This window comes from Halovenus anhuiensis, from assembly GCF_037080055.1.
Taxonomy (GTDB): domain Archaea; phylum Halobacteriota; class Halobacteria; order Halobacteriales; family Haloarculaceae; genus Halovenus.
On record NZ_JBAOJI010000002.1, the window covers coordinates 501,128 to 558,574 of the forward strand.

Annotated in this window: 53 protein-coding genes, 1 tRNA gene and 2 pseudogenes (1 of these 56 running past the window's edge); 24 read left to right on the top strand and 32 right to left on the bottom strand. The window is 52.2% G+C overall.

Annotation, left to right across the window (positions count from 1 at the left end; all coding sequences use genetic code 11):
• The 3 genes from V8P86_RS08330 to V8P86_RS08340 all read right to left on the bottom strand — a co-directional run.
• Positions 1-84: the beginning of a hypothetical protein gene (locus V8P86_RS08330; RefSeq protein ID WP_336326793.1), read on the bottom strand. The gene continues 321 nt to the left of window position 1, outside the view; only the first 84 of its 405 coding nucleotides appear in the window; its start codon is at positions 82-84; the stop codon falls past the left edge of the window.
• A gap of 1,580 nt (positions 85-1,664) precedes the next feature.
• Positions 1,665-4,142 (bottom strand): type IV secretory system conjugative DNA transfer family protein, encoded by a 2,478-nt coding sequence (locus V8P86_RS08335; protein ID WP_336326794.1) that lies wholly within the window; start codon positions 4,140-4,142, stop codon positions 1,665-1,667.
• 31 nt (positions 4,143-4,173) lie between these two features.
• Positions 4,174-5,199, bottom strand: a complete 1,026-nt coding sequence (locus V8P86_RS08340) for a hypothetical protein (protein WP_336326795.1) — start codon at positions 5,197-5,199, stop codon at positions 4,174-4,176.
• A gap of 446 nt (positions 5,200-5,645) precedes the next feature.
• On the opposite strand from V8P86_RS08340, the gene V8P86_RS08345 reads away from it, so the two are divergent.
• Positions 5,646-6,599, top strand: a complete 954-nt coding sequence (locus V8P86_RS08345; RefSeq protein ID WP_336326796.1) for a hypothetical protein — start codon at positions 5,646-5,648, stop codon at positions 6,597-6,599.
• A 1,022-nt stretch (positions 6,600-7,621) separates the two neighbouring features.
• On the opposite strand, the gene V8P86_RS08350 is transcribed toward V8P86_RS08345, so the two are convergent.
• The 5 genes from V8P86_RS08350 to V8P86_RS08370 form a co-directional block, all read right to left on the bottom strand.
• Positions 7,622-8,152 carry a DUF7437 domain-containing protein gene (locus V8P86_RS08350; RefSeq protein ID WP_336326797.1) on the bottom strand — a complete coding sequence of 177 codons (531 nt, stop codon included), beginning with the start codon at positions 8,150-8,152 and terminating at the stop codon, positions 7,622-7,624.
• A gap of 391 nt (positions 8,153-8,543) precedes the next feature.
• Positions 8,544-9,080 (bottom strand): PIN domain-containing protein, encoded by a 537-nt coding sequence (locus V8P86_RS08355; protein ID WP_336326798.1) that lies wholly within the window; start codon positions 9,078-9,080, stop codon positions 8,544-8,546.
• Positions 9,081-9,094: 14 nt separating this feature from the next.
• The gene (locus tag V8P86_RS08360) at positions 9,095-9,721 is read right to left on the bottom strand and encodes a DUF7437 domain-containing protein (protein ID WP_336326799.1); all 627 of its coding nucleotides are present in this window, start codon (positions 9,719-9,721) and stop codon (positions 9,095-9,097) included.
• Between the two features lie 168 nt (positions 9,722-9,889).
• Positions 9,890-10,018: a hypothetical protein gene (locus V8P86_RS08365; RefSeq protein ID WP_336326800.1), complete on the bottom strand. Its 129-nt coding sequence runs from the start codon at positions 10,016-10,018 to the stop codon at positions 9,890-9,892.
• 82 nt (positions 10,019-10,100) lie between these two features.
• Positions 10,101-10,685, bottom strand: a complete 585-nt coding sequence (locus tag V8P86_RS08370) for a nucleotidyltransferase domain-containing protein (RefSeq protein ID WP_336326801.1) — start codon at positions 10,683-10,685, stop codon at positions 10,101-10,103.
• 350 nt (positions 10,686-11,035) lie between these two features.
• Here V8P86_RS08370 and V8P86_RS08375 point away from each other — a divergent pair.
• Together V8P86_RS08375 and V8P86_RS08380 are read left to right on the top strand one after the other, a co-directional pair.
• Positions 11,036-11,224 (top strand): annotated as a pseudogene (locus tag V8P86_RS08375) (cell division control protein Cdc6); the annotation flags it as partial.
• A 521-nt stretch (positions 11,225-11,745) separates the two neighbouring features.
• Positions 11,746-12,939, top strand: a complete 1,194-nt coding sequence (locus V8P86_RS08380; protein ID WP_336326802.1) for a Cdc6/Cdc18 family protein — start codon at positions 11,746-11,748, stop codon at positions 12,937-12,939.
• A 239-nt stretch (positions 12,940-13,178) separates the two neighbouring features.
• On the opposite strand, the gene V8P86_RS08385 is transcribed toward V8P86_RS08380, so the two are convergent.
• On the bottom strand, positions 13,179-13,412 hold the full coding sequence (locus V8P86_RS08385) for a transcriptional regulator (RefSeq protein ID WP_336326803.1): 234 nt from the start codon (positions 13,410-13,412) through the stop codon (positions 13,179-13,181).
• Between the two features lie 280 nt (positions 13,413-13,692).
• On the opposite strand from V8P86_RS08385, the gene V8P86_RS08390 reads away from it, so the two are divergent.
• The 6 genes from V8P86_RS08390 (at position 13,693) to V8P86_RS08410 (ending at position 19,199) form a co-directional block, all read left to right on the top strand.
• Positions 13,693-14,496: a hypothetical protein gene (locus tag V8P86_RS08390; protein ID WP_336326804.1), complete on the top strand. Its 804-nt coding sequence runs from the start codon at positions 13,693-13,695 to the stop codon at positions 14,494-14,496.
• Positions 14,496-14,753 (top strand): hypothetical protein, encoded by a 258-nt coding sequence (locus V8P86_RS08395; RefSeq protein WP_336326805.1) that lies wholly within the window; start codon positions 14,496-14,498, stop codon positions 14,751-14,753. Before V8P86_RS08390 ends, V8P86_RS08395 begins: the two co-directional genes overlap by 1 nt.
• On the top strand, positions 14,750-15,979 hold the full coding sequence (locus tag V8P86_RS08400; protein WP_336326806.1) for a ParB/RepB/Spo0J family partition protein: 1,230 nt from the start codon (positions 14,750-14,752) through the stop codon (positions 15,977-15,979). The genes V8P86_RS08395 and V8P86_RS08400 overlap by 4 nt, the downstream gene beginning before the upstream one ends.
• 2 nt (positions 15,980-15,981) lie before the next feature.
• Positions 15,982-16,908, top strand: coding sequence for a ParB/RepB/Spo0J family partition protein (locus V8P86_RS08405; protein WP_336326807.1), 927 nt, complete (start codon positions 15,982-15,984; stop codon positions 16,906-16,908).
• Positions 16,905-17,297, top strand: a complete 393-nt coding sequence (locus tag V8P86_RS19095) for a DUF8112 family protein (RefSeq protein WP_503629729.1) — start codon at positions 16,905-16,907, stop codon at positions 17,295-17,297. Before V8P86_RS08405 ends, V8P86_RS19095 begins: the two co-directional genes overlap by 4 nt.
• A gap of 801 nt (positions 17,298-18,098) precedes the next feature.
• Positions 18,099-19,199, top strand: coding sequence for a glycosyltransferase family 4 protein (locus tag V8P86_RS08410; protein WP_336326808.1), 1,101 nt, complete (start codon positions 18,099-18,101; stop codon positions 19,197-19,199).
• Positions 19,200-19,215: 16 nt separating this feature from the next.
• On the opposite strand, the gene V8P86_RS08415 is transcribed toward V8P86_RS08410, so the two are convergent.
• The 4 genes and pseudogenes from V8P86_RS08415 to V8P86_RS08425 form a co-directional block, all read right to left on the bottom strand.
• Positions 19,216-20,559, bottom strand: a complete 1,344-nt coding sequence (locus V8P86_RS08415) for a sulfatase (RefSeq protein ID WP_336326809.1) — start codon at positions 20,557-20,559, stop codon at positions 19,216-19,218.
• 139 nt (positions 20,560-20,698) lie between these two features.
• Positions 20,699-21,189 (bottom strand): annotated as a pseudogene (locus V8P86_RS08420) (IS701 family transposase); the annotation flags it as partial.
• A 132-nt stretch (positions 21,190-21,321) separates the two neighbouring features.
• The gene (locus V8P86_RS18915; protein ID WP_442909378.1) at positions 21,322-21,636 is read right to left on the bottom strand and encodes a helix-turn-helix domain-containing protein; all 315 of its coding nucleotides are present in this window, start codon (positions 21,634-21,636) and stop codon (positions 21,322-21,324) included.
• A 51-nt stretch (positions 21,637-21,687) separates the two neighbouring features.
• Positions 21,688-23,166: a sulfatase gene (locus V8P86_RS08425; RefSeq protein WP_336326810.1), complete on the bottom strand. Its 1,479-nt coding sequence runs from the start codon at positions 23,164-23,166 to the stop codon at positions 21,688-21,690.
• A gap of 179 nt (positions 23,167-23,345) precedes the next feature.
• On the opposite strand from V8P86_RS08425, the gene V8P86_RS08430 reads away from it, so the two are divergent.
• Positions 23,346-23,777, top strand: coding sequence for a hypothetical protein (locus V8P86_RS08430; protein WP_336326811.1), 432 nt, complete (start codon positions 23,346-23,348; stop codon positions 23,775-23,777).
• Between the two features lie 286 nt (positions 23,778-24,063).
• On the opposite strand, the gene V8P86_RS08435 is transcribed toward V8P86_RS08430, so the two are convergent.
• Together V8P86_RS08435 and V8P86_RS08440 are read right to left on the bottom strand one after the other, a co-directional pair.
• Positions 24,064-25,500, bottom strand: coding sequence for a lipopolysaccharide biosynthesis protein (locus tag V8P86_RS08435; protein ID WP_336326812.1), 1,437 nt, complete (start codon positions 25,498-25,500; stop codon positions 24,064-24,066).
• A gap of 55 nt (positions 25,501-25,555) precedes the next feature.
• A complete protein-coding gene (locus tag V8P86_RS08440) occupies positions 25,556-26,368 on the bottom strand; it encodes an FkbM family methyltransferase (RefSeq protein WP_336326813.1) in 813 nt (270 codons plus the stop codon).
• A 438-nt stretch (positions 26,369-26,806) separates the two neighbouring features.
• Here V8P86_RS08440 and V8P86_RS08445 point away from each other — a divergent pair, with 438 nt between their 5' ends.
• A complete protein-coding gene (locus tag V8P86_RS08445) occupies positions 26,807-28,246 on the top strand; it encodes an O-antigen polymerase (RefSeq protein ID WP_336326814.1) in 1,440 nt (479 codons plus the stop codon).
• 755 nt (positions 28,247-29,001) lie between these two features.
• On the opposite strand, the gene V8P86_RS08450 is transcribed toward V8P86_RS08445, so the two are convergent.
• Complete coding sequence (locus V8P86_RS08450; protein WP_336326815.1) at positions 29,002-30,093, bottom strand: glycosyltransferase; 1,092 nt, start codon at positions 30,091-30,093, stop codon at positions 29,002-29,004.
• Positions 30,094-30,205: 112 nt separating this feature from the next.
• Between V8P86_RS08450 and V8P86_RS08455 the strand changes: the two genes are divergently transcribed.
• Positions 30,206-31,363, top strand: coding sequence for a glycosyltransferase family 4 protein (locus V8P86_RS08455; RefSeq protein WP_336326816.1), 1,158 nt, complete (start codon positions 30,206-30,208; stop codon positions 31,361-31,363).
• A 22-nt stretch (positions 31,364-31,385) separates the two neighbouring features.
• On the opposite strand, the gene V8P86_RS08460 is transcribed toward V8P86_RS08455, so the two are convergent.
• The 3 genes from V8P86_RS08460 to V8P86_RS08470 are packed head-to-tail and all read right to left on the bottom strand — an operon-like array spanning position 31,386 to position 34,615.
• Positions 31,386-32,513: a glycosyltransferase family 4 protein gene (locus V8P86_RS08460; protein WP_336326817.1), complete on the bottom strand. Its 1,128-nt coding sequence runs from the start codon at positions 32,511-32,513 to the stop codon at positions 31,386-31,388.
• Positions 32,510-33,685, bottom strand: a complete 1,176-nt coding sequence (locus tag V8P86_RS08465; protein WP_336326818.1) for a glycosyltransferase family 4 protein — start codon at positions 33,683-33,685, stop codon at positions 32,510-32,512. The genes V8P86_RS08460 and V8P86_RS08465 overlap by 4 nt, the downstream gene beginning before the upstream one ends.
• 6 nt (positions 33,686-33,691) lie before the next feature.
• A complete protein-coding gene (locus V8P86_RS08470) occupies positions 33,692-34,615 on the bottom strand; it encodes an alkaline phosphatase family protein (protein ID WP_336326819.1) in 924 nt (307 codons plus the stop codon).
• Positions 34,616-34,816: 201 nt separating this feature from the next.
• Between V8P86_RS08470 and V8P86_RS08475 the strand changes: the two genes are divergently transcribed.
• Together V8P86_RS08475 and V8P86_RS08480 are read left to right on the top strand one after the other, a co-directional pair.
• Entirely contained in the window at positions 34,817-35,794 is a 978-nt protein-coding gene (locus V8P86_RS08475) for a GDP-mannose 4,6-dehydratase (RefSeq protein WP_336326820.1), read from the top strand.
• On the top strand, positions 35,791-37,098 hold the full coding sequence (locus tag V8P86_RS08480; protein WP_336326821.1) for a nucleotide sugar dehydrogenase: 1,308 nt from the start codon (positions 35,791-35,793) through the stop codon (positions 37,096-37,098). The genes V8P86_RS08475 and V8P86_RS08480 overlap by 4 nt, the downstream gene beginning before the upstream one ends.
• Before the next feature lie 836 nt (positions 37,099-37,934).
• Here the strand turns inward: V8P86_RS08480 and V8P86_RS08485 are convergent.
• The gene (locus V8P86_RS08485) at positions 37,935-39,500 is read right to left on the bottom strand and encodes a sugar transferase (protein ID WP_336326822.1); all 1,566 of its coding nucleotides are present in this window, start codon (positions 39,498-39,500) and stop codon (positions 37,935-37,937) included.
• Between the two features lie 322 nt (positions 39,501-39,822).
• Between V8P86_RS08485 and V8P86_RS08490 the strand changes: the two genes are divergently transcribed.
• The gene (locus tag V8P86_RS08490) at positions 39,823-41,628 is read left to right on the top strand and encodes a PKD domain-containing protein (protein WP_336326823.1); all 1,806 of its coding nucleotides are present in this window, start codon (positions 39,823-39,825) and stop codon (positions 41,626-41,628) included.
• Positions 41,629-41,646: 18 nt separating this feature from the next.
• Here the strand turns inward: V8P86_RS08490 and V8P86_RS08495 are convergent, their stop codons facing one another.
• Positions 41,647-42,861 (bottom strand): hypothetical protein, encoded by a 1,215-nt coding sequence (locus V8P86_RS08495; RefSeq protein WP_336326824.1) that lies wholly within the window; start codon positions 42,859-42,861, stop codon positions 41,647-41,649.
• A 169-nt stretch (positions 42,862-43,030) separates the two neighbouring features.
• On the opposite strand from V8P86_RS08495, the gene V8P86_RS08500 reads away from it, so the two are divergent.
• The 3 genes from V8P86_RS08500 to V8P86_RS08510 all read left to right on the top strand — a co-directional run bounded on the left by V8P86_RS08500 (position 43,031) and on the right by V8P86_RS08510 (position 44,870).
• Complete coding sequence (locus V8P86_RS08500; RefSeq protein WP_336326825.1) at positions 43,031-43,951, top strand: NAD-dependent epimerase/dehydratase family protein; 921 nt, start codon at positions 43,031-43,033, stop codon at positions 43,949-43,951.
• Positions 43,952-44,057: 106 nt separating this feature from the next.
• Positions 44,058-44,396, top strand: a complete 339-nt coding sequence (locus tag V8P86_RS08505; protein ID WP_336326826.1) for a toxin-antitoxin system TumE family protein — start codon at positions 44,058-44,060, stop codon at positions 44,394-44,396.
• Between the two features lie 24 nt (positions 44,397-44,420).
• The gene (locus V8P86_RS08510) at positions 44,421-44,870 is read left to right on the top strand and encodes an HVO_A0114 family putative DNA-binding protein (RefSeq protein WP_336326827.1); all 450 of its coding nucleotides are present in this window, start codon (positions 44,421-44,423) and stop codon (positions 44,868-44,870) included.
• Positions 44,871-44,894: 24 nt separating this feature from the next.
• Here V8P86_RS08510 and V8P86_RS08515 read toward each other — a convergent pair whose 3' ends face one another.
• Both V8P86_RS08515 and V8P86_RS08520 read right to left on the bottom strand, forming a co-directional pair.
• A complete protein-coding gene (locus V8P86_RS08515) occupies positions 44,895-45,389 on the bottom strand; it encodes a metal-dependent hydrolase (protein ID WP_336326828.1) in 495 nt (164 codons plus the stop codon).
• Positions 45,382-45,912, bottom strand: a complete 531-nt coding sequence (locus V8P86_RS08520; protein WP_336326829.1) for an OB-like fold-containing membrane protein — start codon at positions 45,910-45,912, stop codon at positions 45,382-45,384. Before V8P86_RS08520 ends, V8P86_RS08515 begins: the two co-directional genes overlap by 8 nt.
• A 108-nt stretch (positions 45,913-46,020) precedes the next feature.
• On the opposite strand from V8P86_RS08520, the gene V8P86_RS08525 reads away from it, so the two are divergent.
• The 3 genes from V8P86_RS08525 to V8P86_RS08535 are packed head-to-tail and all read left to right on the top strand — an operon-like array spanning position 46,021 to position 49,100.
• Complete coding sequence (locus V8P86_RS08525; RefSeq protein WP_336326830.1) at positions 46,021-47,481, top strand: DUF4330 family protein; 1,461 nt, start codon at positions 46,021-46,023, stop codon at positions 47,479-47,481.
• Complete coding sequence (locus V8P86_RS08530; RefSeq protein ID WP_336326831.1) at positions 47,481-48,209, top strand: hypothetical protein; 729 nt, start codon at positions 47,481-47,483, stop codon at positions 48,207-48,209. The genes V8P86_RS08525 and V8P86_RS08530 overlap by 1 nt, the downstream gene beginning before the upstream one ends.
• 54 nt (positions 48,210-48,263) lie before the next feature.
• Entirely contained in the window at positions 48,264-49,100 is an 837-nt protein-coding gene (locus tag V8P86_RS08535; protein ID WP_336326832.1) for an undecaprenyl-diphosphate phosphatase, read from the top strand.
• A gap of 9 nt (positions 49,101-49,109) precedes the next feature.
• Here V8P86_RS08535 and V8P86_RS08540 read toward each other — a convergent pair whose 3' ends face one another.
• The 3 genes from V8P86_RS08540 to purE all read right to left on the bottom strand — a co-directional run bounded on the left by V8P86_RS08540 (position 49,110) and on the right by purE (position 52,550).
• A complete protein-coding gene (locus V8P86_RS08540; protein WP_336326833.1) occupies positions 49,110-51,308 on the bottom strand; it encodes an LUD domain-containing protein in 2,199 nt (732 codons plus the stop codon).
• Positions 51,305-51,823, bottom strand: a complete 519-nt coding sequence (locus V8P86_RS08545; protein ID WP_336326834.1) for an LUD domain-containing protein — start codon at positions 51,821-51,823, stop codon at positions 51,305-51,307. The genes V8P86_RS08540 and V8P86_RS08545 overlap by 4 nt, the downstream gene beginning before the upstream one ends.
• 88 nt (positions 51,824-51,911) lie before the next feature.
• A complete protein-coding gene (gene purE, locus V8P86_RS08550; RefSeq protein WP_336326835.1) occupies positions 51,912-52,550 on the bottom strand; it encodes a 5-(carboxyamino)imidazole ribonucleotide mutase in 639 nt (212 codons plus the stop codon).
• A 138-nt stretch (positions 52,551-52,688) separates the two neighbouring features.
• Here purE and V8P86_RS08555 point away from each other — a divergent pair, with 138 nt between their 5' ends.
• From V8P86_RS08555 to rtcA, 3 genes are all read left to right on the top strand, one after another.
• On the top strand, positions 52,689-52,916 hold the full coding sequence (locus tag V8P86_RS08555) for a DUF7557 family protein (RefSeq protein WP_336326836.1): 228 nt from the start codon (positions 52,689-52,691) through the stop codon (positions 52,914-52,916).
• Positions 52,916-53,320 (top strand): PIN domain-containing protein, encoded by a 405-nt coding sequence (locus V8P86_RS08560; RefSeq protein ID WP_336326837.1) that lies wholly within the window; start codon positions 52,916-52,918, stop codon positions 53,318-53,320. Before V8P86_RS08555 ends, V8P86_RS08560 begins: the two co-directional genes overlap by 1 nt.
• 88 nt (positions 53,321-53,408) lie before the next feature.
• Positions 53,409-54,428 (top strand): RNA 3'-terminal phosphate cyclase, encoded by a 1,020-nt coding sequence (gene rtcA, locus V8P86_RS08565; RefSeq protein WP_336326838.1) that lies wholly within the window; start codon positions 53,409-53,411, stop codon positions 54,426-54,428.
• On the opposite strand, the gene V8P86_RS08570 is transcribed toward rtcA, so the two are convergent.
• The 6 genes from V8P86_RS08570 to V8P86_RS08595 all read right to left on the bottom strand — a co-directional run bounded on the left by V8P86_RS08570 (position 54,417) and on the right by V8P86_RS08595 (position 57,421).
• Complete coding sequence (locus tag V8P86_RS08570) at positions 54,417-54,623, bottom strand: DUF8149 family protein (RefSeq protein WP_336326839.1); 207 nt, start codon at positions 54,621-54,623, stop codon at positions 54,417-54,419. The genes rtcA and V8P86_RS08570 overlap by 12 nt on opposite strands.
• A gap of 75 nt (positions 54,624-54,698) precedes the next feature.
• Positions 54,699-54,881 carry a DUF7836 family putative zinc-binding protein gene (locus tag V8P86_RS08575; RefSeq protein ID WP_336326840.1) on the bottom strand — a complete coding sequence of 61 codons (183 nt, stop codon included), beginning with the start codon at positions 54,879-54,881 and terminating at the stop codon, positions 54,699-54,701.
• Positions 54,882-54,992: 111 nt separating this feature from the next.
• Entirely contained in the window at positions 54,993-55,370 is a 378-nt protein-coding gene (locus tag V8P86_RS08580; protein WP_336326841.1) for a type II toxin-antitoxin system VapC family toxin, read from the bottom strand.
• Entirely contained in the window at positions 55,367-55,624 is a 258-nt protein-coding gene (locus V8P86_RS08585; RefSeq protein ID WP_336326842.1) for an AbrB/MazE/SpoVT family DNA-binding domain-containing protein, read from the bottom strand. The genes V8P86_RS08580 and V8P86_RS08585 overlap by 4 nt, the downstream gene beginning before the upstream one ends.
• 106 nt (positions 55,625-55,730) lie before the next feature.
• Positions 55,731-56,990, bottom strand: a complete 1,260-nt coding sequence (locus V8P86_RS08590) for a saccharopine dehydrogenase family protein (protein WP_336326843.1) — start codon at positions 56,988-56,990, stop codon at positions 55,731-55,733.
• A gap of 350 nt (positions 56,991-57,340) precedes the next feature.
• A tRNA-Ser gene (locus tag V8P86_RS08595) sits at positions 57,341-57,421 on the bottom strand.
• Between the last annotated feature and the right edge of the window lie 26 nt (positions 57,422-57,447).

Consider the following 57,447-nt stretch of genomic DNA (forward strand, 5'->3'; position numbering starts at 1 on the left):
CACCGCGTCCGGTGGCTCGACCCCGTCCGGATAGTTTGGCAGGTGTACATCATCGTACAATTCGACAGTATCAATTACTCCCATGAATATCACCTCGTGCAGAGTAACCACATTGGCCGGACGCTTCGGCCAAGAGTGATAGTGCACTGTTCCTGTGGGTGTGTATTAAGATTATTTGACGTGTGTTCTATTTTGACATGGACGGAACGACCACTGTGCAGGACAGTAAGACACTGAACCAAACTCACTGTGAGGCAGTATCGACACCTGCGTTCTTTATAACCCCTGCTTGGAATTTTCGCTACCCGAAATGAACAGTGTCAAGCTAGGGTGGCACATTACGTTTGGTACAACTCACACTCTTTTAGCTCTGTCATACTGGTAATCCAAGTGCTGTCTCTCGATTATTGGTTTGAATACTCACCCAATTCTCATCCGCAAATATAGAAATGAATATGGAAAATAGGTGTGTTCTCGGGGGGGTATCACTAATGAAAGAACGGACTGTGTCGAATGGCGACGGGGCTTGAGAGTGAATAAAATGCGATCAGAAATAGGAGATGAGATCCTACTCTGTCTGGGATGTCTAGACGTCACTGAATACTGACGGTAAGGAGATGCCGATGGGCACCCTCCAAATCATTGGGAAAACAGACAACGTTTCTCGTGGACTACACGACACTTCTGAAGAAGATGGCCTTTCTTGTCTCTCTGATCTCCCTTGGGGTGTTTCGCTAAGGCAATGGGTATCAGCGATCAAGGGGTACCCAAGTCTGACGGTGTCTACTCCTCGTCTCTATCCGGTGTAATCTTCTACCCTCGAAACGCGTCGATGTGGCTCGGTCCCTTCGCATTTACAAGGTGTAGACAGCACTTACGGACTACTGCGGAGTACACAATTATTCTCCAGCACTGGGCGTAATAGATACGTGGAACAGTCAGCGATCACAGTTGTGGCACGACCACCCTGACAAGATGATCTGGCTGTCCATCACGGAACCGCCTGCGCCGATTTTCTTGCCCGGCGATCTTATTGGTCGACCTCACGATCCACAACTATTGGTCGGACAATTCGGTGTTTTTGTCAACCCCGATACCAACCGATATATTTGCAAACCAGTGTGTCTAAGTTGGTTGTCCACAGATAGACCTTCGCTCAGGGACGTGACTGCTGACCCCGACAGCACACGCTGACCACTCAGAAACTACCTTACTTCTGACATAGATCTCTTGACCCAAACAGCATTCCCAGAGCGAACAGACGCTCGGACTGGGCGGACAATCCCTGCGGGATTTTCAGAAAACACACCCATTTACACATCCATATTTCTCTCCTTGCGGACGATAATCAGCTGTGTTTTTTGCTGTGTTTGCCGGCGTTGTCTGGTGGTTCTTCCGATGATATTCTCTCATTTTGGAGTGTGTCCGTTGCAGTTGAAATGGGGGATCTCCGGGTAACACCCACAATGGTCTCAGTGAGTGGTTCCTGAGCCAGTACTGCAAATTTTGTTTTTTATATACTTATCAAATCTCGTATGGTGGCTTGTCTCGATGTCCCCCCCATCCAGACTGAGGTCGTGTCGAGTTCCCACTCAGACTCTGTGGTCATCGGGCCAACGAGAGTGACTGTCACAAGCGCGTGCTCACAGATGGTCTGAGTAGAGTTACTGTGGCGGTGTCTCAGGGAGTTCTGGCTCCGGAAGTTGTTTGCGGAGTTGGTTGAGAGTGAAGATTCCGGTTATGCCCGGCGTATCGATACCAGAGATCTCTTCGATACGGGAACTCTCGCTGTATGCATCGATCCGGGGTTTACCTAACTCTGCAGGTGGGTCCGCTAACGGTGTCAACACTGCATCGTGCCCGCGGCTTGAGGAGCCGACAACCCACAACGCCTCGTCTGGCTCGACTGTTGCAATCTGGTCGTAATCGCGCACTGGTGGTTCGTTGCCGTCGTTGTGGTCGAGTTCAGCTTCGCCGATCAGCCGGACTGTCCCATCGTCATCACGACCAACGAGATCGAATCGTGTTCCGCCATCGAGATCGAACTGGCGATGATGTTCGCTCAGTTCGTAGTACGAGTCGACCTTGGTGACCGGTGAGTCGGGGTCGTCCCGATACTCTTGGACGACATAGCGACGTAGTGCTTCGATCATCGCCTTGTGGAGCATTGTCTCCGTTGTATCACCGCGGTTGTGTCCCACCTCGATGCCTTGCCGATGTGAGCGGTTCAGTAGGTCTCGGCCCTGTTCTGTGACCCGGTAATATGAGTACCGGTGGAGTTTGTTGTTCGTAACCAGTCCCTCCTCTTGGAGTTTGCTGAGTCCTGCTGAGTCGATGCCGAACCGCTTGAGAACCGTGTGAGGGCTATCGTGGACAATGTCGAATTCGAGCGGCGCGTACCGGTTCTGTGCCATATTGTACAGAACCTGTAGGCCACAGAGCAAGCGGGGCGAAACTGGAGCCGCTTCGATTTCCGGTTCTGTCAGCGTCAGGCGAACGTGGACCGGTGGAATGGCATCTCTGTGAAGTTCGTTGAGGGAGCCGTGACAGGCGACGGTTTCGAGGAGTCCTCTGAGTGTTGCCGGGCGGTCTGCCCCGCAAGTCGCACAGGTGATCGCATTTGCTGCCGATTCGTACAGTGCCCTCCCTGGTAGTGACTCGAGCCACGGCAGCGTTGTGATTGCCTGTGTTCGTCGATATTGCGAGAGGTTTCCGACAGACTGTTCGGCTGGCTCCGTGACTGTCGTTGAGACACGACCAGCCCGCTGTGTTGAACCAGTCAGCGAAATCCCGTGTTCCGCTTCCGTTTGCCGTTTGCACGCCTCCAGTGCTTCCTGAAATTCGGAGCGCTCGTCGTCTGTGAGCGGGGCCGGTCCGTCTGGATGACCCGGCGGGAGCGGTGGCTCCTCTACTACGAATGACTGGACAGATCCGTACCCTCGGCTTCCGGCCGGTTGAAAGAACCATTTGTTTGCCGCCAGGTTGCTTACTCGATTTTGTACCTCACCGGAACTCATATGCGACCCGGACAAGCGGTTGACCAACATCTCATCACCACGGACTGCGCCCGTCAGCACCGTTTCACAGTTGTTCAAGACCTCGCTGTAGATGTCGACCTCTGCAGTTGCTTGGGTTTTGCCATCGCTGTCGAGTTGTTTTGGATACTGCAGCATCGGGACCGTGCCGACGTTGAATTCCCGCCCCATCGTCAGCAGCTTCTTTAGCGGGGCATCGACGCGGAGGTTTGCAACCTCGTCCACGAAGAGAAGCACGTATGGTGGATCGTTTTGTCGTGCTGTTTGGCGTTGGCGTGTAAGGCTCCGATAGAGTTCTTCCAACAGAACGTTGGCCAGAACTCGCTTCGTGTGTGTGGCGGCCCAGCCGAGGTCAATCAGAATCAGAACATCTTCGTTCAACCACTTGTCGAAGCGAAATGCCTCTGTTTGATCGGCCGGAACGTGTGAGAACAGCGTCGACAATCGCTCGTTCGCGTAAACCTTTTCAACTCGCGTGAGTGCGCCGTCAAAGACGTTCTCGTTGTTGTGTTGTGTTCCGACTAAGAGGTTATCCAGCAACTGGTCGGTCTCTGGGTCTGCCACCTCGGGCACTGTCTCGTGTTTGTAGAGTTCGTAGATGGCTGTCTGAAGGTCGCCGATCGTGAACGCGTCGCTCCCGTGGTGAGAATCGAACAGCGCTCGCATCAGATGTTTGATCACGTCCTGTGAGCGGACCGTCTCGAAGCCCTGTGGGATCAGGTGGTCGATCAACTGTACAAAGTGCTCGCTGAGATCCGCGATGGCCTGATTTCGTAGCTTCTCCCCATCGAGCATTGGTCGAATATCGAACATCGACAGCGCTGGGAGATACTGGTTACAATCAAAATACAGGACGTCCTCAAGTGAGCTGGTCTGAGCGTAGTGTGTCCGTGCAACCTCGCGTATCCACCCGCTCTTTTTTGGGTCGATCACGATTGTCGGCCCGTCAGTCACGGGATGCGCGGTGCTGATCGCCTTCGTTGCTGTCGTCGTTTTTCCACTGCCCGTCCGGCCGGTAATCAGCGTGTGTAGATTCCAGACGGAGGGGGGAATTCCAACCTCCTCGCCGTTGGTACATCCGAGCGTCATGATATTCGGTCGTGGCATGGTTGTCGTCTCCGTTGTCTTAGCGGGCTTGTCAGGCGTTGCTGTCGTGATGGTCGTCATTGGACCGTGAGCTCCGGTCACTGTCGCGGGTGAGTTCATCAAGCACTGATTCTGGTGGTCTGTCTGTTGGGTTCTGATCCCGGGGTCTTGTCTGGCGTCTGGCGCTTTCAGTTGTTTCAGTCGTTGGCAGACACCAATTCCAAATTGTTCGTGAGTCGGCAACGATTTCGGGTGTGTTTGTCACACGCGGGATGTGAGTTCGGAGTAGCCCTCGGCCCCCGTAGTGCTCTCTCTCAAGCAGTTGCTGACTGACTGTTGAGAAGTCCCTTTTGACATAATTCGTTTCACCCTCTGTGTAGACTGTCTTCTTGATCTCTATCTCGTCAGTCGTCGCCTTTTCAAGCCGCTGTCCAATTGTGTTGAACACATAATCTGCCTCTATTAATGCGCGCCCCTCGGGCACACACGCAAGCATTCTGACAACGATATCAAAGGTGTTATTTCCGTCCGTTTGTTTGCACTTTTTGCGTTTCTCAGGGTTGCATGTCTCCGACGAATCCACTCTATTGTTTTGTCCGTCACTGCTGTCTGACAGCGCTCGATCGATTCTTTGCGAACCCTCAACTTTCAGATTTCCATAAAATCCTCGGTCATAGCCGTTTGCAATACTCTGTTGTTTGGATTGCAGAGCCGACTCATCAGACTCTCTGCCACGAATTAATATCTGGACACCGGTATCAACCTCAGCGGCTTGCAGGTCGGCTCTGATGAGATCAATCATCAGGTTGGTGCTCTCACCGGTTCCTGGGCAGGTGCTTTCTTCTGTGAGTAATCGGTCACTCTGCGGCGTAGCTGAGACACTGTATTCTGCGATTTGCAGTGTCGCCTCGGGATTTGCTTGTTCAATCAAATCCCTGAGATCCATCCGTTCAGTTGGCTCTTTATTCAACACCACCGGTGCATGGAGTTGGTCATACGCGCTTTTCACCCCATGTGCATCGTCAGCATGCAGGTAGATGTGCTCAGTTCCTGCAACATTTGTCAAATGGACTGCCATTGTTGGTGTTCGCTGTGCTCGGCGGTGCCGGCTATAGTGCTTCCAGCCATACCCTGTACCGCTGGCCAATCCTACAGTCCCCGCCAACGACTCGACCAACCCGACCGAAAATGTCTGAAAGGCAATAAGTCCGAGGGCACCGACACCCGTGACAAGCGGAATTGCACTGTATCTCCATATCGCGGGGGCGTGCAGGTCAGTACTTGATTCAGTTGGTCTACAAGCGATATGAAGGGTTCGCCCAGCTGATGCATAACCATCTGAAGGGAGGTTTCCGCGGTGTGATCGTATCTCAAACGTTTCGCTCCCGTTATTTTGTGACTCCATCGGTGCCAACCATGGTTGTGGTGGTATTGCCGATTATGTTCTTTCCTAATAATCGGATATATTGTATTTTCAATGAAAAAAAGAAACGTTTATATCGGGGTTTTTGTTAGGGTGGGAAAATGCTAGAATTACTACTTTTCCCTCAGGCTACTACTGAGGATAAAAAACGAAGTCAAGACTTGATTGATAATTTTGAGTGTCAAGACAGCAAGGTTTTAAAACTTTTTGGACACATCAATACTGTGACTAAACTTCGGGAAGGCGGATATGATACTTTTCATATAAGCAAATACAACGAACTGATTTCCTCTGACTATTCTAAAGACACTCTTGAAGACCATCTTGACATCCTAGCTGAACGAGGATATCTCTCCAAAATTGAATTAAACAAAGATGATCAGACTGTTTATCGCATACTCTCTCGAGAATCGGTTGAACCTACGATCGGCCCAGCTAGAACCGAGATTCCAGCACTTTCCCCACCGCCTACGTTTCCAGCACTTTCCCCACCACCTGGAACTTCGGCTCTCCCCAAACCGGCCGAATACGCGGCTTTCTCGTTGACATTCAAGACTTCAGTCCCACCCTCGCAACTTGCGGGTCCTGCTATATCTTCGACGCCTAAAACCTCAAATTCATTTTCCGAGCCGCATTGTCAAGATTCCCCTGAATCACCACCGGCATCCTCAGAGGGTATTCTGAGTTCAGTAATAAACCGAGTCGAAACAGTTACTCAAACAGTCCAAAGGAGTTTCGCCGGTGGCTATGACGTGTTTTCTACTCAATTTGAAGAATACGTTGACTTCACCAAGCAAGATGAGCGTTGCATATCCGATCCCAGGCTGAGGGTTGAGAAAAATATTCTCATGAATGTAGCGACAGCTATAGCAGCGTTACTGCTCACAGGGGCTATACTCACTTCCTCTCAAGATTGGTTTGTTGTCTTTCTTTATGCTATTACGGCTCTGTTTGCCGTTTGGTTTTCATACCTCTTCGCTAGAGCATACCAATTCGCGTGTGTAAAATACATTTGGCCTACGCTCGACAGAATTAAGCCTCTAGTAACAGTCTAACTCTTGCTTGGCTTTTGATCGACTCAAGATTTCTCTTGTTAGTGTCAACGTCGATTGTACCTCTGTACCGCCATGTTGGCTATCTTGGTGAGAACGATGCCCACCGCTTCGAGAGAGAGAAAGAGGACAAAGTCGCGAATTTCGTGAACGGTCTTCATGACGATTGACGCTATACAAAGCGCATGCGATACACTTCGTCCCGCCCGTTGGCCAGTGGCTGCTACGTAGTCTCTTCGTTTCACATGTGCTATGTGCTTTACAGAGTATCAGTCTCACCAGTACGGGTTGTTGTAACGGATACGGAACAATGCGGTTCTGTACCGCTGATTTATAAATACCAACCGTAGTGAGTGGGGCCTGATCAGACTAGACTGTCTGACATTCTTAACAGCCTAATTTCGTTGAGAACCAGTCATAATGTCTGGCGACGCTGCCTCGGTAACTGGCTGTTCACAAGACACTACCCGATAAAAACTCGATCCGTTGTTGAACAGAGGTAGCGGGCGAAAGATTTCAAATCGGACTGTTTACTGGCGACTCAACGCAGTGGAATCGGATCCGGTTAGTCTGGACGACTCGATTTTCACTGATTAGCCCTCGTTTGCATTGAGAATAAAGAACCTCTCCGAACGAAGACAACGAACCGCTCTATGATAACTTCTGACTGAATCCCCGCCGTTGTTCGTCAACAACGATGCGTTAGTCGCCATCCTTGATTAGGGCGACAGCCAATACGAGTAAGTAAACTCCTCGTTCACCCGACCATACCTGTACCAATATCGGCGTGCCCGCCATCTTAATCACCTATGATCCCGCTGAGGGGCCTGATCTAAGCGGGAGAAGTTTCTCTACCACGCGACTCCGTGAGACACACTCCTCGTACCGAGTGAATGCCATTGGACTGGATAGCTAGTCACACTGGAGACACGCCCCGCACAACGAGTGAATCTCTCGGGATCACCAATCGCAACGAAAAAATTGTATCAACAAGCGTTGGTTCGTCTGGTGATAGGGGTCTCTCGCTACCCATCCTCGTTTGGTGTCTCGTGTGAGAAATCCTCGAGTGAGGCCTCGATTGAGGTGTCGACCGCCGGTGCGGCATCGCCGGCAACGAGATCGAAGTAGGGGTCGTGTCTGGCGCCGACAGCGATTACTCGTTTGAGGGCGCCCACGAGCGACATCCCCTCAACGGGTTCGATCCCGAGTGCAGTAGCAACCATTCGCTTTGTTTGCTGACCAGCGTAGTACTCTACGACGAGTCGGACTGCAGCGGCGATTGTCCCCGGCCCGTATCGATTATGGACGTAGGCGACATCGTCATCGATTTCTCGAAGTGCGACTGCGTGGAAGACCGTCGGCGTAATCGCGATTCCTTCCGGATCAACGTAGGCGAATGCCTCTGCGGTGATCTGGTGGGGTCGAGTCGACTCATCCCGGTCAACTGCACCGACCCGTTCGAGTTCTTCGATATCCTCGTAAGTTGTCGCCCGCTTGAGATCCAGCGCTTCGATGATGGTGTCGATCGTCGTGGGCCCTGTGTAACAAGTATACACATAAATACGAGCTAAGCGGGGGCGTTGCAGCAACTCAGCAGCGATCAAAAAATCATCGTATTCTTCGACGCTGCTTGCCCGCTCTGGAGTTGGTTCCTCTGAGCCGGGTCCGTCTCTGATGATTGGCACAGTATGCAATACGAAATCTGCAGACTTTAGATTTGCACCCTCAGTCTGTTGTGTGTGATTGTGCCAATGCGATCTATTCATGAAATCTTGAGGCGGATACCTCGGGGCTTGATTCTGAGGTGATTGATTTTGCCTTGCGTTCCGTCAGGGCGGCGTCCCGTTCTGTGGTGACGAGATGGCGTTGACAATCGGTTCAGCGAGACACAACCGGTGGGCTTGCGTTCCCACATCCGAGACGACGGCCAACCGCGCACTGAAAATATTATATAAGTGTGACGTCGTCATCATCACGATCAATAAGACCCCAGAGCGTGAGCGTCGAAACTTGCCCGTCATATCCTAATGATGCCATTGCGGTTTCAATTGCTTCTCGAGCAATCCGATCAGCGGTGATCACTGTCACGCTGTCCGCCTGGCCCTTATCAAGGAGATATTCGACAGCAAGTCCCGCGAATACTGGATCGGCTTTTTCAACATCGTGTTCGTCTTTTTCCGGCGATTTCGAGGCGATTGCTCGCCGGACGATGTCTTGCGCCGTCGTCGCCTTGCCGTGTGAGACCGTTGGGGCCGAGACAACGTTCGCCCATCCCTCCTCTTGAGCACGCTCTAGTGCTGGTTTGACACCCCCTTGTTCGATCTCGTCTTCAATACGAGACGGAACCAACAGCGTCACGTCAGCACGTTGAACGACGCGACGAAACTGACGATATTTGGCGGTTTCTGGATTTCCGATACTAATGAACACGTTGGTATCAATTAGTGTGGCGTGCTCAGATGAGAGGAGAGATGACGTATTCATAAGGAGAAGACCACTTACGAATCATCATCTGGCAACGGAGCAGTTACATCAATCTCAGTCTCAAATTCAATATCGTCTGCAATCTCCGGGAAAATTACGCTGAAGTAGGGGTCGTATTCGCGCCCGACAACTATTGCGGGCTTGAGTGCATGAATGATACTGATCGCCTCACCAGTTGAGATCGCAAGCGGATCGGCGGCCATCCGCTGTGTAATCTGGCCTGCATAGTGAAGTCCAGCCTGTCGGACCGCAGCAGCGAGTTTGCCGACACCGTGTCGTTCGACGAAGTATGAGATCTCCTCATCGACTTCTTGGAGCGCAACGGCATGGAGAATCGTCGGGGTCACTACGATGCCATCGCTAGTGATTCGGACCGCGGCTGCTGTCACGTCAATTGGTCGGTCCCCCTCCAGTGTGACGATACCGAGTGCATCAAGCGTCCCAACGTGATCGTAGACTGTCGTTTTCGGAATCTCTAGCGCGGTTTTGATCTGCGGTCGAGTGACCGGCCCGTAATAACAGACATACACATAGACACGCGCGAGTTCTGGGTTATCCAACAGCCGCCCAACGGTGGCAAGTTGATTGATCCCGCTTTCAAGATCCTCAGACGGTGTTTCCGAGACGGGCTGCGGAGCCATGCTCGATAGTACGAATTCCTTGAATTTTAAACTTGCTCTGCTGGGCGATCAAAATTGTCTTTGGTATGTTTGTTTCAGGGTGACACCCCGTGCTGTGGTGACGAGATGGCGTTCACTGTCTCCCTTGACGAACTTGAACAGAGCCAGATTGAACACGGCATGCGCGAGTTAACCCAACATGGCCATCTCGCGCTCGTGGCGACGCTTCATCTTGCACTCGACGGGGATATGCCCGCGCGTATCCTGGAACGCGCGTTCGGCGGTCTCGAGTGCTTCTTCGACGTAGCTGTTATCCATCTGTGAGTCCCTCCTGTTTCAATTCTTGGAGTGTCTCTGTCGTCGAGAGGGTCATTCCCTCCGCAAAGATCGTCTGCAGTCGCTATCCGTACTGTGTTGCTGTTTCAACCGACTCGACGAGTACTTGGAATGTGTACCGATCACCGTCGTACCGGCGATCGTGGAGTTCCTCAACGATTTTGTGTGCTGTTTGTTGTCCGACTGCTTGCTTCTCGCCAACAAGAACAAAACAATCGATATCGCTCTGGCGATCTGCTTCCCCTCGGGCGACACTGCCGAACAGGACAATTCCCCGTATTTTGGTGAGGTGGGTTTTGAGTTTGGCTACAAGATCACGGACTGGGTCGTGAAATTCTGTTTGCGGGATTGCAACGATTGGATCGTCCTGTTTGTTGAGTCGAGCGCGGTTGATTCGGACGAGTTTCTGTGGGCCACTCTGTTCAGTCGTGACAAGATCAGCGGTTTCTAAATCAGCCACCGCTTGGGAGACGCTTCGATGTGTGAAATCTGTCGCTCGGCTCAGTTCCCGGATGCCAAAGCCAGTATAGGGATTGTCCGCTAACAACGGCAGTATCTGTGCCGTTGCCCGGTGGCTGAACAGGTCTGGATCAGTAACCGGGATCGAGAGATCCAGCGTTATCCCTAGCTGGCTATTTTTTCTATCCATGAATATTATAACTATCCGAAATTGCTTAAAATATGTCGTCAGACTTACCGTTAGCTCAGAGAGAGAGACGGTTAGTGTGTCTGGATGGTGTTCCTTTCCCCGGCGGTGTGACTGCTGTGATCGTCGGCTCGGCGAGACAAATTCAGTGCCGTTGCATTCCGGCATCCGGGAAGACAGCCAACCGTACGCGGAGACGAACCTAGCGTCGGCGTGGCGATGTTATTCTCGCTGGTGTCGATATTACTCGACCACACCTGTACTGGTACATCGGCTTACCCACCATCTTAGTCACCGACGACCTCGCCGAGGGGCCCGATCTAGGCTGGAAACACTTTTTCACGCGCATTGTCGAGCGAGCGGGATCCGAGCTACTTTCCGAGGATCGCGTGTACCGACTGCTCAAAGAGCAGGCGTTTCTGGGGGTCACTGAGTCTAACCATACTGGTGGCGGCCAAAGGCAAGGCAGTTATCTCGAGCATCGACTCATGCGTGACCCCGAAATCGTCGTGAAAGCGCTCGAACATGCCGACTCGGTCTGAGGTGTTCACTCGTTGTGGGGTGTGTGGGTGGGATTAGTCGGTGCGGGATGTGTTTGTGACAGAACACTCGACACAGTGGGGTCTCAGTGGGTTCGTTGTTCCGAGAAGTTCACGACACACCCGGGGGTTAAACACGACAGGGGCCCCTCCTCTTAAACGTCACTCCCGCCCCCGGGTGTGTCGCGAACTCTGCTGACTAGTGCGTGGGTAGTGAGTCAGAATGCACACGCCACTATTTGACTGTTCTCGAAAACAAATGAAGAGCGAATTATCACTATCTCTTCCGAAGCCAATACGGTCCCGATGTAGACTGTTGTTAATCTCAGAATCAGCTTCTTCAGCCAAGATCTCCGGAACATGGATACCAAGGCCACACCCTCCCCGGGTGTGTCGTGAATTTGGACAAGCTAGGATTACTACCATAGCCGAGATCGACTATCGCTGAATTCACGACGCACCCGGGGGGTTGACTATATGTGCGACACACAAGTTATATTTGTATGTGCTGTGAGAATAAAATCATGCCAGACTACTTCCAGGATCGCTCGTCGGTGTTCCGGGATGAATCCGTACTCGCCGAAGAATACACGCCACACGAGCTTCCGGAACGAGAAGAGGAACTCTCAGAACTCGGCGCTGCACTCAGCCCTGGTTTGGGGACAGGGGCTCCGCACGATGTGTTTCTGCAGGGTAAAACTGGCCAAGGAAAGACAGCTGCCGCTCGATTTATTCTCTCTGAATTTGAAACTCGGGCGGCCGAGAACGATATTGAATTGACGACGATCTTTCATAGCTGTGCAGGACAGACCTCGTCGTATCAGGTCGTCTGTGATCTTGTCGAGAAGAAAACCGGAGAGAATCCGAATGGACACCCGAAGCGGAAAGTATTCGACCACTTTTATGATCTGATTAATGATATTGGTGGAACAATTGTTCTCGTTCTCGATGAGGTCGACTCAATTGGCCAAGATGATCTTCTGTTGTATGAACTGAGCAGAGCAAAAGACAACGACCACATCGCTGACGACGTCGGTGTAAGCATCATCGGGATCAGTAACGATGGCAACTTTCTCGCGGAACTCTCTCCGAAGGTCAAAGATTCGTTCAGAGAACGGCGGGTTATGTTTGATGCCTACGATGCCTCGCAACTCCGTTCAATTCTTGAGCGACGCGCAGCGATGGCGTTTGTTGACGGCGTCGTTGACGAGAGTGCGATCGCGCTCTGTGCAGGCTACGCTGCGAACGATCAGGGATCTGCACGACAGGCAATCGATTATCTCTATGAGGCGGGTGAAATCGCGTTGCAACAAGGTGACGACCGCGTGACCGATGAACATGCGGAAAAAGCCGAAGCAAAGGTCGATCGGAGGTCCATCATGCGGAGTATCGAAGGTCTCACCCTCCAAGATCATCTCGCCCTTGTTGCGCTTGTGATGCTGGAGTCACAGGGAGACACGCCAGCTCGAACGCGCAAGGTGTACGCAACTTACCGGGACGTGTGTGCGGAATTAGAGACGAATGACATCTCACTCGATCGGGTTCGAGATCATCTCAAGGAATTAGATCTTCTGGGTGTGACACGATACACGATTCGAACGGCTGGCTCTGAGGGTGGGCGAAAGTACTTCTGGGAACTGAACACTGATCTGGGTGCAACGATCAACGTACTTGATTCGATTGACCGTCTTGATGGCGTACTCGGATTGGTCGACTAGTTCACGACGCACCCGGGGGTGGGGGATGGACGAAAGATCGGTTCAGCAGTAGACTGACTTCTCGGTGCGGCACAGGCCTGTGGTGTTTTTGCTTTTGTTTGCTGTACCGTTTTGGATTCTGTACTGTTGAGAACACTTGACACGGTGGGGTGTGAGTATTGTTCGATGTCTCCGGTTGTTTTCCGTAGTTCACAATACACCCGGGGGTGGGGCTCTCGACGTACATTTTTCCCCATTTTTTATTCTGAGATCATCCAGACAAGTGAGTTGCCGACTTGACGACTTTCTACTTCATCCTGCTTTTCCATTGATTTGAGCCGTGTATATGCCGTTCGTCGAGTACAACCAACTTCTTCTGCAATCTCTGATGTACCAGCCATCCCGTCAAGAACTTGGATCGCAGAGAAAAAGTCTGAATTGGAGTAACTTGTCGTGTATTCTCCAGACTCCTCATCGCGCTCCTTGCCGGGCACGATTATTAATTCATGGACATCACCTATGTAGGTAATGGTCCGATACCATCTCCTATACAGGAGATGGGAAAAGCTTTTGCCATTACATAGTGTAGGAGATGGTAGAGAAGTCCAGTCACTCTGGCATATTCCAGAATGCCCGCGTGGTGAGGCACGCGGACTGGGCTTCTGGAAGGCAGAAACCCATGAAATACTCTGGATCCGCCGGTATTCAAAACACCGGTACGACTAGCGCATCGCTTGGCAACAAGATGTCTGTGACATACACGAGGAGGAACAAATGAGCCAGACGGACTCCTCCTCCAGCGAAGAGATCCGTCGAACGGTCCAAATCCCTTCGCTATTGACTAACTCTCTCCGTGCGGTTCTTGACGCCTTCGGCCAGAAGATAATCCGTTTGAAAGCCAGCGGTAGCATCGAAACGACCAACGGGAGACTTCTGGATGACTTGCGAAACTACGACGTTAGCTGGGAACAACAGGACCACCAACGCGTCAGGATCGATTACGAGCAACTCCCCGGTGCAGATGGGCCGGCAAATCCGTTGACTGACGACGCACAAGCGCGCCTTCTCGAGGAAGTCGAGACACGGCTCGGACCACGAGAACGAAGCGTCGAACCTGACCTCGCGGTCACACAGTGTACGCTACGCATTACGGACGAGCGACTGCAGGCGGTCACGCCAGCACAGTCTCCGGAGTTCGACCTTCGGTTTGTCTCTGATCCTGCGGAACCACCAGTCCGTGAAGTGACGAAACGGCACAACGCCGATCGCGGACTCTATACCGAGTTAGGGTTCGACGTCCGGAATCTCAACCTCCGGTCAGTGATCGAGACGGAGACCAAATTCCACGAGCAGGCGAACGGCAAGTACCTCAGTTGGGCTGGGCCGGAGGATATCCGACCGCGCTCGCCCGAACGGCTGGCTGTCCGGGTTAATGAGCACGTGCTGCCCGACGCGTACGGCGTATTGAAACCATACGTCGTGACCGATGACCGAGTCCTTGAACTCGGCGAGTCGGTCGACGAGGCAGTTCCTGATCCACAACCGTTCGGTGGAGTGGGGTCTGGAGGTGAAGCCTAATGGCTCCGGCACAGTTCAGTATCGACGCTGACGAGGGATTTTACCTCACCGTCGCCGATGACATCACTGTCTACGAAGAGTACGACGCTGCCGTTGCAGAGATTCAATCCAAGTTGACGACTGATGCTGAAGGCTTTCTCGCGGAAGTCGCAATTGAGCAGACGGGAGAGAGTGACGATGTTGCTGTTACGCTCGAACAGGTCGGCTGGCAACAGATCATCCGCGATATGGATCAAGCCGCGGGTACAGACCAATGATCCGGAACGAACAGATTCCAATCGACGATCTCGTCGTTGATCCAACACAGGCGCGCGAAGAGCCGTGGATAAACGACGAGAGCGATCGCCAGCTGGCAGCGTCCGTTGCTGACGATGGGCTGTTGCAGGATCTGCTCGTCCGTCCGATTGAGCACGTGACTGACGGCGATTTCGGGGGTAACACGGACGCATCGTACGCGATCGTCGCAGGATCACGTCGCTATCACGCAGCGATGGATGCTGGATTGGAAGCCGTTCCTTGCAAGGTACTCGCAGCGGATGATCTCGATGCGGCGTGGACATCACTACTCGAGAACACTGAACGGAAGGCTCTTTCCGAACAAGAGGTCGCCCAACAACTCGCGTTTATTTTCGAGTTGGTGCGTCCACGAGAAGAACCGGATGCCTGTCCGCAGTGTGGAACCTCAGTTGCAAACGAACAAGGGCTCTACTCTCACTATACGGGAACTGACTGTCAGCCGCCATCGCTTCCAAGTACGGATGAAGATTCTGGCGGCCCGACCGGTTGGGATGCGTGGGCTTCAGACGGGTTCACCACGGAACGACAAGCAAAACGGTATCTCGCCGAGCGATTTCTCGGCCGGCATGATAATGATGCAGTCCAGCTTATCAAAGGCCATCTGCGGACGGCCACACTGCCGGAGCCAGTGCAAGCGCTATTCAAAACACCTGATGACCGCACCGCGACTGAACGACAGACGCTCTCAAACTATGGCATCGATACTGGGACAACGCTTGGCAGCGGTGACGGGCGTTCGGGGGCATCGCGGGAAATTGCAACCCTGCATGAGACCGTTGCAGCTGAACTTGACAGTGATGCCGTCGATCCGACGAACGCAGTTCTTGAGGCCGTCGGTTCACTGAATCACGAGGAGATGTCCGAACAAGAACTGCGCCGGACGATCAGGGACTTCCGTCATGAAATGACGAGCGACGTAGCGGCCGCTGCATCGCCGGCGGAACAGCGCCAACAGTTCAGCGAGACCTTGCAAGCCTGTGCCGAGGAGTGTCGAGAAACATACGAAGAACTTGTGCCACATCGACCATTCAAGCGTGTCGATGTATTCGGGCCGGAGACTCACCGCCACAGTCGCTGGCACGCCCAAGCGAAAGCCAACCGGGAAGTTTCAGGGCACGTAGAACTCGTCCGTGAACTGTATCAGGAACGACTTGCGGACCTTGCAGAGCAGAAGGGGTGGGAGTAACAATGGCATCGACACCCCCGGCACCAGCTGCGTTGCCGGCGCAGTACGATGAGTTAGTTGCCATCGAACGGTTGGTTCATGGAAAACACAACCCACGACGCGTCTCACCAACGGCGACACTCCGTGAGTCGATCAAGCAGGATGGCATCCAGCAGCCACTGATTGTCCGTCTCGCTGATGACCGGGATGTCTATCACATTACGGATGGTTGGCAGCGGTATCAGGCCGCAACGAGTCTTGGCTGGGAGCAGTTGCCGGTGCGTGTTTACGAGACGCCGCTGGCGGCTCTTTCAGCAACGGAGTCCGCTAGTATCGTGCGTGAATGGAGTTCGTATGACTGGGCGCAGTATTGCCAGTCGTTGGCTGTCGAGTTGGGTGAGGAGACAGACTCACAGCGAGCGATTGCTCGCCAGGTTGCCGGCCGGACTACCCGGAGTTCTCAGTCTGTCCGTCGGTATCTCGATGCACTTGCTCTTCCGGATATTGTTCATCCGCTGCTCTGTGATGGGCCGGAGGGTGATGCCCAATCGTGGCAGGCCCTCCGGCATTACAACGAGGATGTGCGTCGCTACAAGGGACTCTCCTGGCGGGTTGCCGCCCAGCTCGGACGACGGATGCAAGATATGGATGTTTCGGTTGAGCGGACCGTTGGGACGGCGGCAAACGCTGTCGAGTATGAGATGTCGTCCGCACTGGAGTTCGTTGACCTCGCAATGGAAGAAGCGGAGTTGCCGTTTCAGTTGGTTCACCGTCGCACGCAACATGAGAATCGGTACAACGAGTATCTACAGATTCCGAATGTGTCGGTAGCACTCGAACAGGAAGAGCGTGAAGCGATTATGGCCTACTGTGCCGAGCACCGCCAGCCGTTGAGTTGCGTGGTCGAAGACGAAATTCGGTCTCTTGCCACGGAGTTGATTGAGCGATGACTTGTGACTGTGCTGGTTCCACGGACGATTCGGTGAGTGTTGGTGGCGACGAACAAGCGGCGTCGTCGACAATCGAGCAGATTCTCACTGGAATTGTCGTCAGTGATGACTCGGACGTGGTTCGATGCACTTCGTGCGGCGATATCATCGCTGTAACTGACATCGTTTTCGCGTATGCGTCGCGCTGCGTTGAGGAGGTTGAGTGGTGTATCCCCCGGTTGTACTGTGTCAGTTGTGCACCTGCGACCGTTCACACGCCGACATTGGGTGTTGCAGAGGTGGTTGTCGGTGGACGGCTCGGTACGCGCTCATGTCCAACTCCGCGGACACACCGATCGTGTCTGACTGAGATTGCTATTCGGTCATACAGTCCACCGACTGAGGGATAATCCTCAGTTGAATTCTTATTCACGAATTGGACACGACATAATGCCGTCCACGTGCGGAGACATACTACTACTATTACTCAGCGCAAGTTTTCAATAATACAATAAGACATCGTTGTTTGTCTGCTTGTTGTTCGATTATCAGCAGAATTTGATTGAACTCATAGCTATTGGTGGCACTTCAAACTGTACTACAAACTCTTATTAAGATCAATTAACTTTGTTTATTCTACGTAGGCCCGAACGTATCTGTGGAGTGAATCAGGGGCCGATTTGAACACGCGAAAGCCTCTAGCTGCTCGTCAGGCTGAAGTTGGTCCGTAGTGGGGTCAACGACGTAGCCACTCGTGAATAGTATTTGATATACACGCTATCAAGATCTAATGTCTTCTAGATGTGCTCGCACGTGCAACAGCTAGGTTTGCTGGGAGCGTCATCTTCCCGACGCAACCTGCCTCGCTGTAGACGGTGTATGACAGCATGGTTTCTACTTAGCGTTAGTCAGATGATTAGGAACATTGGACAATATGCCTGGGAAATTTATTCATATGGCTTAAAGTTAATTCCAGATGTGAATTTCACAGATCTTCTATGACTGACATATCTAAATATTACTATTTTGAGGCGACAATGGCAGGCATCGGGGACAGTGGACACCCCAAACGTCCGAGGTAATTGGGTCGATAATCGAGTGGGAGTGTCTAATTACTCCACTGGGAGCCTTAGGGCGACCCGAGGTAGTTCACCCACTAAGTCACGATGGATACAATACACTCTTACCCTGTCAAAAAAAGAGAGAAATAGATGCGTATCCTCCGAGTCGCACAAAAATGCTATCCTGACTTCAAGGGCGGCGGCGCATATCACGTGCACGCCATGAGTCGTGACCAGGCCGCGATGGGACACGATGTGACGGTGTTGACTGTTGACCCCAGGCGTGACCAACCCCATCTCGAAGAGAGAGATGGATACACAGTCGTTCGGTATCCTGTGTCGACGAGTCTGTTAGGTAACGACATCGCTACCGGTGTCGCATCGTTTCTTCAACATGCGCAGAAATATGATGTGATGCACGCTCATTCGCATTTGTACTTCTCAACGAATCTGGCCGCGTTGAAACGACGGCTAGGGGGTATTCCGCTGGCGATTACGAACCACGGATTGTACAGCCAGAACGCCCCCGAGTGGCTGTTCGATCTATATTTGCGGAGTGTAGGCCAATGGACGTTCAATCAAGCTGATGTGGTGCTTTGCTACACTAAGGAAGATAGAGAGCGTGTTCGGGAGTTCGGAGTAGATTCGCAAATTGAAGTGGTGGCTAATGGAGTGGATACGGCACGGTTTACTCCAGACGGTAAGACAAGTGAGTTAATTGACCACGATGGTCTGGTGGTGTTGTTCGTGGGGCGATTAGTAGAGGGAAAACGGCCTCAGGATGCGGTGCGAGCAGTCCCGAAGCTTCCTGCAGATATGAACGTGAAGTTGTACGTCGTCGGAGATGGGCCGATGCGCTCTGACTTGGAGGAAATGGCTACTGGTGCAGTCGAGTTTCTAGGGCACGTTCCCTATGATGAGATGCCTGCAGTGTATCGGGCGGGAGACGTACTGGTGTTACCGAGTCGTGCTGAAGGATTGCCGCGGACTGTTCTAGAAGCATTTGCTTCTGGGGTTCCAGTCGTGTCGAGTTATCTAGAGCATACGGCACCGGTTGTTCGAGCCGGCGGGGAGACGGTTGAGATTGGCAATATAGAGGAGTACGTTTCGGCACTCGAAAGTGTTCTGGGCAAACCACAGGAGTTGGGTACCGATGGTCGACAAACTGTTGTCGAGGAGTTTCGCTGGCAGGATACCGTCGAACAGTCCACAAGCGTATTGTCGTCCCTTTCTTCGGGGTCCAGGCGTTAGCTCTCCGGAGAGTCACTCATTTTCGATATCCAAGTGCTTTCAATCGCTCTTCGACGCCAGCACCCGTATTGAGATCTGGAATTTCGACGTTCGCGGATGTCTCGTCGATACGGGTCAGGCGCTCACGAAGGTGGCTCTCGAACTCATCGATTACATCTGGATTCTGACCCGAGACATCAGTTGTCTCTTCGGGATCTTCCGTAAGGTTGTACAAGTACCGGTTGTCATCAGTCCCGTCGTATAGATACTTCCACTGTGTCGTCCGGAACCCGATCCGAAGATCATCTTCTCCTCTGACACGCTTCTCGGTGACAACTAATGGCTCTTCGTCGCGGTTTTGGCCATTAACGAGTGGTAGTAGCGTCTCTCCCGCTAATCGCTCTTGATGTTGCTCAGAGAGGTTCGCACCGACGGCATCTATGACTGTTGGCAAAATATCCATACATCGGACTAATTCGTCGACTATTTCTCCCCGAGGAAGATCTGATTCATCTGGCGGACGGATGATGAGCGGGACGTGTGTCAATTCGTCGTACGGAAGATTTCCGTGCCCGTAGCAACCGTGTTCATAAAACTCGTCGCCGTGATCTGCAGTGAGGACGACGAACGTATTTTGTAGCTCTCCGCTATCGTTGAGCTCCTCAAGTAGATTGCCAATGGCACCGTCGAGATATTCAACTTCGCGACGGTAATTCGACCGAAGTTCTTCATGCTCAGCATCCGTTATGCCGTCTGGATCACGGACAGCTGCTTTTCGCCAGAGCCACTCGGCTCGAAGTTTATTCCGGTAGCTAAAATCATCTCCACCGAGATATGGCCCATGGACATCCATATACTGGGTCCAGAGAAACCACGGTGAGCCGGCGTCGCTGACGAACGAGAGTATATCCTCGTTTACCTCTTCGGCAGGCGTATAGGGAGTCCGACTGAAGATTCGTGCTGCTCGACTGGCGAGTCGGAGGAATTTCTCTGGGGCACCTTCGAGCCCTCCGTCCGGTTCAAAAGCGACGACATCCTCCTCGAAATGGTCGAACCCTCGGTCGAAATTTCTACGCGCAGAGACGTACGGATTCGAGTGGATTGCACCTGTATGGTAGCCATTTCCACGAAACACTTCCGCGAACGTTGGTTGTTCCTTGTCCAGATACCAGTGACCTCCGTAATCAAGAGGGAGACGACCTGTAAGCATGGCCGTCATCGCAGGTGCCGTGCTGATCCCTTGTGAGTGACAATTTGTGAAAACGGAGCCTTCACTTTTTAATTTATTAATTGTCGGGGTTTTAGCACCGCTACCATCATTTAGAACATCGTGCCGGAGCGAATCAACTACAAATAAAAGTACATTGTAGTCTTGTTCCATAACTACAGGACCGTTTTGAGCGATAAATCTATTGTGATTCTCTTAATAAGCAATATTTTCTAGCCCTTGGCAATCATGTGTTGCTCTCGCATCATAAGAGTGGCTCAATTAATCCGATAGATGACCTGATATAGTCGGCTTAACTTTGAACGTTAGTGTCGGCAATTGAGTGAACAAAGAGGTGGTCGATTTCGGTCATGAGGTTATCAACGCTCTGCTCCCTGTTGTCTCGAACCCACGAGAAAAGATTGTAGACGGCCTCTTTCAAAGAATGTTTGAGGTTCGCTCGAAGCGATGATGCTTTCGAGCGAACCGTATCCAGGTGCTCAAATCGAGATTAAGACGAACGAGACTGTAGGCAGCCATCAGAAGGTGCCAGTGATAGTAGTTCACAGAAGAATTGGGTACACGGTACAACGCGTTTGATCAGGAGAGATACTCTTACTATGGATCCGCCACCTATTTTATCCACTCAGTCGTGTCGATGCGCTGGCAGAGTGCATCGACACGAATCTTGTCACCGGCGTAGATTACTTGTCGGTTGCTCCGGAGCGGGCCGATCTAGTCCTTGCCACAGGATTTGATCTATTCTGGGAGATTAAACATATGAGCGAACCCCGAGTCAAAGAGGTAGATATACCTGCGGACACCTACCTTTTCGCTCTTTGAGAGCTTGTCGTGCGTATTTCGGAATCAAGTCCACCCCGAAGGAACGTGCTCAGGGGAATTTACTCTATCGTTAGCACCTCTCCAGTAATCTCGTCAAGTCATTTCTCGTGTAGGTCTGCCGGGCCGTGGTTTGTCGGCAAGCCCGGCCCAGCCGGATTCAGCGTATCGATCGCGCCATTTGCGTGCAGTCTTGCGAGTACAGGAGAGGTCTTCGCTGATTTGAGTGTTATTGAAACCACGAGCGACTAACAGAACGATCTGTGCACGAAACGCATCACGCTGGGAAGCCGTCGCTCTGCGAACAACGGCTTCGAAATAACTTCGTTCTGAATAAGGCAGAATAATTTCTGTTGGGGTGTTAATGGTGGAAGAAGACGTGAATTCATGTCTATTATCAGAGAAAGCAATGGGGTGAGGAAGAACTCACCGGGGTGGGTGCGAATTAACTGGCAGCTCTAACTAGTCAATGTATCCCAACTGTCGGAGATTCTGCTCTACTTGAGTATCCACCCTCATTCTGTCCGAATCGCCTTCCGGCCACATATTAAATTCTTCGGAGAGAGTGTTGACCAGGCGTTCTCGCAATGGCTGCACTATGTTCTCAGGTGGATTCTCTATTTTATTTTGTTCTGGATTTTCGTAAAGACGTTCTGTGTCATTTGATGTGATCGTAAATAAATATTTGTCAGTACGAATTCCTTTTCGTCCGGCACTGAACTGGAGGAGTTGTTCATCACTCAGATATCGTGCGTACTCGCTCTTCTTAAAATAATCTACATTTCGAGTCCCATACTCCATAAAGACTGCATCTCGTTCGTCTCCGCCGAACATTGATTGACCACTTGTTGAATATGGCTGATCAAGCTTACAGAGATCGCAAATCGTATCGAAGAGATCAACAAGTGAGACGAGATCGGTCCGCCGAACGCCTTCTGGTATGCCGGGTCCCATCATCAGTAAGGGGACTTGGAGTGTTTCGTCGAAAAGGTAGTGACTGTGAACCAAGAGGTCGTGTTCACCGAATTGTTCGCCGTGATCCGCTGTTAAAATAAGAATTGTATCTTCTTGCAATTCACGCTTATAGAAGTCAAGAAAGGATTTGAATTCGTCATTGAGGTATTCGACACAGGCGGTATACCAATCTCGTAATACTTTGATTTCGGCGTCGTTAAGATAGCTGGGATCTGCTAAGAATTTCCCTATTCCGTCGGACGTTTGAGCATTCATGACTCGGTCTAATCGAACATTGGGGTTATCAATCTTGCCTCGGTTGTCAGCGAGGTACTCGAGAAAATTCCATCGTGGTCGGGAAAATCCCGGTGTTGCTTGCTCTTTATATGGTCGTGGGGGATCGTAAGGACCATGTACTGTAGTGAAATTCACAAGTGCATAGAATGGATTATCTAAGCGGGATTCAATCCGGTCTTGCAGGAGATCGAATTTGAACCGTGTACTATCGGCTCCACCTTTCGTGAGTTGCCGGAAGAAGTACTTACCGAATTTAGGATCTTTGAGTGATTTCAGAATAGCCCGGGGAGAGGTTAGGGATGGAAATTCATAATAATGTTCGTATAGTTCATCAAATCCACGGTCGTAGCCCCAATCCGATCCCATTTTTGCGGGGCCAGTAATGCCGAACGTATCATAATCTCTATCGCTTAGCCAAGTGGTGATGAGCGGAATATCATCTGGAAGGGGGATGTGTTGACCCGTAACTCCGTTTTCTGTGACACCATTTCCCGACGGATATTGACCCGAATAGAGTGCTGCATGAGAGATAGGAGTTCCAGGTCCGCAAGCAAATGCAGACTCAAATAGAACCCCACTATTGGCGACTTCATCAAAGGCCGGCGTGTGTATGTTATTCCCATAACAACTGAGGTAGTCATATCGGAGCGTATCGAAAATAAGAACAACTACATTTGGATGGTCAGACATATTTGCTTATTGCTCGCTCTGAATGTTAAAGATATTGCGTTTCCAGTACTTAAAACCGGTGCGAGGCCGATAATGACGACCTGATAGCTCAGTGTGCAGACGAATCAATCGGGTCGTCATCCAGCCTAACACACGCTGAAAACTTCAGTCTTAACCAGTCCACAGCCAGCGCAGTGTACTTGCTGCTCGACACAGTCGACAGCGAGTCAGTCGTCGATGAGTTTGATATCGGCAAACACAGCAAGAAACACGATTACGACAACCACCTCAAGGTCGCTGTGCGTGAAGAGATCAATCTCTCAGACTCGTTGGCCGAACTTGAAGAAGCAACCGACACAGAGGCTGAAATGGAGAAGATGGCTGACTCTACATTCTCACGGCACACGAACGACCGCGCAATAGTCGCGGTCGTTCGAACCATGTTTGAGTTGCTCTGTGCGTTGATTGGATGCTGCTTATTCAGTGGCTTAGACAACGCCACCCGATGCGGGGTGGCGTGCCGAAGGCAATCCAGAAAGTTCGGAAACACTGGAACAAGACGCTCCGGTCAGTTGGGTAACTCGTCTCTCAGCGGTTGGTTCGCCGCCGCTGTGAGCGGCTGCTCTGGTTAGCATCAGAAAATCTCTGAAAATACCGATAAAACCCGTCTGAACTGGACCCTCTGACCGAATTCGCTAACGTTCAACACTGCGTATCTTCCAAACAGGCAACTCAGCTGAATTTCGTCGCCTGCGCCCGGGTGGTGTCTTTATTAACTTGAAGCGCGGCAGCATTATAGTCTTGTTCCCTACTCATAGGACAGTTCTGAGTGGCAAATCTATTGTGACTCTCAATTGGCGTGTCTCTGCCCTTGGCGATCATATATCGCTTTCGTATGATAAGATTAGATTAATTATTCTAATAAATATCCCGATATAGTTGAGTTATTTCCTGTGGCCTGAAAAATCCTAGAAGAAACAGAGCAATAAAGTAACCGCTTCCACCACCAGCAATGACAAGTATTAGATGAGGGACAGAGGATATATATTCTTGCGTCGCCAAAACAGCGATAGACATCATCCCGAGGGCAACCCCTAATTTGACTATCTTAACGGGACTCGGAAACCTCATATTAGATTTTCGGTTCTGGTATTCGATTCCAATGATTAATCTGACTAACCATGATCCAACCAGCCCCAACCCGATGATAGTTATATTTTGTAAATATATTCCAGTAAATAGCAGAAGACCGTATATTATACCACCTGCGATGCCAGAAATGGTTTCATACCGACTATCGTCATTAGCAATGTAGTATTGCGTGGCAGAGGTTGTAAGCACACTAATTCCGAACGCCGAAATTACTACTGCAGTTGTATACTTGCCCAACGTATAGCCACTCCCAAAAATGAAATTAACCATTTTATCACCAATTAGCCACCCACCTACAATTATTGGTAATACTAAAACAGAAGAAAGCAAATAAAACTGTTCGAGAACTCTACCCACTTCTTCATTTTGGGTTACTTTTTCACTCAATTTTGGTAATAAAATCAACTTGGGTGGTCGAGCGATTAATTGAAACACCCGGTCAAATGTGAATAGAATACTCCAGGCAGCGTAAGTAGCGGGACCAAAGATAGTCAAAATAACTACATCTGGGCCTATTGTTTCGGCACGTTTTATTAGTACCCGTGGGAGGAGTGGAATAGATATACTTTGAATCTGTTGGATAAGTGGACTAAAAGTAAAAGATAACGATAGCTCGTCAGATATTAACGAGATTATTATAAACGATGACAGAGTCCGTAAAACAGCGAGAACTGATACAACAGCAGGAATAGAAATATTATTTATGAATGCAAGTAAGAGCAGGCTAAGTAGCATCAATATTTCTGTGCCAGATTTTATTATTGCGTATGCTGTAAATCGCTGTATACCTGTTAATATAGCAAGACCAACGGAGTACGAAGGGTAGGAAATAACTAAAAAAAACACCAGAATTTGATTATTGTTGATGAAATCTTTTGACGCCGTAGGAATAATTTCGATTCCTGCGTCCGAGCCTACTATTATTGCGCCAGCAGCAAGACCTAATAAAACTATTACCGTGATTAGTACAGTTGTTATTAGGTGTTGGCTTTCTGGATGCGAAACTTGGGAAAGCCGTTTGCGCACGATAGTATGCAGGTTCAGGTATCCGTGGAGAGACAAAATCCCTATGGCCAATAGAAGAGATCTATAAACTCCGTACTCTGTTGGGATTAAGAGTCGAGTTAACAGAGGGATAGTAATGATGGAAACGGCTCTTGAGATAACTTCCGCTACAGCAACACTACGGATATCCTGTATCATTATACGCAGAGATCTTTTCGAAGGATCTCATGCTTGTAGTTACCGTCCTGATCATTCATCTATTCAGGTTGGCGAATAGAACTGTATCACCGTTTTTATCTTCTTTAGTTTTGGTATCATATCCTCGTTCCTGAAGAATGTGATCAACCTTTTTTTCAGTGCTCTCGCCCCGGCGTTCGCTCCCCACATCAATGGCGAATTTTTGCACATTGGTACTCTTAATCCCCTCTAAAACTTCGGGTTCAGCACCTTCGGCGTCTATTTTTATGAAATCTATCTGGTCTTGGGTAGGGATTATATCAGATATTTTATTCTGCACTAAGCTATCGATTGTATGGCCATAAACTGAAGTTGTCTCGTACTCACCTTGATCTACATTAATTAGAGAGCTCTCTGTCGGGTCAGCGGCTGACTTAAACTTATACATCTTCTCAGTATCGGAGATCAAGCTATTTATTGGGATAATATTGTTGACAGAAGAGGTATTCTTTTTTAAAGCCCGGAATGCTACGGGATCTGGTTCAACGGCTACAACTCGGTCAGCTGTTTTGGCAGCCGGAAGTGAGAACTCACCTATGAAGCTCCCTACATCAATAACAAAATCACCAGTCCCTACGGAGCAAAATCCGGGAAGTTGATACCTTTGATATTTATGGGCTCTCATTTCCGGCCCTCCTCGTCCGATTTGCTCCCGGCATGTATAGAACGTATCTTGATGGGTCTTAACCACAAACAGGTCCCCTGACGGCCAGACGAGCCGCCATCTTCCGTCAGCCAAATAGTATACACTTGCCAAGATTCCAAGCAGGTGTCTTGGCGCGGAAGCCTTCACAGTATTTTTGATATCCCCAAACAAGGTTGTACTCATATATATTTACTAGCTTCTATAACTCAACGATCAAGTCGTTCAGCACTATCATAATTTTCTCATGGAGTGTTAATAAGAGGCACGATCTTATACGTGAATCGTTTAGCCCCAAACAACGAGCTAATTATAATAAATCGTCCAACACACCGTCGCGGGTCGTAGCACTTGACGGACGAACACCAGCCGAGGAGGTTCAGAACTAGACAGTAACCACTACCCATGAGTGTTCTATTTATTACAATACTTATCTCCAGACCGGTTTCGGTAGTCTCTTATGGGGGCAGCGATTTTGGCGAAGTATATTGGTGTAATAGGCAGGCAAACGAATCCCGGAAAGATAGCCTACAGATCCTCTCCGTTCTCGGCAACGGGCGTGGTGAACTTCTTACAGCATGTCTTCTACGGCCGTACCGATGTTCAACGAGACAGAGCAAAACAATGCGAGATATCGAACTCAGAATCCGATACGAGCGATTCGGAGAGGTCATAGTATCCTATTGCATCCCGAACGTTCTCCGTTTTTTTTTGTCGATAGCCACTGTGATGCTTGGTACCGTTATTTTCTTGACCAAAGCACTGGCTTTAGCACCTTTTTTCTTCATCCTCGGGTACGTCTGTATACTACTGACAATCACCTACCAGACGGCGATTTCGAGGGATCCCTTTAATCCGCTCACACTGATCTTGTCACTTGGCTTGCTTCGGTTCGGTCTCCCGTATCTTTTGTTTTATTTTGGGGCACCCAGGTCTGGGGCGCAGAACCTCATCCGCCTCCTCTCATTAACAGAGTCACACCTGATCTTAAGCCATATCCTCTGGATAATTGGCCTTAATGCCCTCATTTTCGGCTGGTTCGCTTTCCCGAGACGCGTCTCAGATCCGGTGGATCCATTCGACTTTTCGATAGGACCCTACGCGACGGTATTCGCTGGCCTTTTGTTTCTCTTCGGCACTGCGAACATCGCCACATTCGTACACCTGAACGCAGACATACTGCAAGCTGTAAAGACTGGATCGTTCAGGGGACAACAGATAACCCCTGGGACCGGAATTTACTGGTATCTGGGGCTCTCGACGATCTCCGCGGCGTCCGTAATGGCCGCTACGATCATCGCTAGGTCCCGTGCGTGGTACCACGTCGCTCTCGTCCCCGGGCTCGTCGCGATGGGAGTCCTGTGGATCCTAGGCGGTCGGGCTCGGGCACTCACACCAGTTGTTATCGTCGCTCTGCTCGTCTGGTATCGGTGGTTCTCACGGCCGGACAGAACGGTTCAACCGTTCCGTATCCTCGCTGTTGGTGCCGCATTAGTGCCAGTCCTAATGTGGTTTCTCCACCTTTCTAACCTGTATCAGCGCGGTTTTGGAATTCGGTCGTTATCGCTGTCATTTACGAGTTTCCCGCGATACGTGTCTAACGCGGTCTACACCGATATCGGGGACTTTCAAGGAATCGCGGGAGCAGTTGCAGTCGGCGGCGGTGTTCTGAAAGGAAATACGTTCGGGGTGCTCTTTTGGCCGCTGTCAGAGGGCTTCCCCATCGGAAGAAGCACTGGGGCATTCATCGTTGAGACGCGTATGGGTCGAGATGGCTTCGGTGTCGGGCCAACTCTCATTGGGGATGCTTACGTTAATTTCGGACTCCTTGGAGTTATAATCGTACTTAGCGTGTTCGGCCTCGTACTCAAGTGGTTGTATGCTCAGTTTGTCCAGCATAGAATCCGTCCCGTAATATACGCTATCGTTGCTGTCTATGCTATCCGTCTAATGTTTGAGTCCATCAACAAGTGGAGCGAGCTCGTCGTTGTATCCGGTTTTACTGGTATAGTCGTCATTGTCTCTGTTTTCGTCACAACTAGATCTAATCCTACTGTAAATTAGAGAATAATACTTCCCAACATTTGACTGGGTAGCTTTGATGCGAGTATAATCTATCTTATGAGGGCGCTCGACAGAAAATCATCCGTCTTTAGCTAAGTGAAGACCGCTATACAACAGTATATTTCGCGGCTTCTTTGCGAGAGGATGAGGAAGCCGAGTCTGTGTACGACAACGGTTCCTCATCTCGAATTATATATGCGTCGGCTCACTACGCTTTTTCCATTTGAGTTCCTTGAAGAACACGTCGAGGAACTCAGCGAGTAGTTGAGATACTCGCTGCCGTCGCTGTTGGAGCGGCTGATCAGATACACAGAAGATCCACCAGCAATGACCGATACTACAAGAAACGTCGCTACCGCTACGCAAACGAGGTGTAACTTTTAGCTAAAAATTAATGTTCTAATAGGGTGATGGTGGTACTATTTCAGGCCACTTGCTTCCGTTTCAATATCGGACTCCTAAAGGGTAGATATGACCGATTGCAATACCTTGCCTTGTTGTGTCTTGTCATCTTTGGTGCGACAAATATATTTCATGGCTCCAAATTAGTGGCGGCACCGTTCGATTTCGAATAGTGATTAGGTTAGCACAGTAGTTTTCATTGGAATATCAAATTATAATCTCTTGGATTCAATAGAAAGCGGAAACTTAATTGACTCCAATCACAGCAGACTTATATAATCTATTATAATTGTCCAGTCTATATTATTGGTAATCTCATTGTTTTGTACCCAACAATCAAAATCAGTTCGCGATCATGCATTTATATATTTTTTATATAATATCTCTGTATTTGACACGGTTTCTTCCATTGTAAATGAATTTTCAACCCGTTCCAAACCGGCTTGCCCCATATTTTCCATCGTGTTCGGGTTGTTAATTGTACTTATTATTTTCTCCGATAAATCTTCACTATCTCCGACGGTGGCTAGTTTGCCAGTCTCGTTATCAACAACCACTTCTGGAATGGCACTTGTACGTGTAGCAACGATCGGTGTGCCTGCAGCCATTGCCTCAAGCAGCACCAGTCCGAACCCTTCCCTTCTCGAAGGGAGAACGAACAAATCAAATGCGTGCATGAGTTCGGGAATGTCGGAGCGAAATCCGGCGAATGTAACATTATTCTCTAATCCTAAAGTATGGCATTGTCGTTCGAGCTCTTCTCGGTTCGGGCCATCTCCAACGATAAGAAGGTGAACCTGGGGGTTCGCATCGATCACCCTGGGTAGTGAATCCAGCAGAATATCAATACCCTTAACATTCACCAGGCGACATACTGTTCCGATCAGTATCTGACTATCATCCGGGAGCGTAGACCGTATCTCACGAACATCATCCTGATTTACTTGCTGAAATGGTTTCAAATCAAGGCCGTAATGAATCGTCGTGAACTTTTCCTCACGAGAGAATGTATTTTCTGAATGAAAGTCTTTTAAAAAATCAGATATTGTGATTATTTCATCTGAGATGGCTGCCGTTAGAGAATGTAGCCATCGATAAGGCAAGGATTCCAAGTAAGGTGCATTGTTATGCTTTGTTGATATTATTGGTGTATTAGAAGTCAAAATGCCCGCTATTGACCCATAGACATCTCCACGAAATAAATGAGTATGAATTATATCAAAATCATTTTTGGTAATATATCTAATTAATCGAGCCAAGCCGATTGGATCCATAGTACGTTCAATACCAATGCATGATACTGTACATCCTGCTTGCTCGAATTCACGTTCCATTTCTGCGGGACCTCGTAGATACGCAACATGGACTTCCCAGCCTCGACCAATTAAGCCCTCACACAAACTCAAGAGATGGTTTGCTACGCCTGCCTTTTTTAATCCAGGCATTACATGGAGGATCGTCGGAGAGGTCTCAGACGTTTTCATAGTCCTATGGGTGCAGGCGAACTCATAAACTACTTGTGATACGTCCTATTACGATTTGGATGGTTATCTTAGGATGGATTCAAAGCTGCGTATTCTACTTTCACCGAGCATTTTCCCTCCGGAGTCCGGGGGTCCAGCAACGTTCATGCCTGAATTAGGTAGTTCGCTATTACAAAGGGGGCACAAAATAAAAGTAGTTACTAATGGTAAACCTCACCCGAACATAGATAATAATTTCGAGTATGAAATTGTTCGCACAGGTGAGCATAAGTCAACAATATCACGATATCTCTCTCAAATACGAGCGTTAAAAAATGCATCTAAAAGATTTAAACCGGACGTGATCGTCTCAAATGGTTCGGATTTTCCTCCAGCAGTAGTTTCAAAACTAACTGGGATTCCGCTTGTATCGAAGGTTGTTGGAGATAGTGCATGGGAACGCGCAAGACGCCGGGGTAATGTTACGGACGGAATCAACAGATTTCAAAAAAAATCGTATGGATTTCGCGTGAAAGTATTCAAATTGCTTCGGAATTTCGAAGCTAATTCTGCTGATCGTATAATAGTTCCCAGTGATTATTTGAAACAGATCGTCCTGTCGTGGGATATTCCACGATCAAAGGTTGTAAAGATATATAATTCTATTAATATTAGCGTAGATGCACCATCTCATAAAAAAAGGGGTACAGACATTTTGACAGTTGCACGCCTAGTTGGGTGGAAAGGAATAAAAAACCTCATTTCTGCTTTTGAAAACCTTGCTGCCCAACATTCTAAGCCACACTTGCACATTCTGGGTGATGGCCGTAAGCGAACAGAGTTTGAGGAATACGCACAATCCACTAGTGTTTCAGATCGCATCCACTTTCATGGCAGAGTACCACATAACAAAGTATTAGAGCATATGAAGCGATGTCGGGTATTCGTTCTAAATTCATCGTATGAGGGTCTTCCTCACGTAGTATTAGAAGCGATGGCATGCGGCTTGCCTGCTATTGTTTCAAATGCAGGAGGGAACACGGAGGTAGTGAATGATAGACAAACTGGTTTCATAATAGATCCAGATAATGTGGAAGAATTATCAAAAAAGATGTGTGATCTTATCTCATCAGATGATAAGTTTGCTGAGTTTCAGAGAGAAGCTATAAAACTACTAAACTCGAAGTTTAACCATGCGAACATGATTGACAGATATGAACATACGCTGATTGATATTTCTCAACATGATTGACTAACGTCTGGCATGGGACGTTTTATTTCCTGTGTTCGATAATTTCTTGTAGCCGTTGTATTACATATTTATCACTGTACTGGGCAACATGGTCGTATCCTCTATCAGCTAAGAACTGTCGTTCTGACGTATTCTCTAAAAGGTAAGTAATTCTATCACAAAAATTGTCAAGATTATTCTCTTCAACAATATATTTTTGGTGGTCCTCTGGACTGATTTCTCGGATACCACCAACATTCGTACTAACGAATGGGCACTTTGCTGCCATTGATTCAAGAAGTACCCTTGGGAAGCCTTCAGACCGAGATGGGAGGATATATATGTCGGATGCTTTATAATATTTGATTGCTTCATTATTTGGAACTTTACCTTTGAGTATGACTGAGTCGCAGAGGTTAGAATCATTAAGTCTACGCTTTAATTTCTTATAGTACGGTCCATCACCAACCACAACCAATTTTATGTCTTTATTTTTTGTTTCCAAGTGGTCAGCAATCTCAGGAATCCTGTCCGCACCCTTATGCTTTGCAACTCGATGCAGGTACAGTACAACCTGCTGATCGCTTGGGAGGCCCAGTTCGTTTCTAATCTTTTCGGGACTACCTAACTGATCAAACCGGTCACGGTCAACCCAGTTTGGCAGCTCTTCTATTTGTTCTAATCTGATGTTGTAGGTATCGGAATAATAGTGACGCATAGTATCCGTCCCAGTAACTAACACATCCGTAAGATACAACGACAAGCGGAATCCAATGTATGACTTGAGCTGGGAAGCAATACCTGCCAATGATTTAGGAGAATCTCTAGCCTCTTCCATTTCTCCACAATTCCAGTACAACGATAGCGTATTTGGGAGGAATGATACAAATCCGCCAATAATTCCCCAATAGTATGAATAGTGTACGTATATATTATTATATCCGCGAATTCTTAATGAAAGCAGGACCAATAATGTCTCTATCAATCTGAAAACCGATGAGCTGGTTTTTTGGATATATGTATTCATTCCCTCTATTTCGGACCCCCTTTCGACGACAACTTTTAAATCAAATTCAGTGTTTAATTCCTGCAACAATTCATACTCATAGTATAGGTGCTCTCCTGTATTCGGATCGTACTCCGGCAATACATACACTAGTTTTTCAGTCATTTATTTATGTCACACCTTTCATTTGAGGCATATCCAACAGTAAGCCACGCGGATACAAGTTCTTCAGCTAATGTCTCCGGATTATATTGATTAGATACAAATTTTTTAGCTTGTTTTCCCATATTGATGATTTTATTTTTATCATTATAGAGCTTACTTAATGATTCAGCAATGGCCTGTGGGGAATCTTCATCTAATAGAATACCTGTTTCTCCATCATTTATGATTTCTAAAGCACCTCTAGTCCGTGTTGCGACGACTGGTGTAGCATAATAAAATGATTCGATAATCACCCTGCCAAATGTCTCACGCTTAGATGGTAGTACTGTGATCGTTGCAGATCGGTAGTATTGACCAATCTGATCGTAATCTACAACGCCTGTAAATGTTATCATGTCTTCAATACCCAATTCTTGTGAGTGACTTTCTAGCTGCTGCCGCTCTGGTCCATCTCCAACAATGACTAATTCAATATTGGGAATAGTATCTTGTAACATAGCAACTGTTTCGATTAAATTATGTACATTCTTTAATTCAACCAAACGTCCTATAAATAGTATTGTCATATTGTCTGTCTGATCATCTATATTAATATCATTATTGTCAATTAGTTCAGAAACGGGGGTGTAATTCAAATGTATCTTATCTTTTTCCAATCCTAATTTGTCTACACAGTAGCTTCTACCAGTAGTATTCGTTACCCGAATAGCATCGGCAAGCGGGAGAATCTTTTTACCAACTTTTCTCTTTATCCTATTTTTATATTGCTCTTTTAGCCATTTAGGATCATCTAAATTGGAAGGTCGAAGCTCGGCAAAATAAGGAATATCATATAACTCCCCTAATAATAATCCGACTAAACCATCATCAAATGGAGTTTGAGAAACAATCAAATCAATTCTATTATTATTACATATTTTGTTGCCAGTCCGGAATGCATCTTTTGGAAACAGTAGCCGATGACGAGACCGGGTTGGATATACTACAAGATTCTCATTCAATTCATAACGACGGTCAAGATCTCTATTTTTTGATAAAACAACCGAATGAATTGTACTCCCGTCTTTGAACCTGGATAAGGTATCAGCATACAATAGATGTCGTTCACGCGTATCTCCTGGTCCCTCTGATTCTAATACAGAGTCATCTAAGCTTATCAGAAGTACATTCATATGATGTTACTCAATGTATCCTAATTTTTTGAGTCGTTCCTGCACAGAGGACGACGTTCCTGACTGTTCCGCAGGGGAATGGTCTAATTTAATATTCTTACGGGTATCGTATTCTAACTCATACCAAGGCACATCAACTAACGCTGAAATCCGTGGACCGCCGTGGCCGTAAATTCGCCACGGAAGAGACTTTGATGGATCCCCAAATGACTCCCCATGATCTGATGTCACAATCGTTTTTCCAACAAGCTCCTCTGATAATTTCTCCACGGCTGGGAACACTTTTCTCAGGTTGTCCCGATAAGCATTTCGCAACTTGGTTTCTCGCAGCTCCCCCTTAGCAAAAAGACGCCATGGATTCCGTGCCTTTTTACGAATCCCACTGTCACTTTTTTCAAACTCTCTCTCAATCTGTGTTGCTCCGACAAAGGGGTGATGTGGTTGAAGAAAGTGAATGATGAGACGCTTGTTTGGGTAGTCGCTGTTGGCCTGGAGTGCTGAATTTAAAACAGTCTCTGGTAAAATAGCACCCGCTTTTTTATCTTTTTCAGTGGCATCAACGTATTCTGTTTTATAAAATGGATCATCCAGTACAGTTGTAACAAACGGATTCACGGTAACATATACGATATCATTATATTCATCGGGAAAATTTCGTTCGAGAAATTTGACCGTTCGAGTCCCTTTGGATTTGACTTTTGATAACGTACCACTACAGGAAAGTTCGGGCTCCAAGTCACGGAAAGTGTCGAACCGACAAGCATCAAGTATTATACAATTATCCCAGTCTTCTGAAAGAAGATCAACGCCTTCGTTCTGTTCAATAGGGGAATATATAGCCTCGGCCAATTTTTTTAACCCACGATACCGTATCCATTCGACTGGAGAATCACTTGATAGTAACCTCTGTAGAGCGTCTGTCGTAGTCATTTTAATTTATACTCCTCTACCCATTATAAGAATGTTTCGCACATAACCCCACGTAGAAATATTGCCTTTGTCTGTCATTCAGTAATCTATTTAGCCAAATTTCTCTTTTGATTTCATATTTATACCTACATTTACCCTCCCAAAGCGGTGGGGAGCCTGAGAACGAAAGATATTCATACAAAACGAATAGTTAGAAACTGTATGGCCATTCTCGTAACAGGTGGTAGTGGATTTATCGGTTCCCATATGGTTGAACATCTGATAGATGTTCAAGACGAGAATATTCTTATCCTAGATAATTTCTCCACAGGCTCCAAAAATAATATTTCCCATCTCGATTCTGACCAAATAGATATTATTACTGGAGATATTCGTAACTCAGATCTTTTTTCTTCCTTAGACAGCAATATTTCCGCAATTTACCATTTCGCAGCAGCGGTCGGAGTAAAAAAAGTATTAGAGGACCCCCTTTATTCGTTTCAAACTAATCTTCATGGTACGGAGAATATTATTAGGGCTGCTGTCGAAGCAGAGGTACCCATATTTTTAGCCTCGACATCAGAGATATACGGAAAGAACGAGAAAGTCCCACTCAGTGAAAATGATGACCGTCTGATTGGTCCAATTAGCGTGCCAAGGTGGGGGTATGCTACTTCTAAAGCAACGGATGAATTTTTGTCACTCTTGCACTATGAGCAGAGTGGACTTCCTGTGAGAATCGGTCGATTTTTTAATATAGTGGGCCCGCGCCAAACTGGGCAGTATGGCATGGTAATTCCACGATTCGTTGAACAAGCGCTCAATGGAGAGCCAATTACAGTTTATGGAGACGGTACACAAACAAGAAGTTTCACGCACGTCAAAGATGCCGTCAAGATAACTTATGACTTAATGAAGTCTCCTGAAGCTTGTGGGGAAGCAGTCAATATTGGAACCTCAAATCCGACGACGATCAACCAGCTTGCAAACCGGGTTATTGAACTCACAGACTCGGACTCAGATATCGAATATATTCCTTTTGAGGAGGTTTATAATGATGACTTTGAGGAACCTTCGGAGCGGGAGCCAGATTTGTCAAAGTTACAAAACTTGATCGGGTGGAAGCCTACCACCGATCTTGATAGAATACTAAAAGATGTAATCGACACCAGGATTGGGAATGATGCTGTGACTATATGACCGTGTCTACCAACAATTCTCTTCACCAACAAATTGATGATCGGAATACAAAAGTCGGCGTAATTGGATTGGGATATGTAGGTCTGCCTTTAGCAATAGCGCTGACAGAGGCGGGATTCCAAGTTGCGGGATTCGATATTGATGAATCTCGTGTCGCCAGGCTTCAAAAAGGTAGTAGCTATGTGGATGACGTCAGCGATGCGGAAATTGAAAACGCGATCCAGCAAGGTTTTAATCCGGGAAGTACCCCCAGAACAATTGCTGGATGTAGAGCATACATTTTAGCGGTACCTACTGGCCTTGAGGGTGATGAACCTGACATGTCCGCCGTTGAATCGGCGGCGAAGATCGTGGCTGAATATTCCGGTAAAGAAGAAATATTAGTAGTCGTTAGCAGCACTGTTTATCCGGGTGCTACCCGTGAGGTTGTTATTCCTACGGTAATGGGTGAGCGCGAAACGACGACTCATTTCGCCATGGTTCCAGAAAGGATTAACCCAGGTGGGGAGTATTCGATAGAAGAAATACCACTTGTTGTCGGTGCCAACACTGACTCCGCACGTGAGGCAGCGCAGCTACTATTTGACCCAATTGTCTTAGAGACGTACCCAGTCCGTTCTACGACAACAGCGGAGTTAGCAAAAACTCTTGAGAACACATATCGGATGGTTAATATTGCACTTGTTAATGAACTTATAACGCTCTCAGAGGGAATTGATGGGCAAGTGTGGGATGCGATTAATGCAGCAGCAACTAAACCGTTCGGATTCCAGGCATTTCGGCCAGGCCCAGGTGTGGGAGGTCACTGTATCCCAGTTGATCCGCAGTTTTTGACATGGCGTGCTAAGCAAATTGGAGCAGAAGTCTCCTTTATCGAGGATGCTCATCAAATAAACGAACAGATGCCGAGTTTTGTGCTTAACCGATTTGAATTACTTCTTCAGGCAAGAGGGATTAATTTGGCCGACGCTTCGCTTGTCGCACTTGGTGCCGCATACAAGCCAAACGTTGGTGATCTGCGGAATTCACCAGCGCTTCGTGTTATAAATCAATTCCCGGACACCGCAGAAGTTACGATCGTGGAACCTCATACTGCCGAGGCAAGCACAGGGCACACGTGGGTTCAGTCAGAAAAAGAGGCAGGTATCAAAGACGCAGATGCCACGATACTACTTGTTGATCATGATGACTTTGATTTGAATTTTATTGGGAATGCATCAGATTTCATATTTGACTCACGGAATGTTATGCCAGACGAAATCAATGCTGACGTAGTAACATTGGGGGAGTTCAACATTGATTAGGGGCGTCAATCTCTCCCCTATCACAGCCAGAGCAAAAATTCAGATTCTAGTAAATCAATCATGTGTATCATATTGCCTATTTACAACGTGTCTTGAACGGCGTGTTTAAGAGTGCTTCAGACCGGTTTCCGGTATAATTCTCGTCGTAGTTTGAACGCCATAATTACTGTGTCAGCTTATTCATAGAGCCGCTCTAATGAGGCGTCTCTAAACACAATCACACCCCGTACCTCAGAACAGTAAAATTCGGAAAGGGGTCTGTAGAAAACCCGTTGACGAAGCAGTCAAAACCATTCTCGAAACTGTGCTTGATTTAACCAATAAATCTCTACTTAGCGGTTGATATCGAATATCTCTACAGCTTCGATGACGGATTCGACAGTATGTTACTCGTCTCAGGACACTATTTGAGCAGTAATCCGCTGTCGGTTCCTTCGTCTACTCTGGAGCGCCTCACTAAGAGAGTCCTGCCATAATCGTTCTTTGTGATCGACAAGCTGTTCCGAAACCGCTTCTTGGACTGTGCCTGCATGTATTATACCTGCCTGGCGTTGAAAAATTACCACATTATTGTGTTGATACACTCGACATCGAACCGAGGTAATTCAGTATACTGTCCACTCACCATACTCCGCGTCCTGTTCGCTTTACGTTAGCCGCGGGAGTCGTTTGCGGCGAGCAGCGGCACAATCTGCGGAGTTACAAACCGGACATGTGGACTGGAGCAATGGTTTCGTCAGTACAGAACGCGAGACCCAGTCCGGTGCTGCCTGGGCCCACATATCTGTCCCAAGCGTGGACCTGATTATGAGCCAGGCAAGCGACTAGTTTGAGGTTCAGTCTTGAGCCCGTTGTTTCTCTGTGTCCGATTCTGTCTCCGCTGACTCTATTGATTTTTCGCCTTGCTCCGGCGATGGTTCAGTGGGCGAGGTCGATGTTTTTGACTCGGTTTTTTCAGCATCTACTACTGGTTCGCTGCGAAAAGCCACCTTCATTGCATCCACCCCAACCAGCCACAACTGCCTGATTACGATCTTCAGATCAAACCAAAAAGACTGCTGGCGAATATACAAGAGATCATACCGGAGCTTTTCTTCCGGTTCAGCCCCCGTCGCCTCGTTAATCTGCGCCAGTCCGGTCAACCCCGGCCGGACGAACCAGCGTCGCCGCCAGTTCCCGACACCCTGCTCAATATTAGTGTCGAGTTGCGGACGCTCGGGTCGTGGTCCGACCACGCTCATATCTCCGACGATGATCGACCAGAGTTGTGGGATTTCGTCGAGATGAGTCTTCCGAAGGATTCGACCGACTCGCGTTACCCGTGGATCAACACCGCCTTTGTCTTCCTCACTCAGCTTCGCACCACTCTCTGATTCTGCATCAGGGATCATACTCCGGAACTTCGAGACAGTGAAGGTATCGCCAAACGCCGCCGTCCGCTCATGACTGTACAAGATAGGTCCACCATCATCCAATTTGATTGCCAGACAGATGAGCAAGATCACCGGCGACAGCACGAGCAACGCCGTCCCTGCGAATGCGATATCAAAGAGCCGTTTTGCCACGTGCGTCTGCCAGTCCCACGGTTCGAGGTCCACAGATAGGAGAGACTCCCCAGTAAAGTCGTCAGTCAACACGTGATCCGCGTGGTCCTGATGCACCAGCGCGTTCACGCCATGCTCGTAACATACCTCTAACGTCCCGAAAAATTCCTCGCGATCCGTCGCGGCAAACCCCAACAACACAGTATCTACGTCCTGCTCGACGATCACCTCCTCCAATCGTGCTAACCCACCCAAACACGGCAACTCATCCAACCGAGTAACCGACAACCCCCCATCGGTCACACTCACTTGCTCCGGCTCAACACCATCAGGCGCGTACGCGGAGGGCGGCGAGACATAGCCCAACACCGGCAACGCAGATGCCGACAGTAGCGATTCCATCGCGTCGGGATCATCGCCAACAATAATCGCCCGCGAGGTCGATTGTTCGGGTCGGCGAATCATAACCATGTACAGGGGCAACCACACGAACAGCACCGCCGTCGTCAGCATGAGCGTCGTCCGCGGCAAGCGATAGGTGTAGTTGAAATACCCCAGCGCGGCCAGTCCGACCATCGCTAACAGCACTCGCTTTTGAGTCACCAACAGTGTGTCCAGAATCCGCCGCGGTCGGGGCTTGAACAGCGGCCACATACTCGCCAGCACCACGACGAGCGCGGTCGCCGCTGCAAGCGTTACGTCACCGTTCGTCAGTACCTCCGGGGCCGGACGCCCGAGATACGGCACCTGCGCGAACGTCTCGTGAACTGGCTGGAGATTCGTGAGGAAAATCGCGATGAGAGTGAGGGCCGCAGTTCCGAGGATACTCGTTAGCCGATACTGCCACCCCCGATCCATTACCAGAACCAATTGTCAGCAGCGATATAAAGTCTGCGAAGAGTTCGGATCTGGACCGCTCACCGCTGTCATTGGCTGTTTTGTTGTATCCACGATCACAATATTCGCCCGGAGCGTCACTCTACCGTAATCTAGTTCGTCGACGACGGCTGACAAACTTCCGGTGATCTGAAACCGTGATCAGAACAGATGAAACGTCTGAACTGGCAAAATTTGGTCACAACGGTCGTCTCGAGAAACACCGGCTTTGGAGACTCGCTGCCCATTCGGCGAGCGCAGATACGAGCGTTTTTATACGAACAGGAAAGCACTTTCGGCTGACATGATTGATCGGATCGTCGGCGCGTTCCTCGCCACTTGTCTCTTCGTCAGCCTCTGCGGTCTGATTACACCGGTCGCCGGGGCCCCGATGCAGGATGGACAACTCGAAGACGACGCTGAGAGTGTTGTTCCTGCCGTCGAGGAGCGAAACCGCTCCGCGGACCGTCCGTTCGCCGAGGCAGGGCTCGACCGGACCGTGTCCGTCGGGGAGACAGTCTACCTCGATGCGTACGGTTCCCGCGCCGCAGCGGGAACGCTCACCGCCTACGAGTGGCGTATCGAGCGCCCGGATGGGACGACTACTACGCCGGCCTGTTCTACCTGCGAACTCACGCAATTCCGCCCGACGGAACCCGGCCAGTACAACGTCACCGTCACCGTTGAGGACGAGGCCGGCCGAATCGCTTCGGATACGCTGTACGTGACCGTTCTCGATCAGCCGGCTCCGAACGCGACCCTCTCTGGACCAGACGAGATAAACCTGAACGACACTGCTCGAATCGACCTGAATGCGTCTGCATCGGCCGGCGAACTCGCTGCCGTCGAGTGGTACGTCGACGGAGACTATCGCGAGGGGCAATTTCTGGAGACGGACTCTTTCGAGGATACACTCGAGTTCTCGCCTGACACTGTGGGCAAACACACCATCTCGGCGGTGGTTCGAAACGACAACGGGACTGCCCGGCGAGTGAGGCACGAACTCGTTGCCAGAGAGATCGCTTCCTTCGAGGTCGAGATCACCGACGCGGCTGAGACCGTCGAAGCGGGACAGTACTGGGCGCCGGAATTCGAGGTGACGAACACTGACTCCATCACCGACACACAGGAGATCTCACTGAGCATCTCCGGCGGCCCATCGACCGTTGACTCGGAGACGATCACGCTCGATCCCGGTGAAACACAGACTTTCGATGACTCGATCTGGGGGCCGCCAATGCTCGCCTGGTTCACCTCCGAGTCGGACGATGGCCCGTTCACCGCAACTGTCGCGTCCGAGACCAGTAATGACACTACTACTGCCGAGGTGCTTCAGCCAGCCTACTTCGATATCGAAATTATCGACACAGAGGTCTTTACCATCAGAACTCCCAGCGGCGAGTCAGAATCACTCTCGATCGACCTTCGTGTGACAAACACTGGCGAGCAAACAAAGAGAGGAAACCCCCTGTACACATTCGATCCCGACGAAACTCTGGCGTGGGAGCACACTGCGGCAGGATATATTACCCTCGATCCGGGTGAATCTAGAACCATCGACTTCAGTTCTGGCCTGTACGAACCATCGGACGACACACTGTATACCCGCACTGAAGACGACCGCGAAACGCAGCGAATCGGCGGCAGTGGTGGTGGCGGCAATGGTGGTGATTCGTCCAGCAGCAGTAGCGGATGCGATGCCCCGGATAACTGCATCGTCTACGAAGTCTCGGTCGAAAACACCGACATGCTTTCCGGCGAATACCGCAACTTCGGGCGGGTGACTATCGCTAAAAGCCCAGAAGAAGCGTACTCGCAAACCGAGTGGATCACGATGTCCGATGAAGACCATCCGTATGCCGCCTCACCAGATCACATGACTGGCTCGTCTCCGGGTTCTACCGTCGGGGCGGAGGACAAGGGCGATGTCAAGACAAGTGGGAATTTTGTCTCAGGTTACGAGGCGGACTCGGGCACGCTTGGCGAAGCATGGATCAATATCGGCGACAATATCGGCGGTTCTGGTGTCGTGAAGCTACAGATCACCCGCGGCGGAGACGGTGATGGCGGTGGCGGGGGTGGTGGAGGTGGTGAAAAACCAGGCGGTTAATGTGAGAAAATCACTCAGCTAGCTCGGGAGATCATCTAACGGGAAATCTTCTGGAATCGCCACAATTTCTTCACTCTCATGGTTGTACACCCACGCTTCATCTTTCGTTATACGACTATCTTCCCACTTAGATAATTCTAATTCTACGTACCTGATATAGCCTGTTTCTGGCTCAGTGTATACTCGAATTGGCCCCCGGTTGTCAAATGGCATTGCTCCTGCCAAGATCTGGTACTCATAAAGTGGATCCCCATCCTTGGGGTCCGTAACCTCACCAAGATATATTCTCTTCTCAACACCACCGATCCCATGTCTTATGACGTACGTACTCGTTGTTTCGTTCGACTCGAAGTGACCTACATACTCTACCCACTCGCCCTGTCCAAAAGTGGTGTATGACTTGTTATTCCGAGCCAAATAGAGATTCTTATATCGCTCTTGGGCCGCCGGGTCATCCCAACTTGAAAATGCATTTCCTTCGGAGTCAATTGCTTGATATCCATCCTCAAGAACACTCCCGTCTTCATACGCTACTGTCCAATTTGACTCATAAGAGTATGCCCCCTCGAATTCGTGGCCGACTTCGATTTCTCGCTGAACCGTCTCGTTGGGCCCAGGCGTCACGGACAGTGTCTCTGGAGGTGCTCGCTCAGATTCGACACTCAGTTCGTAGGTGTGGCCGGGCGGTAGCTCCTCGAAAGTAAATTCGCTCCCGTTCTCGAAATCGTGGAGTTCGACGAACCGCCCCGACGAACGATTGTACAACCCAACGGCACCCTTCTCTGCCGGCCCGAGATCGCTCACGTTCACTGACCCACTGATCGTCGCGTACTGCGGGCCGGGTTGTTTAGTGTCGTTCGCTGCACCGCCGTTGGAGTCATCCTCGCTACCCGAATCTTCGGTTCCGTTCTCGTCGGAACCGTCATCGACTGGCCGAGGATCCTGATCCGGCGCAGGGTCGGTACCATTCACTTCTCCGTCGTCGGTGCCATCGTCGAGTACGCCACCGCCGACGACGAGAAATACGGCCGCACCAACCACCACGAGACCGACCACGATGAGTGCGTACAGGCCGACACCGCCGCGGTCGTCTTTCTGCACTCGTCCAGCGTCGCTCACTGGATAGCAACGCCGGGACACACTGCCGAAGAAACCGAACAGGGCCGCGATGTACTGCACAGCCAATACACCAACCGAAGTAGTACAATCAGCAAGCAGAGAGTTCTTCGTCATTAAGTCAAACGAGTATCATTATAGCTGACGTATAAGTGTTCCTAACCTACTGTTTCGCATCACCTCGTTCAGTTGTATCGATCTGGGCGTTCTAGACAGCGCCGTGTTACTTCCCTCGAACCGATTTCATGTGAGAAGTCTTTTGATCTCGATACTCGACTACTCACGTATGGAAAACGAGCGCGTCCTCGTGACTGGCGGCGCAGGATTCATTGGCTCGAACCTCGCGAACACGCTCGCTGCCGACAACGACGTGATCGTCGTCGACGATCAGTATCTTGGCACACCGGAGAACCTCGACGACGCTGTCGAGTTCCACGATCGATCCGTCGTCGAAGAGAACCTCCCCACTGACGTTGATACTGTCTTCCACCTCGCAGCACTCTCCTCGTACGCGATGCACGAGGAAAACCCACAGCGCGGTGCGCGCATCAATGTCGAGGGCTTCGCCAACGTCGTCGAGCAGGCCCGACAGGATGGCTGTGAGACCGTCGTCTACGCCTCGACCTCTTCGATCTACGGCAGCCAGACGACCCCCTCACCGGAGGATATGGACGTCCACGTCAACACGGGCTACGAGGCCTCGAAGATGGCCCGCGAAAAGTACGCCGAGTACTTCTCGAATCACTACGACATGTCGATGGCCGGTCTACGCTTTTTCTCGGTCTATCAGGGCTACGGCGGCGCAGAGGAGCACAAAGGCGAATACGCAAACGTCATCGCCCAGTTCGCCGACGATATCGCCAACGGCGAGGCTCCGGTCCTGTACGGCGACGGCGAGCAGACGCGGGATTTCACCCACGTCAGCGATATCGTCCGTGGCACAGTGCTGGCGGCTGAACACGAACTCGACGGCGTCTACAACCTCGGCACCGGCGACCGCTACTCGTTCAATACGGTCGTCGAGATGCTCAACGACGAACTCGGGACGGACATCGATCCGGAGTACGTCGAGAACCCCATCCCCGAAGATGTCTACGTCCACGACACCTGCGCCGACGCCTCGAAGATGCGCGAGGCCACGGGCTGGGAACCCGAGATTAGCTTCGAGGAAGGAATCGAGCGAGTCTGCTCAGTCTATCAGGAATAGTATAAGTTGAGGATTTGCTCGTGTTCTCAGAACGTTGAGCGGCTGTTTCTTCGCAATTAGTTCACCGATAGACATATCTCATTGGCCTGCGTACCAATAGCTGTGGATGGGTTCGCTGAGTGATGACGATCTTGACAGCATACAAGAAGCGAGAAAGTACTCAGACGGGACTGTCGTCCGGGTGTTCTGCATGCGGACGGACAGCGATGCGTACCCGTCTGGGTGGGCGTACAAACTCCACTACGGCGCGACGGAGCCAGATCCTCCTCGAACGCTGGACGATGGGACGATCCGGAGGTACGACAACTCCCACGAAGATACAAAAGGACATGAACTACACGTCGCACCTGATCCCGTACCTGAAATCATCGAATTCCCCGGAATGGTGGAACTCTGGACTCGATTTTGGACCGAGATCCCAAAGACCGCCTTCGAGGTCGAGTGAAGCGACGACACCACGGTGATACACATGAATGATACCACGCCGCCGCTACATCCGATGGAGCGCGAACAACTCCGGACCGAATCAACCCTCGTCGTGACAGTACTGTCATCCAGCGAATTTCACGACGACGTTACCGACAACATCGAGACACTCGAAGGAGGTGCTGCGACCGAGTCTCCGCCGAGACTCTCGTTTACGAGCTACGACGATCTCATGGACACGCTGACGCCACGGGTCTTGGATCTCATCGAGGCGATCCGCAAAGAAGAACCGTCGAGTATCAACGAAACTGCCCGGGTTGTCGGCCGTGACGTAAAGAACGTCCACGAGGAACTCAGTCAGCTCGCACAGTTGGGTATCATCTTCTTCGAGGAGGATGGGCAGAGTAAGCGTCCGGTGGTCTGGTTCGACGAACTCGTAATCAATCTCCCGTTCGACCCACAAACAGACGAGTCGGCAGCGACAGCGCCGTAAACGCGACAGAATCGTCCGTAAAACTCAGTCCGAAATAACTCTCCGATCCAGAAGAAACACGACCAGCCCGAACACGACGGCGATGCCGAGCACCCACCGATCTGAGGAGACGTACAAGCCCGGCGTCGGCGGCCGCCACCACGACAGCGGATACAGGGGTGTGCTTCCCGCCCCGTCGGCCCACCCTTTGACGCCGTCGACGAGGAGGTGTGAGATTCCCCCGGCAAACAGCAGTCCGAATCCGCGAACTCGTTCCTCTCGGGAGGCAAACAGCACGGCCCCCGCCGTTGCGAGCAGCACGACGCCGCCCAGGGTCGATAATCCGCCCCAGTCGAACGGTACGCCGAGCATCTGTGACACCGTGTAATCATCGATGAGCAGATCCAGCCGGTTCAAATCGGGAAATAGCGAGCCGACGGCTCCCACTGCTACCCACTTGCGGTCGAGCCAGTCGACAGCCCACCCCACAATCGTGAATAATCCGAAGGCGAACAGGACGTGCGAGAGCAACTCAGCCATCGTGATCCCCCTCCGTACTGGTAGCCTCCCGCTCAGTCTTGGGCAAGTCACGTGAGACGAACCGCAACGCCCGCCAGTCAATTCTCCAGTATCGCAGGAATAACCCCGCTGCGAGCAGCCCGCCGAGCAGTGATGTCGCGAGTTTGTACTGGCTGTCGCCGGGCGTTTCGTTGACGACGACGACAGACTCGGCCCGTTGTCTCGTTCCCTGTTCGGAGAGGCGTCCGTAGACCTGCACCACGCCACCGACTTCTACAGCAGTGTCTGTCCCCTGAACAGTCACCGTCCGAACGACGGTTTCGCTGTCGTCTTCGACAATCATCACGAACCCGTCAGTAGTCTGTTCCTCCACCTCGCCGAACAACAGGACGCGCTCGCCGTCCCAGCCGTCAGGGTCTTCCCCCAACTGATCCCCGGTCGGATGCGGCCAGTTCTGGTCGTACGACGCACCGAAGTGAATGCACAGTCCCAGCGTGAGGAATGCAAAGATTCCGATGAAAACGATCCGGTAGCGTCTCTCCATTCGTTTGTCTGCTCAATTCCGAGCGACTAATCGATTATGCTTGCCCGTTCGCAAGTTAACAATTCGTTATAACAGGATTTTTGAAAACACCCAGACAACTGTGGAGCAATGAGTGGATTAGGCGAAGACGAAGAGATGACGCTCCTCGACGACGAGGGCCGGCTGTTCGGACTGGTCAATATCGTCGATCTGCTAGTCATCCTGCTCGTTCTCGCGGTTATTGTCGCAGGTGCGGCATTGCTGCTCTCGGGATCATCGGACGATACTGAGACTACAATGGAGACGCGTCACGTAACGATGGATCTCGGAACACAGCCAGATTTCATCGCTGAACAGATCACTGCTGGAGACACGTTCGAACCACGGGGAAGCGATGAGCCGGCGACGATCACCGACGTCTATCGATACGACAACGGCGGAGGGACGAATGTCATCGTCCGTGCCACCATACGCGGGACCGTTTCTGCCTCGGAAAGTACGTCTGCTGACTCGTTCCAACTCGGTAATACTGAACTCCGTGTCGGACAGAGTGTTCCGCTCCAGACTGCGGAGTACAGCGTCAAGGGCAAACTCACACAGATCCAGCGCTCGGGCGAGGAACTGCCGACCCAGCAGACCGAGTTCACGATGGAGGCGACCGTCCCCGCCGGTACTGCCGACGAAGTGAGCATCGGCGACCAGTACCAGATCGCTGGAGAAACAGTCGCAGAGATCACCGCGCTCCAGCAGTTCCCGAATATGAACCGCAGTGCAAGGACGCTCCTCGTCGGCGTCTCAGCACAGACGATCGACCGTGGCGGGGTTCAGTTCAGCGGCTCATCGCTTCAGGTCGGAGAGACCGTTCTGTTCCGCAACAACAGTTACCAGCTGACCGGTAACGTCGCCAATCGCGAAACGAGTACGATCGAAACCACGGAACGGCCGTTCCTGCTCGAAACGACCGTGCCAACGAACATCGTGGGCGATATCGATACTGGTGATCAGTACCGACTCGGCGGTGAGACGCTGGTCCGTATCGAATCGACGACGATCTATGCGACGGACGAACCCGACCAGCGACGGGTGCTTCTCGGTGTCTCCGCAGTAACGCGGGACCGAGACGGAACAGTCCTGTTCGGCAATCAAGAACTGCGCCTCGGGCAATCGATCCCGATCCAAACAGCCGAATACGATCTCTCCGGAGAGATTATCCGCCGCGGCACGCTCGAACAGGCCGGTGAACCGGAGGCGATCACTGCAACGCTCACACTCAGAGACGTCCGCCCAGAGCTGTCATCTGCGATTACGGTTGGACAGACCGAACAGATCGGCGACGAAACCACCCTCGAAATCGTCTCGAAAACGACAGAGCCGACCGAAGTCCTCGTCGAAACCCAGGACGGAAACCTCTACCTCCGTGATCACCCACGGAATCTCGATGTCGAACTCGACACGGAACTGCGGGTTCAACGGCTCGACGATGGCTCAATCCAGTTCCGCGGCGAACCGCTCCACACCGGCGATACGATCCCGATCGAACTCGGACAACTCCGGGTCACTGTCGAAGTCTCCGAACTTGACACGAGATAATGCGTAACATCCTCCGCGGCTCGACTGCCGTCAGCCTCGTCCGCCAGTCACAGACTGCGAGACTGTACGCTCGTCTCCGGGAGGTGGTGTCTCGCCGTCTGGAGAGTCCGGACTCTGCTGACTCCACAGAACCGGAAGCAGCCGCATCTGCCCGTGCCGCCGAAACGACTCGTGAGGGAGGGACGGCTGGAGACTCTTCTTCGCTGGTTGCTGGCTCGGTTCTGTTCGCCTTCGTCGGGCTCCTCGGAACGTGGATCGAAGCGTCGTGGCTCTACCGCTGGCTGACTGCGGAGCCAGATCCGGACGTGATCGTGATCGATCTCCGAGAAACGTGGACTGTCGGGCCAGTTCTGGCAGTGATCGACTGGTTCGTTACCCGGTTGGCGACAATCGGCGAGCACGCTTCGTCCGTCAGGCTAGCAGGCCAGGGCTCCCGTCTTCTCGCTGACCGGCCAGTCCAAGTGGCAAGCGCACTCCTCGGAGGTCTCGCCCTCGTGCTGGGCGGGCGAATCGCACTCAGCCCAACCACGTCAGCTCAGCTCGTCGTCTTCACTGCCCTGCTTGCAATCTGCGCCCTCGTCGGGAGTCGAAACAGCCAGTCGTGGGCGGAACTCCGACAGACACGGCTCGTCAGACTGCTCGTTGCAGCCTTCGAGCCGCCCGAACCGCCGGACAGGCAGAGTAAATCCGAGGATGCCAACAGTGAGTCGGCTGACGACGAGCCCTGAATAGCACCGCTGAAGTGCAACTCGTTTAAGTAACCTCGAATCAGACGGATAGCTGTGACTGAGACGGACCTCGTCGTCGCGGTGCTGGCCGGTATCGTCCAGGGCATCGTCGAGTGGTTGCCCGTATCGAGTCAGGGGAATCTCTCGCTGTTTCTCTCCATCGCTGGCACTGATCCCGCCGTTGCGCTGCAATTAGCACTGTTTCTGCAACTCGGGACGACCGTCTCCGCCGCGACGTACTACCGCGAGGACATCGCGCTCGCCACCCGATCGCTGCCCGGCTGGCGACCACAGCGGGCCTACGCCGAGGAGAATGCACTCGTCTCCTACATCGTCGTCGCCTGTCTGTTGACTGGAATCGTCGGGATTCCACTCTATATCTTCGCCGTTGACTTGGCCGGCCAACTTACCGGCGGCGTGTTCATCGCGGCTATCGGCGTTCTGTTGATCCTCACCGGCGTCGTCCAGATTGCCTCGGAATCGGTCTCGATGGGCGGGCGAGAGACGCCGACGCTGCTCGATTCGGTTCTCGTCGGCGCGGTGCAGGGACTGGCGATTCTCCCCGGTATCTCCCGCTCGGGGATGACTTCCAGTGCGCTACTCTTCCGGAGCTACGACCCGCCGGCGGCCTTTCGGCTGTCTTTCCTACTTTCGATTCCTGCGAGTATCGGTGCCGCGGCGCTGACCGTCACCAGTTCGGGCGGCCTGCCAGGTATCAGCCCGACGGCCGCACTCGTTGCACTCTCTGTCAGCGCCGTCGTCGGCTACCTGACTATCGATCTGCTCATGCGAGTCGTCGAGCGGATTCCCTTCTGGTTCGTCTGTTTCGGTCTCGGTGGACTCGCCGTCGTCGGCGGCGGCCTCGTCTCAGTTTTCGTTCAGCCAGCGTGACTCCTCCGCTCACTTCGGTGCGATCAACTCGATGGCGTGATCTGGCTCTGCCCCGAGCAGGTCGCCAATTTGGTCCGTACAGGAGGTGCCGCTGGCGATGACTCGGTCTGCGTCCATCTCTCGGAGTTGTGTTTCGAGATTCGAGCCGACATCCATCGCGAGGTCGTAGTACTGCTCCTTGTAGCCGAACGAGCCGGCCATCCCGCAGCACTCCACGTCGCTGGTCTCGATACCGTAGTCGCACTGGTCGAGCACCTGATGGGTGTACTCGGCCAGGCCCATCGTCCGCTGCTGGCAGTGTGAGTGATAGCCGACGGTCGTCTCGCCGTCGGCGGTGTTCAGCGCCGACGGATCAGCGCCATTCGCCAGTAGGCCGTAGACGAACTCCATGATCTCGTAGCTGTTCTCTGCCAGTGGCTCGGCGCGGTCCTCGCCGAGCAGGCGGTCGTAGTCACCGCGGAACATCGCAACATCGCTGGGTTCGATGACGACAACATCGTAGCCTTCGTCGATGTACGGGCCGAGTTCCTCGGAGACGCCTTCAGCTTTCGAGCGTGCAGTGTCGATCATCCCCTGCGACAGCGGTGCGCGGCCAGATCCGGGAACTGGCGGGATGAGAACCTCGACGCCCAGCGCTTCCAGTGTTCGGACGGCGGCTTTCCCGCGGTCGAGCATCATATAGTTGGTGTAGAGATCGGGGTAGAGGACGACTTTCCGGTCGGGATCGGCCGGTGGAATCGTCTCCCGATTCTCGAACCACTCGACCAGCGTCGTCCGCTGAAATTCCGGGAGGTCACGCCGCCGGTCGACGCCGGCGACTTCTTCGAGGACCCGAGAGACCGGCGCGGAGTTCGCTACCCAGTTCGAGAGGGGTGCGAACGTGCTGCCCATCTTCGCGAGCGTCTCGAAGTTGCCGAAGAGTCGCTTCTGCAGCCCAGGCCCGGACGTTTCTGTATCTGGCGTCAACCCGTCGACGAGGAAGTCCATCGGCACATCCTCGTCGTCGTTGATCCGGTCGCGGACGACCGTGTTGATCCACGGGATGTCGATGTTTACGGGGCAGGCCTCGACACACCGCGAACAGCCGGTACAGAGGTCGTTGAACTCCGCCGCCGAGTCTTGCCCGTGGACGCCGGCTTCCCACCCCGTCGCGATGCCGCCGGAGTAGGTCTCCCCGCCGAAGGCGTGGCCGCCGACAGACTGGAAGTTCGCGCAGGTGTTCGAGCAGGCCGAACACCGGATGCAGTACAGCGTCTCCTTCAGATCCTCGTCCTCGCGCATCGCCATCCGGCCGTTGTCGATGAGCACGAGATGGAACTCTCGCTCCTCGCCGTCGCCAGCAATCGGCGATTCGGAATCGTCGAAATCGACGGTCGGCCCGTCGATGGGTGGGGTCAAAAGCGAGATGTAACTAGTGATATCCTGGCCCGTCCCGGAGCGACCGATCAGTTCGATGAATGGCTGGAGATCCTCCACGGTCGGAACGATCTTCTCAACGCCGGCGACTGCAATCTGGGTGTCCGGCACCGTCACCGTCTTGCGGGCGTTACCCTCACTCGTGACGAGCGCCATCGTCCCGGAGTCGGCGGTGATGAAATTCGCGCCGGTCATGCCCACGTCGGCGTCTTTGATCAGTTCGCCCAACTGCTCGCGGGCGAACATCGTCAGCTCCTCGGCGGTTTCGAGTTCCTCGTCGGGCTCGAAGTACTCGTTGAACAGCGTTGCAATCTCTGCCCGGGACTTGTGAATCGCCGGTGCGACGATGTGACTCGGCGCTTCCTCGGCGACCTGCAGGACCCACTCACCGAGGTCGGTCTCGACCACGTCGACGCCCTCGCGTTCGAGATGTTCGTTGACCTCGATCTCCTCGCTGGTCATCGACTTGCTTTTGACCAGTCGCTCTGCGTCCTGCTGGGCGCAGAGTTCTGCGATGTACTCGTTGGCGTCGGCGGCGTCTTCGGCGATGTAGACGGTTCCGCCGTTCGCTTCGATGGTCGCGGTGAGGTCGTCGATGAGTTCGGGCAGGCGCTCGATGGCGTCTTCCTTGATCGCCCGCGCCTCGTCTTTCAGCCCCTCGTAGTCTTCGAGTTTCGCGACGGATTCGTACCGTCCGGCGTTGAAGCCACGGGTGTTCGTTCCGACCGCTTCTCCCTCGGTCGCCATGATGTGCCGAATGTGCTCGGCTTTGCTGTCACGTTGTGAGCTCATGAGATAATGATCAGTTCGACCGCTTTCGGCCCGTGTGCGCCCTGTACGAGTGCTCCCATGTCCGCGGTCGCCGACGGCCCAGTCGCGAGAATCGCGGAGCTACGGTCCTCACGAGCCCGCGCACCGATGTGCTCGAAGGCTGCGGTCATATCCGGGACGATATCCTCCTCGCGCAACACCGCGACGTGGAGGTCGTTGAACAGGCTGACTGGCTCGCTCCCCGCTTCGTCCGTCCGGAGGAGGATACTTCCGTACTCGGCAACCGCGAGTTCTGCGGCCGTGACGCCGGTCGTCGCTGCATCGAGATCCGCCGCAGTCGGTTCTATCGCGACGCTATCTGGGAGTTCGACACCCTCCCACGGCAGCGCGGTTCCGACTGCTGGTTGTTCGATGGCCTCCTCGATTGCCGCGGTGACCCCCGATGGCGATACTTCCGTGATCCCGACGTTGTACCGGCGTACCTCCGTCGCGAATCGGTCGTACGCCGACGTGGACTCTGGTGATTGCTGTGACATGTGTCCTCGTTCCCCGTGCTCTACTGCTAGTTTGGCTGCCACGACCTTCTATATTGTTCCGAATTCGGCGCCTACACCGTGCCGTCGATCACCGCTGGTCTTTGAACGCCGGTGTTCCGAGGTCGTGCAGTTCCGTCGAAACCTCGCCGACGCCGTCTTTCAGGTCCTCGTGGTAGCCTTCGAGTCGCTCGCGCAGTTCGTCGTGCTGGCGAGCGAGAATCTGCGTCGCCGACAGCGCAGCGTTGAACGACTTCCCGGCATCGACGGCGACAATTGGCGCGCCCTGTGGCATTCCGATCACCGACTGCAGCGATTTCTCCTGTACTGGGACGCCGATGACTGGCAGCGGGTAGGCAATCGAGGCGGTCATGTTCGGCAGATCCGCGCTCTTGCCGCCCGCGCCGGCGATGATCACGTCGATCCCCCGGTCGGCGGCGGTCTCGGCGTAGGTGTACATCAACTCCGGCGTGCGATGTGCGGAGACGACGTAGGTCTCGAAGGTGTACTCCGAGTCCGGCGGATTCTCGTAATCAGTCTGTTCCTCGAAGCCCAGATCGGTCAGGCAGTCGTACGCCCCGGGCCGCCCCTCCTCAGAACCGGCCATCACGTCGAGATCCGAGTCCGAGCCCATGATGATCCCGATATCGGGCGTTTCTGCGGCCGGACGATCCGACTCCGCCTGCGATCCGAGGCGTTCCATCAGCGCGTCCAGTTTCTCCGTTCCCATATCTCGCTCTCTGCGCGGCGGCCACCTAATACTGCCGAACAGAAGGCGTCTACGTCCGTCGCTGAGAGTGACCTCTTTTTACTCTTGATGTTGGACAACAGGATAGAATTTATGTATGCGTATGCGTATACGCATGATATGGGTGATACTTCCATCCGAGTTTCAGACGAGGCAAAGCAGCGTCTCGATCTGTACAAGCGCGAGGGCGAAAGCTACGAAGATGTCATTATCCGACTCACAGAACGCGACAAGTGGGCCGGATTTGGCGTTCTCTCGGAGACGGATACTGACACGAGAGAGGCGATGGATACGGTTCGAGAAAAGATGCGAGGAAATGTGGAAGACGATATCGACGAACTGGAATAATGTTGGTTTTTGATAACAATCTCCTCAGCGATTATCTAGACGGGAAGGATACAGCCCGTCAGTTCCTCCACCAGTACGAGCAGACTGCGTGGGCAGTTCCGTCGATCGTTCTCTATGAGGCCTACATGGGGTGTGTTCACGGATATATCGAGAAGTCCCCACAGGAACTGCGACAGGCAGTTCTCACATCGATGGACGTTCTCGATGTCACCGAGCAGACAGCCAACGAAGCTGTTTCGTTACAGGAGGAACTGATGAGTCGTGGTGTCCCAGCAGACCATCCAGACGCCCTGATTGCCGCGTCCGCACGAGAACACGGTGGGACATTTGCGACCGCAGAAAAGCACTTCTGGAAAGACGAGATCCAGCCGGTACTATCTGTTGCAGAGTACGATCCGTACTGACACGTTGGGATCGTACTGTGAATCAACGAGTAGATTCCTTGATAGTCTCGTCGATAAGTATTTTGTTTCGATCTCTCGAACTCTCACTGTGCTCGATATCGACGGCTCGGCCGGCGGCGGCCAGGTCCTCCGGTCGGCGCTCGCACTCGCTGTGATCGATGACCAGCCGATCCGTCTCTCCGGAATCCGTACCAATCGTCCCGATCCAGGACTCAAACCACAGCACCTCGCTGTCGTCGACACGCTCGCCGACATCTCGAACGCGAGCGTTGTCGGCGCAGCACAGGGCGGGAAAACCATCGAGTTCTCTCCCGGAGCGTTGGCTGGCGGCCACGTCACCACCGACATCGGGACCGCGGGGAGCATTTCACTACTGTTCGATGCAGTGCTGGGGCTGGCTGTTGCGCTCGACGAACCGCTCGCGGTGACGGCCACCGGCGGGACCGAGGTCAAGTGGTCCCCGCCGCTGCTCGGCCACCAGCGGACGAAACACCCCTTCTACCGGCAATTCGGCCTGCATGCCGCCATCGACCGCCACCGAACCGGGTTCTACCCCGCCGGCGGTGGCCGGGCGACGCTGCATCTCTCGCCGTCCTCGCTCACTTGCCTCTCACTCGCCGAGCGTGGTGCGCTCCGCGGCGCTCGGATCTACTCACTCGCCTCGACAGATCTCGCCGACAGCGAAGTCGCGCGTCGGCAGGCGGAGACGGCCCGCCAATCGCTCACCGAGCACGGCATCGACGTGTTCACGACGGAAACGCGCTCTGCCGTCGCGGAATCGACTGGCTCCGCACTCGTGGTCGAACTCGAATACGACCACTCGCGGGTGAGTTTCGACGCCCTCGGTGAACGCGGACTGCTAGCCGAAGACGTGGCCGACGCAGCGGTCTCCGAGGCGATCGACTTCCACGATTCCTCGGCTGTCGTTGACCGCCATCTCGCCGACCAACTGCTGCTCTTTCTCGCACTCGCCGGCGGCGAGATGCAGATCCCCGAGATCACCGACCACGTCGACTCCCACCTGGCGCTGCTGGAGACGTTCGGATACGAACTGCAAGTCGATCGCGTGGGCGATGCTGTCAGGATCGCCGGCGACTCAGTCGAGTAAGCCGAGGTCCTCCGCGACCATGTCTTGTATCTGCTCGGCGATGTCCGGGTCGATGTGCGCGACATCCTCGCCATCATGCAACTGTTCGTTGTGCCGTTCGAGACTGTCGGCGACATCGTCGACCGGAATTCGGGTCGTCGTCTCACATTCCGGGCAGATGATCGGCACGGTCGGTGTGTCCTCGCTGGTCGACATACCCGGGCGTACGACGGCCCCCCTCTTTGCCGTTACGTCCGCCGGCGAGTACTGGGGATCCGCCGTATCGATGATTCAGGCGTGAAACTCTTCGAGTATTTCAAGCCCCTCCTGTGTCTGGATGAACTCGGAAACCGGCCCTGTCGACTGACAATTCTCACAGGTAAACTCGTTGCCGGTCGGCGGAAGGTCTGCCGGACTGTACTCCAACTCTGTACCACAATCCGTACACTCCAGTGGAATCCAGCCGTCCTGCATACAGTCGTGTGTTACTCGAACGCACACTTAACTCTGGCTGGCAATCTCACCAGTTGGCATCGTTCAGTATATTCGCGTTGCAGTTGATCCGGGGCGGATTCTGGCGATCTTTCATTCGCCTTGTTCTTCAATCGGAATCCGATTCTCGGTAACCTCGTCGAACGAGTTATCCGAAGAAATGATCGGCTCTTCGTCGGCGTAGGCAATATGATATGCGTCGAATGCAGTCAGATCGTACTGGTCCATGTAATCCGCTGCTTGGAACAGTACTGTCTCATCCTCTGGAACCTCCGCAATCTCGAGTGCGTAGCTGAGTGCTTCCATCCGGTCGAACTCGAATCGGTCAGAAATCACTAACAATTCGAGTAGCGTCGCCCGCGAGGTGTAGATATCCCCGTCGTTCTCACTGGCAATTGTCGCGGCACGTTCTTGCAGCCAGTCGTCGTCTTTGACCAGCGCAATAAAAAAGTCGGTATCAGCGTAGATCATTCAGAGTCGCTCCCGTCTCTGAGGGCGTTCTCGTGGGCACCCTCACGGGCTTCGCGCTTGATTTCGGCGATTGATTTCTCATCGAAGGCGTCACCGACAGCCTCGCGGAATCCTTCGATTGGGTCGTCTTTCAGGGGAATTAGTTCGACCCGATCATCGAGTTCGACAACACGGTATCGATCACCGTGCTTTTCTCGGATCTCACTGGGTATCACGATCCGACCACGGTCGTCTGCCTCAGCTTTCTTACTCATCGTTTGTATTTAGTGTGGGATAGCACATGTATCTTCCCACAAAATACGTTCCTCCTCCCCAGGTTTCTGACTAGACCGGCAGCGCAGGCAGCGGGATGGAGTCCTTTCACTCACTCACTTCGTCGACGGTCACGGTAAATCCGACCTCACGAAGCCGGTCTCCCAGTGGCTCACCGATCGCCGAGGCGGGCGTCAGGACGCCGCCGGACAGCGGCGAGTCGGTGTCGTCTTCGACCAGACACATCGCGGACTCGCCGAGCATCCGCGCGGTCGCGCCGTATCCGGGATCTCTGTCCGCGCCGATGACCGACTCGACGGTGAACTGGCCGTCCGGCCCCGTTCCGCGCCCGCGAACGCGCACCGTGAACCGGCCGTTCTCGATCTGTTCTTCGCTCGGCCCCTCGCCAGGGTCCGGAAAGAGGAACTGCCGCATCCCGTCACGGATCGGGCTGATCGCCATTCCGGCGGTGAACAGCCCGAGACCGCCGGCGACCACAGTCGCGGCAGTCGCACCGAGGGGTCCACGCCCGGTCGTGACGGCCTCGGAACAGCGAAACTCCCGGCCGTAGGGGTACTCAAGCAGCGCGTTACTGCGCCGGATGATCCGCTCGTTGACCGGCGCCATCGGCGATGGGGCTGTCCAGGACCCGCGCAGTCGGTCGTTCCGCGGGAGTCGTTGCTCACCCGGATCGACACCGTCGCGTTCACCCGGCGGTGCCAGCGAATACGGATTCCGGAGGGTCTGGCGGACGATCGGATCTTCCGAGGCAGCCTCGAACAGTTCGCCGAAGCTGGCCAGCGTGCCGCCGCTCACGCCGCCTTTGGTGTCTTCGACGTAGATCCGAACCATGTCGCAGGGCGCGCCGAACTCCTCGCGGGCGAAGTTCTGTGCGAGCAGCGTCCCCAGATCTGCGGGGACGGAATCGAAGCCACAGCTATGGACGATCCGGGTTCCGGACTCGACCGCCTGATCGTGGTACCGGTCGACGGTCTCTCTGACCCAGTTCACCTCGCCGGTTAGATCGCAGTAATCGGTCTCGGCGTCGATACAGGCCTCGACCAGCGGGCTGCCGTACTTCGTGTACGGGCCGACGGTCGTACAGACGACCTGTGTCTGCGCTGCGAGTGCTTCGAGACTCTCGGGATCGGTTGCGTCCCCGAGTACGATGGGCACCTCGTCCCACTGCTCGCTCTGGTCGGTCAGTTCGGATTCGAGGGAGTCGAGTTTGTTCTCGTTCCGCCCGCCGAGTGCCAGCGAGAGTTCCTCCGGAGTGTACTGTTCAGTGAGATACTCTGCAACGAGGCGTCCGGCGACGCCCGTCGCACCCCACACGACGAGGTCGTACGTTCGGTCTGAATCTGCCATCTTCTCGCCCTCTCTAAGATGTCAAGCGGCTAAACAGCCTGGGTTTCGAAGTGGAAACGGGGCTGCAAGTGCAGAAGCCTCGCTCGTCGGTCGATTTCGACAGAAACCGCCTCGCGGGTCATACTTCCCCGCTCGGCACTTCGAGATTTTCACTCCGTTCAAATCTCGCTTGGTACGCCAGGACTGGGAGTGAGCAGACGCTTCGCGTCTGCGATCCTCGCAGGACTTCGTCCTGCGGTGTTTGAACAGATGCGAGACGGTCGGCCTCACTCCGTTCGGCCGCATGCGGCTCGCGTGTTCAAATCCCTGCGTTCGCCGTTTTGCCACTCACAAGCTGTTCGTGGCAAAAACGCCAGGACTGGGATTTGAACCCAGAATCCCAAAGGGAACACGCTTTCCAGGCGTGCGCCTTACCGTTCGGCCATCCTGGCTCAGTTTATCTTTGCGCGGCAGCGGG

What these genes read in the sequence shown, in the direction of transcription:
- V8P86_RS08460 (WP_336326817.1), bottom strand. Translation starts at nt 32,513, where the DNA reads ATGACTGAAAAACTAGTGTATGTATTGCCGGAGTACGATCCGAATACA.
- V8P86_RS08570 (WP_336326839.1), bottom strand. Translation starts at nt 54,623, where the DNA reads ATGTCGACCAGCGAGGACACACCGACCGTGCCGATCATCTGCCCGGAA.
- V8P86_RS08415 (WP_336326809.1), bottom strand. Translation starts at nt 20,559, where the DNA reads ATGGAACAAGACTACAATGTACTTTTATTTGTAGTTGATTCGCTCCGG.
- V8P86_RS08340 (WP_336326795.1), bottom strand. Translation starts at nt 5,199, where the DNA reads ATGGCAGTCCATTTGACAAATGTTGCAGGAACTGAGCACATCTACCTG.
- purE (WP_336326835.1), bottom strand. Translation starts at nt 52,550, where the DNA reads ATGGGAACGGAGAAACTGGACGCGCTGATGGAACGCCTCGGATCGCAG.
- V8P86_RS08440 (WP_336326813.1), bottom strand. Translation starts at nt 26,368, where the DNA reads ATGAGTACAACCTTGTTTGGGGATATCAAAAATACTGTGAAGGCTTCC.
- V8P86_RS08525 (WP_336326830.1), top strand. Translation starts at nt 46,021, where the DNA reads ATGAGTGGATTAGGCGAAGACGAAGAGATGACGCTCCTCGACGACGAG.
- V8P86_RS08445 (WP_336326814.1), top strand. Translation starts at nt 26,807, where the DNA reads ATGCGAGATATCGAACTCAGAATCCGATACGAGCGATTCGGAGAGGTC.
- V8P86_RS08520 (WP_336326829.1), bottom strand. Translation starts at nt 45,912, where the DNA reads ATGGAGAGACGCTACCGGATCGTTTTCATCGGAATCTTTGCATTCCTC.
- V8P86_RS08515 (WP_336326828.1), bottom strand. Translation starts at nt 45,389, where the DNA reads ATGGCTGAGTTGCTCTCGCACGTCCTGTTCGCCTTCGGATTATTCACG.
- V8P86_RS08555 (WP_336326836.1), top strand. Translation starts at nt 52,689, where the DNA reads ATGGGTGATACTTCCATCCGAGTTTCAGACGAGGCAAAGCAGCGTCTC.
- V8P86_RS08495 (WP_336326824.1), bottom strand. Translation starts at nt 42,861, where the DNA reads ATGACGAAGAACTCTCTGCTTGCTGATTGTACTACTTCGGTTGGTGTA.
- V8P86_RS08455 (WP_336326816.1), top strand. Translation starts at nt 30,206, where the DNA reads ATGGATTCAAAGCTGCGTATTCTACTTTCACCGAGCATTTTCCCTCCG.
- V8P86_RS08410 (WP_336326808.1), top strand. Translation starts at nt 18,099, where the DNA reads ATGCGTATCCTCCGAGTCGCACAAAAATGCTATCCTGACTTCAAGGGC.
- V8P86_RS08335 (WP_336326794.1), bottom strand. Translation starts at nt 4,142, where the DNA reads ATGCCACGACCGAATATCATGACGCTCGGATGTACCAACGGCGAGGAG.
- V8P86_RS08585 (WP_336326842.1), bottom strand. Translation starts at nt 55,624, where the DNA reads ATGAGTAAGAAAGCTGAGGCAGACGACCGTGGTCGGATCGTGATACCC.
- V8P86_RS08345 (WP_336326796.1), top strand. Translation starts at nt 5,646, where the DNA reads ATGCTAGAATTACTACTTTTCCCTCAGGCTACTACTGAGGATAAAAAA.
- V8P86_RS08405 (WP_336326807.1), top strand. Translation starts at nt 15,982, where the DNA reads ATGGCATCGACACCCCCGGCACCAGCTGCGTTGCCGGCGCAGTACGAT.
- V8P86_RS08505 (WP_336326826.1), top strand. Translation starts at nt 44,058, where the DNA reads ATGGGTTCGCTGAGTGATGACGATCTTGACAGCATACAAGAAGCGAGA.
- V8P86_RS08400 (WP_336326806.1), top strand. Translation starts at nt 14,750, where the DNA reads ATGATCCGGAACGAACAGATTCCAATCGACGATCTCGTCGTTGATCCA.
- V8P86_RS08560 (WP_336326837.1), top strand. Translation starts at nt 52,916, where the DNA reads ATGTTGGTTTTTGATAACAATCTCCTCAGCGATTATCTAGACGGGAAG.
- V8P86_RS08510 (WP_336326827.1), top strand. Translation starts at nt 44,421, where the DNA reads ATGAATGATACCACGCCGCCGCTACATCCGATGGAGCGCGAACAACTC.
- V8P86_RS08475 (WP_336326820.1), top strand. Translation starts at nt 34,817, where the DNA reads ATGGCCATTCTCGTAACAGGTGGTAGTGGATTTATCGGTTCCCATATG.
- V8P86_RS08370 (WP_336326801.1), bottom strand. Translation starts at nt 10,685, where the DNA reads ATGGATAGAAAAAATAGCCAGCTAGGGATAACGCTGGATCTCTCGATC.
- V8P86_RS08580 (WP_336326841.1), bottom strand. Translation starts at nt 55,370, where the DNA reads ATGATCTACGCTGATACCGACTTTTTTATTGCGCTGGTCAAAGACGAC.
- V8P86_RS08360 (WP_336326799.1), bottom strand. Translation starts at nt 9,721, where the DNA reads ATGGCTCCGCAGCCCGTCTCGGAAACACCGTCTGAGGATCTTGAAAGC.
- V8P86_RS08530 (WP_336326831.1), top strand. Translation starts at nt 47,481, where the DNA reads ATGCGTAACATCCTCCGCGGCTCGACTGCCGTCAGCCTCGTCCGCCAG.
- V8P86_RS08590 (WP_336326843.1), bottom strand. Translation starts at nt 56,990, where the DNA reads ATGGCAGATTCAGACCGAACGTACGACCTCGTCGTGTGGGGTGCGACG.
- V8P86_RS08435 (WP_336326812.1), bottom strand. Translation starts at nt 25,500, where the DNA reads ATGATACAGGATATCCGTAGTGTTGCTGTAGCGGAAGTTATCTCAAGA.
- V8P86_RS19095 (WP_503629729.1), top strand. Translation starts at nt 16,905, where the DNA reads ATGACTTGTGACTGTGCTGGTTCCACGGACGATTCGGTGAGTGTTGGT.
- V8P86_RS08355 (WP_336326798.1), bottom strand. Translation starts at nt 9,080, where the DNA reads ATGAATACGTCATCTCTCCTCTCATCTGAGCACGCCACACTAATTGAT.
- V8P86_RS08365 (WP_336326800.1), bottom strand. Translation starts at nt 10,018, where the DNA reads ATGGATAACAGCTACGTCGAAGAAGCACTCGAGACCGCCGAACGCGCG.
- V8P86_RS08470 (WP_336326819.1), bottom strand. Translation starts at nt 34,615, where the DNA reads ATGACTACGACAGACGCTCTACAGAGGTTACTATCAAGTGATTCTCCA.
- V8P86_RS08380 (WP_336326802.1), top strand. Translation starts at nt 11,746, where the DNA reads ATGCCAGACTACTTCCAGGATCGCTCGTCGGTGTTCCGGGATGAATCC.
- V8P86_RS08540 (WP_336326833.1), bottom strand. Translation starts at nt 51,308, where the DNA reads ATGAGCTCACAACGTGACAGCAAAGCCGAGCACATTCGGCACATCATG.
- V8P86_RS08425 (WP_336326810.1), bottom strand. Translation starts at nt 23,166, where the DNA reads ATGTCTGACCATCCAAATGTAGTTGTTCTTATTTTCGATACGCTCCGA.
- V8P86_RS08545 (WP_336326834.1), bottom strand. Translation starts at nt 51,823, where the DNA reads ATGTCACAGCAATCACCAGAGTCCACGTCGGCGTACGACCGATTCGCG.
- V8P86_RS08480 (WP_336326821.1), top strand. Translation starts at nt 35,791, where the DNA reads ATGACCGTGTCTACCAACAATTCTCTTCACCAACAAATTGATGATCGG.
- V8P86_RS08465 (WP_336326818.1), bottom strand. Translation starts at nt 33,685, where the DNA reads ATGAATGTACTTCTGATAAGCTTAGATGACTCTGTATTAGAATCAGAG.
- V8P86_RS08390 (WP_336326804.1), top strand. Translation starts at nt 13,693, where the DNA reads ATGAGCCAGACGGACTCCTCCTCCAGCGAAGAGATCCGTCGAACGGTC.
- V8P86_RS08450 (WP_336326815.1), bottom strand. Translation starts at nt 30,093, where the DNA reads ATGCCTGGATTAAAAAAGGCAGGCGTAGCAAACCATCTCTTGAGTTTG.
- V8P86_RS08485 (WP_336326822.1), bottom strand. Translation starts at nt 39,500, where the DNA reads ATGGATCGGGGGTGGCAGTATCGGCTAACGAGTATCCTCGGAACTGCG.
- V8P86_RS08395 (WP_336326805.1), top strand. Translation starts at nt 14,496, where the DNA reads ATGGCTCCGGCACAGTTCAGTATCGACGCTGACGAGGGATTTTACCTC.
- V8P86_RS08490 (WP_336326823.1), top strand. Translation starts at nt 39,823, where the DNA reads ATGATTGATCGGATCGTCGGCGCGTTCCTCGCCACTTGTCTCTTCGTC.
- V8P86_RS08575 (WP_336326840.1), bottom strand. Translation starts at nt 54,881, where the DNA reads ATGCAGGACGGCTGGATTCCACTGGAGTGTACGGATTGTGGTACAGAG.
- V8P86_RS08500 (WP_336326825.1), top strand. Translation starts at nt 43,031, where the DNA reads ATGGAAAACGAGCGCGTCCTCGTGACTGGCGGCGCAGGATTCATTGGC.